Here is a 51,238-nt window from a genome sequence, read left to right as displayed (position 1 = left end):
CGTAGCGAGGATTGCAACCGCAGTAGGACAGCCTTAAGTCCGACAGGCTGCTAGATAATGTCTGCATGTTGAGGGTATTTCATCATTCTCCCATCGAGCGGGTGAAATACTTCTCTCATTAATTAATTGTTATCAGTCGCTTTTCAACTATCTTCACTTCACCTGCAGACGAATTCCGTTGGAGTGAGCAACATGTCCCTGTTTGAACATTACCAGCAAAGATATGACTCAACCCTGGAAGAAGAGATGAGCCTTCAGGCTTTCCTGGAGCTATGCAAGCAAGAACCCGGAACCTATGCCAGCGCAGCCGAGCGCGTGCTTGAAGCGATTGGCGAGCCAGAACTTGTCGATACTTCAAGAAACCCGAGACTCAGTAGAATATTTTCCAACAAGTTGATCAAACGGTATCCAGCGTTCAGCGGGTTCTTTGGTATGGAAGAATCCATTGAACAGATTGTTTCTTATTTTCAGTATGCTGCCCAGGGGCTGGAAGAAAAGAAGCAGATTCTCTATCTGCTTGGCCCGGTTGGTGGTGGTAAATCCTCGCTGGCGGAAAAACTGAAAGAACTGATTGAAAAAGTACCCTTCTACGCCATCAAAGGATCGCCAGTGTTTGAATCACCTCTCGGTCTTTTCAACCCGGAGCAGGACGGAGAGCTACTTGCGAAAGAATTCGGTATACCCGACCGCTGTCTGAGATACATTATGTCCCCGTGGGCCGTTAAGCGCCTCGAGGAATACAAAGGTGACATTACTCAGTTCAGGGTCATCAAACTCTATCCTAACCGACTGAAGCAGATTGCCGTTGCCAAAACCGAACCCGGCGATGAAAACAATCAGGATATCTCCAGCCTGGTGGGCAAGGTGGATATACGACAACTGGAAGAATATTCGCAGGATGATCCCGATGCCTATAGTTTCTCGGGGGCACTCTGCAGGGCCAATCAGGGCATTATGGAGTTTGTCGAAATGTTCAAGGCCCCGATCAAGGTACTCCACCCTTTGCTGACAGCCACCCAGGAAGGTAATTACAACAGCACTGAAGGCTTGGGCTCTATTCCCTATGAAGGCATTATTCTCGCTCACTCGAACGAATCGGAGTGGCAAACATTCAGAAACAACAAAACCAATGAAGCTTTTATTGATCGCGTCAACATTATCAAAGTGCCCTATTGCACCCGCATGAGTGAGGAAATCAGAATTTATGAGAAGCTGCTTGAACACAGTTCTCTTAACAAAGCTCCCTGTGCCCCGGATACATTGCGGATGCTTGCTCAGTTCAGTGTCCTTTCCCGGATAGCCGACCCGGAAAATTCCTCTATCTACTCCAAGATGCGGGTCTACGACGGTGAGAATCTCAAAGACACCGATCCTAACGCCAAATCGCTTCAGGAATACAAGGATGCGGCTGGCGTCGACGAAGGGATGGAAGGATTATCGACCCGATTTGCTTTCAAGATACTCTCAAAGGTCTTTAATTTTGACCCTACCGAAATAGCTGCTAACCCGGTTCACCTGTTGTACGTTCTTGAGCAACAGATTGAACAACAACAGTTCCCCGAAGCCATTGAAGAGCGATACATCAGCTTCATCAAGGGGTATCTGACGCCAAGATACGTGGAGTTTCTGGGTAAAGAGATTCAGACAGCGTATCTGGAATCGTACTCAGAGTACGGTCAGAATATTTTTGATCGCTACATCACCTACGCCGATTTCTGGATTCAGGATCAGGAGTTCAGAGATCCTGATACCGGACAGATACTCGACCGGATAGCTCTCAATGATGAGCTGGAAAAAATTGAGAAGCCCGCCGGAATAGCCAACCCGAAAGACTTTCGCAATGAGGTGGTCAATTTTGTGCTCAGAGCCAGGGCTGATATGCAGGGCAAGAATCCCATCTGGCTCAGTTACGAAAAGATGAGATCCGTGATTGAGAAAAAGATGTTCTCCAACACAGAAGACCTGCTGCCTGTCATCTCATTTAATGCAAAGGCTTCCCATGACGATCAGAAGAAACATGCCGACTTTGTGGACCGCATGGTACAGCACGGCTACACCGAAAAGCAGGTCAGACTGCTGTCTGAGTGGTACATCAGGGTCAGGAAGTCCCAGTAACCTGTCTACCGGGTCTTCCGTCGTCTTTTCGAAAAGGAAGTGAAATAGCCATGAATAGCCAGTACCTTTCAACCGGCTCCGAGTGGACCTTTGAGCTACTTGACGCTTATGACAGGGCCATTGGCCAGCTGGCAGAAAAGTTTGAATTGGATACTTACCCAAACCAGATTGAAGTCATAAACTCGGAACAAATGATTGATGCCTACACTTCGTTGGGCATGCCGCTCATGTACCATCACTGGAGTTTTGGTAAAAAATTTCTTACGAATCTTCAAAACTACAGACGTGGTCGAATGGGGCTTGCCTATGAAATTGTCATCAATTCAAACCCCTGCATCGCCTACTTGATGGAGGAAAATTCCATGGCCATGCAGGCTCTGGTGATTGCCCATGCCTGTTACGGTCATAACTCTTTTTTCAAAGGTAACTATCTATTCCGTCAGTGGACCAATGCAGACTCGATTGTCGATTATCTGCTGTTTGCCAGGAACTACATTAATCAGTGCGAGGAAAAATACGGTGTTGACGCTGTTGAAGTGATTCTGGATGCCTGCCATGCGTTGATGAATCAAGGAGTCAATCGATATATGCGCCCTTCCGCCATTTCAGCAGAAATGGAAAAGAACCAGGCGAGGGAGAGAGAAGAATATATTCAGAGAAACATCAATGATCTCTGGCGAACGGTCCCAAGCAAAAAGGAAGACCCTGCCAAAGTGAGAAAACGATTCCCTTCAGAGCCGGAAGAAAACATTCTCTACTTTGTTGAAAAAAATGCACCACTGTTGAAAACCTGGCAACGGGAACTGATTCGAATTGTCCGTAAAATAGCCCAGTATTTTTATCCTCAGCGGCAGACCCAGGTGATGAACGAAGGTTGGGCCAGCTTCTGGCATTACACGCTGATGCATGAACTCTATGCAAAAGGTCTGATCAACGAAGGCTATGTGCTCGAGTTTCTGCATTCTCACAGTAATGTCGTGTTTCAGCCGGATTTTGATGATCCACGTTATTCCGGCATAAACCCTTATACTCTGGGCTTCAATATCTATCGCGACATTCGCCGGATATGCGAAAATCCTACTCAGGAAGACCGGCTATGGTTTCCTGACCTCACGGACAGCGACTGGCTGAAGGCCCTTCATCACGCCATGGCCCAGTACAAGGATGAAAGCTTTATCCTTCAGTTTCTTTCTCCCAAAGTGATGCGGGATATGAAGCTCTTCTGCATTCACGACGACCATTCAAAAGCCTTTCTCGAAGTCAGCGCCATACACGATGAGTCAGGTTACAAAGCACTCAGACAGTCACTGTCCAACCAGTATAATCTGGGTAATCAGGAGCCTAATATTCAGGTTTTTGATGTTGATGTAAGAGGAGACCGCTCCCTGACACTGATTCATTCCATGCATAGGGGTCAGAACCTTCACGCTGATAGCGCCATGGAAATCCTCAAACACCTGCACCTGTTATGGGGATTTGACGTACGACTGAATTCTCTGGACACTAAAGGCGAAGTTCAGCACAGTTACTGCACCTCGGAAATACACGATGCATCCTGAAAAAGCGCATATGATGGCTTTTTCAGGATAGGGTCCATTCCATCAGCTATTGCCATGAATGACGGATGGCCAATGCCTGCTACTGAACAGGCACTGTTTTGTGATGATTTCCGGTCATATGCTGCAAAATACGGTTAACCTGACAGCTGTATCCAAACTCATTATCATACCAGACGTAAAGTACACAGCGGTTGCCATCAACAATGGTGGCCTGACTGTCAACAATGCCCGCATGACGGTTGCCGACAAAATCACTGGATACCACTTCAAAAGAGTTCACATAATCGATCTGCTTCTTCAGATCAGAGTACAGCGCCATCTCACGGAGATAGCTGTTTAGCTCGTCTACAGTGGTGTCCTTAGACAGATTCAGGTTCAGAATGGCCATGGACACGTTGGGTGTTGGCACCCGGATGGCATTACCAGTCAACTTGCCTTGCAACTGCGGCAGTGCCTTCGAAACAGCCTTGGCCGCTCCGGTTTCGGTGATCACCATATTCAAGGCTGCACTGCGACCGCGGCGAGAACCTTTATGGTAGTTGTCAATCAGGTTCTGGTCATTGGTGTAGGAGTGAACGGTTTCGACATGACCGTTCTCAACACCAAACTTGTCACAGATCGCTTTCAGTACCGGAGTGATCGCATTGGTGGTGCAGGAGGCAGCAGAAATGATCTGATCTTCATCATTGATGATGTCATGGTTAACGCCAAACACAACATTTTTCAGGTCGCCCTTGCCAGGCGCTGTCAGCAGAACCCTGCTAGCCCCGGTAGACTGAAGGTGCTGACTCAAACCCTCCTGATCACGCCACACACCAGTATTGTCTACGACGATGGCATTGTTAATACCATAGCTTGTGTAATCGATAGAATCCGGAGAGTTGGCATAGATAAACTTGATAGCTACACCGTTGGCGTAGATGATGTTGCTCTCTTCATCTACGCTGATGGTGCCATTGAAAGAACCGTGCACCGAATCACGTCTCAACAAACTGGCACGCTTTTGCAGATCGTTTTCAGCTTTCCCCTTCCGAACGACAACCGCTCTCAGGTTCAAACCGGAGCCACCTGCCCGTTCAATAAGAATACGGGCCATGAGGCGTCCGATACGACCAAAACCATAGAGGACAACATCTCTGTCATCATGGCCATGGCCATTTTTGCCATCCACCAGTTCGGAAACCTGACTGCGAACGTAATTTTCCAGAGTCTGCTTGCCTTCACTCTTCTCGTAGCCCGATGCAAGCTTGCCAATATCAATGCGGCCCGGAGCCAGGTTCAGTTTGCTCAGCACTTCAATGACAGGGAATGTTTGACGTACACACAAGGCAGAGCCTTCTACCTGGCGAACGTACTTGTGAGATTTGAGGATATCAATCACAGAACGATTGATGATTGAGCGGCCATAGACCGAAGTCACAACGTTATTTTCACGATACAAGCGGCCGATCAATGGAATCATGGATTCGGCTAAGGCTTCACGTTCTCTCCAGTCCTGAAAATGGTCTTTTTCCATGGTTCCAATCCTGTATTTTTTATGTGCTCAAGGCTGTTAATCAGCTCAAGGCTGTTCACTTCTGTCAGACTGCCACTCTCAAGCAACTGGCTGGTTACTTCAGGCGGCACAGGTCACGTTTATATGCCCTTAGGCTTCGGGGCTATTATCCAGAGTTCATCCTCACTTGGCAACAAAGTACAACAAACTTTAACACTTCATTTAATCATTCTTTGTTTGTACGAGGCTGCAAAGACGCTATTGCATGGTATATGCCGTTCTGAACAGCTACAATTGCGGGTTTAGCGTATCCAGAACAAAACACCTTTCATGTCGCAGGTCAATTTGAACTCATCTTCTTTCCAGCTTCCAGAGACTCCGGGGCATAAAACCTTCTGGGGTCAGCTGAGCCAATCAACCAGCTCATTCGCCATAGCCAGTGCCGCCCGGTTAACCCGTCGCCCGCTACTGGTTATTACACCTGACTCCGCTCAGGCAAATGCTCTTGAAGAAGAACTGAGTTTCTTCCTGAAAGATGATCAGTCTACCCGCATCCTGCACTTTCCCGACTGGGAGATATTACCCTACGATGCCTTTTCGCCCCATCAGGACATCATTTCCCAGCGGTTGAAAACCCTTTACCGACTACCCCGCAGCGAAAAGACCCTGCTGATAATATCGGTTTCCACCTTGCTGCACCGTCTGTGTCCCCGTGATTACCTGGAATCCAACTGTCTGGTTTTGAAACGGGGTGAAACCTTTCTTATTGCCGAGAAAAGGCAACAATTGGAACAGGCGGGTTATCGCTGTGTTGATACAGTCTACGAGCATGGCGAGTTCGCTATCCGGGGTTCACTCATGGATATCTTCCCCATGGGATCTGATACCCCCTACCGGATTGACCTGTTTGATGACGAAATCGATACGCTGAGAATCTTTGATCCGGAAAGCCAGCGTTCCATTAATCAAGTTGATCACATAGAACTGCTCCCGGGACATGAATTCCCGATGGACAAGACCTCCAGGGATCGCTTCCGAAGCCTGTTCAGGGAAGCATTTGACGTGGATCACCGCGAGTGCCCCGTGTACCAGGATATAGGACAGGGGCTGGCAAGCCCGGGTATTGAATACTACCTGCCCCTGTTTTTCGAGCAGACAGCCACCCTGTTTGATCATCTTTCCAGTGAAACAACGATCATTCAATATCAGGGCGTGCAGGAAGCGATAGAGCAATTCTGGCAGGATCTGACAGAACGCTACGAGAACCGGAAAGTCGATCCCAACCGCCCGCTTCTGCCTCCCGTAAAGGTTTTAATGCCTTCTGAAGAAATCAATCGAGCTCTGAAACAATACCCTCGCATTGTGCTGTCAGACCAGATCGTTGATTCTTCTGACGGCTTCAACCTTAATCACCAGCCATTACCTGAGCTCACTCTGAATGCCCGTGCCGATCACCCTTTGCAACCTCTTGAAGATCTGATTGAATCGGGACCAAGGATTCTTCTGGTGGCTGAAAGTGCGGGTCGTCGGGAAGTTCTGCTGGAAATGCTCGCCCAGTCTGACATTCGCCCCAATACTTTCAATAGCTGGTCCACCTTCCTGAGCAGAAAAGAGACGCTGGGTATTACCGAAGGTACGTTAGCGTCAGGCTTTTTTCTCAATGACCTGAATATTGCCCTGATTCCTGAGTCTCTGCTGCTGGGTCAGAGGGTCATGCAGCGCCGTCGGCGAAAAGGAGAGACAGAGACCGACACCGATCAAACCATCCGAAATCTGACCGAGCTGAGAGAAGGTGCTCCAGTGGTGCATATTGATCACGGTGTAGGACGGTATCGTGGTCTTGATACCTTGTCTGTTGATGGTCAGGAGACAGAATTCCTGACTCTGGAATACGCCAGCGAAGCCAAGCTTTATATTCCGGTAGCCTCTCTGCATCTCATTGCCCGTTACACCGGTACAGATGATGAGCATGCTCCGCTGCATCGTCTTGGTAGCGAGCAATGGACCAAGGCACGTCGCAAGGCGGCTGAGAAAGCCAGAGATGCCGCGGCAGAGCTGCTGGATATCTATGCCCGACGAGAAGCCAGAAAGGGTTTTGCCTTTTCGGCACCGGATCAACAATATCATGCGTTCTCTGCCGGCTTTCCTTTTGAGGAAACGCCTGATCAGCAGCAGGCTATTGTCAACGTGATAAAAGACATGTCCAAAGGTAAGCCCATGGATCGCCTGGTCTGTGGTGATGTCGGGTTTGGCAAGACCGAAGTGGCCATGAGAGCCGCCTTTCTGGCGGTACAAAGTGGCAAGCAGGTGGCGATTCTTGTACCGACTACCCTGTTGGCTCAACAGCATTATGAAAGCTTTCGTGACCGTTTTGCCGACTGGGCCGTTGAAATCGACGTAGCTTCACGCTTCAAGTCAGCAAAACAGGTTCAGGCACTCAAAGAGAAAGTCACGGAAGGCAAACTGGATATTATTATAGGTACCCACAAACTGATTCAGGGTGATTTCAAGTTCAAGAATCTGGGTCTGTTGATTATTGATGAGGAGCACCGTTTCGGGGTCAGGCACAAGGAAATGCTGAAATCCATGCGTTCCGAAGTCGATATTCTGACCCTGACGGCAACACCTATCCCGCGGACACTCAATATGGCTATGTCGGGTATTCGTGATCTCTCGATTATCGCAACTCCACCCGCACGACGCCTGTCAGTTAAAACCTTTGTTCGACAAAGCGACAAATTACTGGTCAAAGAGGCTATTCTTCGTGAGTTACTGCGCGGTGGTCAGGTCTATTACCTGCACAACGAAGTTTCCAGTATCGACAAGGCTGCTTCTGATCTGCAGGAACTTATTCCTGAGGCGCGTATTGCTGTGGGTCACGGTCAGATGCGTGAAAGAGAGCTGGAGCAGGTCATGTCCGACTTCTATCACAAGCGACATAACATCCTTGTCTGCACCACCATCATAGAGACAGGCATTGATATACCTAATGCCAACACCATTATCATCCACCGTTCGGACAAGTTCGGTCTGGCACAGCTGCACCAGTTGAGAGGACGAGTTGGCCGATCTCATCATCAGGCCTATGCTTATCTGCTGACACCTGCGCCAAAGTCCATGACCAGGGATGCACTGAAAAGACTGGAAGCCATTGCCGAAGCTCAGGACCTGGGAGCTGGATTTATGCTGGCATCCAATGACCTGGAAATTCGGGGAGCAGGAGAATTGCTGGGTGAAGATCAGAGCGGGCAGATTCAGAATGTTGGCTTTACACTTTACACCGAAATGCTTGAAAAAGCGGTGGAAGCGATCCGTAACGGTGAAACACCGGATCTGGACAAACCTCTGCATCAAGGCAGCGATGTGAACCTGCGGCTGCCGGCCTTGCTACCAGAAGACTATATCCATGATGTCCACAACAGGCTGATTCTCTATAAACGAATTGCCGCTGCGAGTAACGGCGAAGACCTGAAAAACCTTCAGGTTGAACTGATTGACCGCTTCGGCCTGTTACCGGACCAGGCCAAAAACCTGTTCCGACAGACCCGTCTCAGGTTAAAAGCTGAAAAAATGGGTATTATTAAAATCGATGCCGGTGCCGGCAGTGCCCGAATTGAATTCAACAGTCAGCCAGCCATCGATCCCGTTGCGATCATTCAGCTAATCCAGTCAGAGCCGCACCTTTACAGACTGGAAGGTAGTAGCGTGTTGAAGTACAGTGGCCCAATGGAAAAAGCCGAAGCGCGATTCAAGCTGCTTGAACAATTACTGGATCGACTGGCCACATAATCGCCCCTGGAAGCAGTCTTAAATTTTCTCGATCTATGATTGCTTCTGCGTCTCTGAGTCTTTAAAACTGTATACGAAACTGCATGATCACACTTTTGAAATCCACCTCTCAGATATCTCAGCGGCGGCGTATAGCAGCCCGCCAGACTGAAGGTCAACGAGGCACAGGATTGAGCGGGGATTTTATGAAAAGCCTTGAGCTAAAAAAAATGAGTGTTAATCACAATGTCGCCTTTTGCAGAATTCAAAGAGCGATCGGTAGTCTGCTTCTGAGTTCGGTCTCGATGATGGCCATGGCGGAAGGTCAAAAGGCAGAGACTCAGTGGTATCAGGCCGACATGATTGTATTTCTGAACGAACAAAGCATGAATAGCAGTGAGAAATGGCCAGAAATAACAACTCACTCTCTACCCGCTAACGCCGTCAAACTGAAATCGTCCGACTCTGTAACAGACACTGGTAACCTAACCAATAGGCTGGGTCAGTCTGAAAAAAAGCCCGAGATAGATCTGGAACGGGATGCCTTTGTCTCCCTACCCTACCCATCACAGTTGTTACAAAAGGAAAGCAGTGCCCTGAGCAGAAATGGCAGCTACCGGATTCTGGAGCAAAAAGCCTGGCTGATGCCAATCAAGGACGGCAAAAGTACGAAGCCTGTCACAATTAGAACTTATACTACACAAAGCAAAAAGCCCGGTATGCTGGAAGGCACCGTTACAGTCAGTTCCAGTCGATATCTGCACGTAAAAGTCAATCTCTGGTACAGTGAATTGGCGTGGGAAGCACTGGCAAAAAACATGGGAGGATCTCAGTCGAACCCAGACTCTCAGAAGAAACCGACCACAGATGGAAAGTTACAACTGGTCAAAACGCCTGACGGCCAAACCATGAAAATTTCCCGAAATTTTCATATGCAGGAAAGTCGCAGAATCACAAACATTGACGAGGTTCAGTACCTGGACAGCCCTGTCATCGGTGTTCTTTTCAAGCTGACGCCCTATGAAAAGCCCGACAAACCTCCACTGCCAGAAATGGAATCTGATCAGGATAAAAGCCCGGAGCTGGGTATTTTACCCGGAATCTTCGAACAGAAAGACAGCTGATCCAGAGTAAAAAAGAGCTGTCAGTGGCGCAGCTCTTTTTTCATGATAAAGCTATTCTTGTCCTGGTTTGACTCATAGGTCACCTGGTCCATAAGCTTGTTCACAATATGCAGGCCCCGACCGCTGCATAACCAGACTTCCGGCTGCTCCGGATCAACCACCATTTCAGTCTTATTCTGCATGACATCATCGGGAATGCTCTGCCCCCAATCACTGACAGAAATATTCATCGTAGTCTTGTTCATACTGACACATACTTCTACCGGATGACCCGCTTCATTGTCGTAGGCATGTTCAATGGCATTATTGACAATTTCTACCAGACACAACTCTAACCGGTTTATTTCAACAGGAGAAAGCGTTGTCATAGCGCAGACTCCTCTGACCGCCATAGCCACCAGTCTTGTATTGGATAACTGGCTGTCGATTTCCAGCTTCAGCACCTGTGACATGTCAACTCCCTTTAACGGCCTCAGCCACAGAACCATGGAGTTTGAACAATTTATCCATGGACGTAAGATCAAACAGATCTCTCACCGCAGGCTGAGCACAAGCCAGACTGAATGAACCATTACCCGACAATTTCTTGAGACCCGCTACCAGCACACTCAGGCCAGTACTGTCCATGAAACGCACTTCAGCAAGATCGACAACTATGTTGGACCTGCCCTCTTCAATCAAATCAAACACATAGGTTTTAAACACTTCGGCAACGGAAGCGTCAAGACGGGACTCATCAATCCGGACCACCGTAAAGTGGCCTTCCTCGTGGTTTTCAAACGCCATGCCATCCTCCTGGCTTTCAGGGTTTCCATTCCAGTAAAAGGTAAGTTACATCGTCATCGAAACGGTCGAGTTCACTCCAGTCTCTGACATTTTTCTCTACCTGGTCAATAACTGATTTTAAATCATCATTTAAAGTATCTTGCAGACATTGCAGCAATCGGGTTTCACCAAACTGCTCACTCTCAGCGTTTTCACATTCTGTCACGCCATCAGAGTACAGAAACAGACGGTCACCCGGCCGAAACTGCAAAGTGCAGGAGGTGTATTCCATGTCGGGCATCATACCGATAGGCACTCCTCCACCTGCTACAGGTTCTACGTAGGCCTTTTCACGATGAATCCATAAAGGTTTCGGATGACCCGCCTGAGATAAGGTGACTTGACCTGTGCGACTATTAATGAGTCCATAGGCAATAGTGAAATAAAGCATAGATTCCGGTGTCACCTGAAACCGCCTGTTCAAAGAGGCCAAAACCTTTTCGGGCGCACGCACTTTATAAAAAGGCTCATGATCCAGTGTTTCTTTGATGATGGAGCCCCTGCCCGATGTTTCTGAAAGAATGTTATTCAGGGTAAATGAGAAGAGCGCTGAGGGAATGCCATGCCCAGCCACGTCCAGTTGATAGAACCCCAGCGTTTCACCGTCTATGGCCTGGTAACCAAACATATCCCCACCCAGGATTTTGCTAGGTTTGAAAAACCAGTCAAAGGCAACATGTTGAATAGTTGTCGGCTGAGCCAGCAGAACTTCCTGAGCTTTGGCGGCTGATTCAAGATCTTTCTCAACGGTCTGAATCGCTTCAATCAATTGCTTATTCTGCTGTTCAAGCTGCTTCTCAAGTTCAATGATACGAATCCCTGCTTTGAGGCGGGCAGCCAATTCATCAAAATTGACCGGTTTGGCAAGAAAGTCGTCCGCCCCATCATTCATACCTTCGACAACAGCTTCATGATCGGCATTACCAGTGAGCAGAATGAAATAAATATAACGACCAAGATCTGTTTTTCGGGTCTGCTTGAGCAGTTCCAGGCCATCCATCCCGGGCATCATCCAATCGCTGATGATGATTCTGACATCCTGATATTCCTGAAGAATCTCCAGAGCTTTTATGCCATTCTCAGCTTCAAGCACCTGATGCCCTTGTTTTTTCAACACTATGGAGAGCATTAAACGCTGGTCACGGGCATCTTCAACAATAAGAATATTCATCCAGTCCTTATCGGCCTGCTGTTATTTCATCTTAATCAGCGGATCTCCTTATTTGGAGATTTGCTTACTTCCTTTTCAACATTCGCCTCATGAATCACTTTCATTACCGGATAGGCAAACTCTGCCCCTGCTTTTTGTACCGCAGAAGCAATGATCAACATGACACCTTCCTGAACTCTGACAAAGTCAACTCTTCCCTTGGGAATCACATGTACTCTGACTTGACACTCCAGTGATGAATCTCCGTATTTGAGAAAACGCGCATAATAGGGCTCTGAGCAATCCAGCTCAGGATGCTGTAGAAAACCTTCCGTGACCTGATTCATGATGGCTGGAATCTTATCCAGATCCTCATAACGAATACCAAAGTTTTCAACAACCCGTCGGTTACGCATCCTGGATGGGTTTTCCAGGACAATACTGGTGAAGACCGAATTCGGCACAAACACGGGCCTGCGATCAAAATTTCTTATCTGGGTTAACCGCCAACCAATATGTTCTACGTGCCCTTCTATCTGTCGGTCCGGAGAACGAATCCAATCGCCTTCCTTAAAGGGTTTGTCCAGCATCAACATCAAACCGCCAAAAAAGTTTGCCAACCACTCCCGGGCAGCCATACCTACAATCAGGCCACCCACCCCCCCAAAGGTCAGTAGCGCAGAGAGGGAGTAGCCTAACTTTTGTGCCAGAATCATTACCGCCAGAACAATCAGAACGATATGAATAAACCGGGACAGGGTTCTGGCCAGGTCGAGATCTTTATCCTGAACGCCTGAGATCATGGCGATGGCCGGTAATTGTCTGGTGAGTCTCAGGACAATCCAGAGAGGGAGTAATACCGAGGTGACAGTTTCTGAGATTTCCAGCCAGTCATGGCCTTCCTCTTCAGTGTGATCAATAAACCAGTGAGCATAATAAAAAAAACAAAGTAGCCAGGGCAGAAGCAGCAGAGGTGGTCGAAAAGCCGAGGCCAGACAAGCCCTTACCGATTGATTCTCGGATTGAGCCCATCGCCTGAGGAAAATGTGGCTAAACCAGGAAACGATAAGTGCAGCTAAAGGCGCTGTTAGTAGATGGACGTTATCCCCCTTAAGAAGATCTTCCCAGAACATTGCCTGCTCCTCGTACAAGAAAAACCCAATGGTAAGGGGAATATCGGCTGTCACCCTCCCAGTTATATTTAGACCATTGAAATTATTCTTGAGGGGTAAAATCTGAAAGCATTTTACCCCGCTTGATTTCACTGCATAAACAGAAGAAATTAACTGGCCGTACTCAGCAGGTTAAGCCGGTTTTGCTGGTGCCTGCTCTGAATAACTGAGCCACTCTTCCGGAAGATCAAGCGTTTGGGTCGGGAAGGCAATATCAGCATTATATGAATGGATAATACCCATTATCCTGACCAGAACTTCCTGTTTCACCCTGAGGTACTCTGCCCAGTCTGTGGTGCAGGTAAAGCAATAGATAAAGATATCAAGGCTAGAAGGACCAAAGGCATTAAACGACACAAGGATTATCTTGTCTTTGGCGATTTCATTGTTATCTTGCAGGTACTGACGAATTTCCCCAACGATAGCTTCCACCTGATGACCATCCTGATACCTCAGACCGACAATTTCCTTGATTCTTCTATTCTCCATACGTGAAGGATTCTCAACGGAAATGCTGGCGAAAGTGGCATTGGGAACATAGAGTGGTCGCTTTTCAAATGTCTTGATGCGGGTTTGTCTCCAGCCAATGTATTCCACATAACCTTCAATGTTCTTATCCGGCGAACGAATCCAGTCACCTACGCGGAAGGGTTTATCAAGATAGATCATCAGACCACCAAAAAAATTGGCCAGCATATCCTTGGCAGCGTAACCGACCGCCAAACCACCCACACCACCAAACGCCAAAAGACCTGAAATACTGTAGCCAAGTGACTGTAATATAAAGAGAACACAGGTAATGATGATCACGATTCTGATTAACCTGCCAATGGCTACAACGGTGGTTGGATCATTAGGTTTATTAGAAGTCAGATCAGGATTCAGGAAGTTTCGTTCCAGCTGACGAATGAAACGGATTATGCTCCAACCCACCAGAGTGATGATAATGACATCCCTCAGATTACTCAGTCCGTCCAGCAACACAGCATCCGTAGCCTTGGCAATAACATCGACAGCCCAGGAGAAACCGATGACCCAGATCAGCAGTGTCACAGGGGTTCTGAGCCCCCTGATAACTGCATCATTCCAAGGTGTTAGATGAGTGCGATCATCCCTTGAAAGATGGGCAAACACTCTGGAGGCGATTAGATTGATAACACCTGAAATGAGCACGACAATAACGACCTGGATAACCCATTGAGGAATATCCAGTTCCTTAAGAAAAGGGAGAGAAAAAGACATTATTCGACTTCCGGATAGTAAACAGCACACTTAACAGTGAGCATGATTCTATCCCTATGAGAGAAATCATTCTATCAAGTCTGTATCTTGGAGAGCGGAAAATAACCACCCTATGGAGCACAGAATACAACAGAAAATTGATCTCGTAATGACTGTTCACAGTGATGTGCGAGCTGCACTGCAGAGAGAAGTTTTTGCTGGTTTGCGAAGCCAGAAGCAACTGGAAGAATTTGATGAAAAATTCCCAAGCCCTAAACCTTATTCAATTCTACGGATCTGAATCGCTTAAAGTAAACGACTACGCCCACTGTCACAGCCGCCACCAAAATGCTCACAGCGGCCAGTGTGCCGATTACAACCCCGGTCGTGCCGCCCGCTGACATACCACTGTCGCCAGATTCTACAGGGAATGGGGTGCCGGTAAAGATCACCGACGTCACCAACGACACGGGTACTGTATTGGGGGGCATGGCTTCGCTGGAGGTACTGCTTATGGCTTCGCTGGAGGTACTGCTTATCACTTCACTGAAGGTGCTGCTTATGGCTTCGCTAAAGGTACTGCTTATCGCTTCGTTGAAGGTGTTAACCGAGGTGGCTTTAGGCGTCACAGAGGTACTGCTGACGGCGTTATTTTTTTCTGCCACCTGATAGATCCTGACCTTTCCATCAGCCCCTCCAGCCACCAGCAGGGTTCCGTCGGGGTGGTAGGCCAGGCTTCGTATCCAGCCTGTTGCATCGTCCAGAGTGTACAAAGGCATGGCCGGGTCGGTGCCATTATAGAGTCTGACTTTTCCGTCATGCCCTCCAGCCGCCAGCAGGGTTCCGTCGGGGTGGTAAGCCAGGCTTCGTATCCAGTCTGTTGCATCGTTAAGAGTGTTCACCAACAGGGGGCTCTGAGGGTCGGTCATATCAAAGATCAGCACAGGGCCTGTATAACCACATTTGCGATCCCCTGAACCTGAACCTACCCCCACCGCCATGTACCTGCCGTCCTGACGCCAGACAATGCTGAAAGCTCCGTGTGGTGCGCAATGGTTCTTGTTAAGAGTGGGCGGTGTGATGGGTGGCTGATTGGGGTCCAGGGTAAGGGTGTGGATCAGAACCGGGTCGATGGGTACCGACGCAATCGCGGTCGGTGCCGGGCACAAAAGGGAAATAGCCAGAACCGGAAAAAAAGCGTATTTATACAGGCTCATGTAAACAACGCATTATAAAAAGAACCAGATTTTGCGATTAAAGTTAGGATTTCGCGTTCAGTCAAATTTTTCCCATATATAGCGATCTGGAACTATTTTCAACAATACTGGCTTCACCTTTTTCCTGCGATGTCCAGTCGTTCACAGTGTGTTCGAATCCACCGCAAGATAGAAACCGTCATAAGTCAATTGGCCAAGTATTTTGATAATGAGTCCTGCCGCTGTCGGAACACCTGAAAAAGTCACACATGGTGTTATAAAACTGAAAATGTGCTGCTTTTTATCCGACATAGGGTCATAGCTATTTTCAGAGGTTGAGCGATAGTTATGGTGAATAAAGAGAGAAAGGAATGAACATGGACACCAAAGACAACACCCACTGCATATGACGCATTATGAACAATCATTTGAATCGTTCAGAAAGGTAGTCCAGTCTGTCCTTACAACTCAAATATCGATCCAGAGTAACCAGTTCTTCCAAAGCTCGACCGCCGCTGGCCTCAAGTGAAGAAAAATCAGGCGGACAGAAAGAAGACTGTTCAAGCCAGGGCAGAACTTCCCGGACCCCCTTCCTATTGCTGAGTAACAAGAGATCACAACCCGCATTCAAGGCTTTTTCAACCCGGAGAGTATAACTTCCCGCTGAAGCGGCACCTTCCATAGTCAAACAGTCGCTAATAACTACTCCACTAAAACCAATCTGCTCTCTAAGAATATCTTTCAACCAGATTGAAGAAAAACCACAAGGCTGATCATCCACTTCAGAAAAGACAATGTGAGCGGGCATAATCGCTTCTATACCCTGCTCTATCAACGTTTTGAATGGCACCATGTCTTGCTGCCGGATGGCGTTTAGCGAACGGTTGTCCCGAGGCAGGGTCAAGTGAGAGTCTTCGTTGACACTGCCATGGCCTGGAAAATGTTTACCGACACAGGCCATTCCTGATTCATGGACACCGCTGCACCATGCAGTAGCCAGTTTAATGACGTTTTCAGTCTCACTGCCTAACGCACGATCGCCCACTATTTCGGTCAGCCCAAGATTCAAATCCAGTACTGGAGCCAGACTGAGGTCAAGACCGCTGGAAAGAAGCTCTTCTGCCATAAGCCAACCGCAATCTTCAATCAACTCGAGCGCTTTCTGAGGATCGCAATTGAAATATCTGGCGTAATGTTCTGCCGGCGGCAGACGGGTAAAGTCGTTCCTGAAACGCTGCACCCTGCCACCTTCCTGATCGACCATCAGAATCAGATTCTGCCGGATACTTCTGATGTCACTGACCAGGTCACACAACTGTTTGCGATCTTGAAAATTTCTGGCGAAAAACAATACGCCAGCAACGCCAGGATGCAGGAGTAATTCCCGCTCTTCGGGTTGGAGTGTCTGACCTTCAAGGTCAATGATCAGAACACCATTATTTTTCGCATCGTTTTGACCATGCGTATTCATACTTTTCCTGTTCTCCTGACCTGACTGCATGCGATAAGACTACTCTGGCAGAATATCAATGGTAGTTCCCGGAACAACCCGGTCAAATAAATCAATCATGTCATGACCATGCATCCTAACGCAGCCTCTTGAACCCGGCTCCCCCATCACAGCGGAATCAGGCGCTCCATGGATATAGATATATCGTCGCATAGTATCGACATTTCCCAAACGGTTGTAACCGGGTTCCAGGCCACTTAGCCAGAGAATGCGGCTTAAGATCCAGTCCCGACGTTCAGAGTATTGTTGTTGTAGTTCCGGAGAATAAATCTCACCCGTGTATCGCCTTCCTACAAACACTGCATTGAGAGGAAGGCCGTCACCTATTTTAGCTCGAATAATATGATGACCAAGGGGAGTCTGCCAGCTACCTTCCTGCTGACCTGTCCCCTTACTGGCAGTGGAGACAGAGTAACAGATCGTTTCTACCCCCTCCTGCATCAACTCCAGAGTCTGTGAGGCAATTCGAACATTAATATGCACAGCTGAATCTCGTATTGATTGGCTTCGCAGTGCATCAGGCTTAAGAGCCTGCATGCAGAATAAACATTATCGGCCACTATCATGGGTGGCATGAGCACGCAGACCGGCTGCCATAAACGGCACCATTCTTCTCATGATATTCTCAAGATTGTCATCAATGTCGTAGTCTCTCTTGGCGATGGACAGGAGCGCATCAGCACCGGATACGGAGAAGACAGCAGAACCGAGACTAAAGTAGGTACGCCAGAATTTATCGGCAATCGGAAGGTCAGGACAGGCCCTGAACAGTAACTCAAAGTATCGACTGAAGACAGTTCCATAGGTTTCGGTCAGATAACGTTTCAGGTGCCCCTGGTTCTGGGTGAATGCCAGCCCCATGAGTTTCATGAAAATAGAGATGTCATCCGGCCTTCTGGGTTTCACAGCAAGAATATGGTCAACCAGTATCTGAAGCACTGTTTCAAGATCAGGTTGCTCACTGTGATCTGACCACTCATCCAGAGTGGTATTCAGCCCCTCCATAAAGGGAGCCAGAAAACGCGCAAATACTGCCTGTATCAACGCTTTTTTGGAGCCAAAGTGATAGTTCACTGCAGCCAGGTTAACCCCTGCCTGTCTTGTAATGGTTCTTAAGGAGGTTTCTGCGAAGCCATGTTCGGCGAAGAGCAGCTCGGCTGAATCCAGAATTCTCTCTACGGTTGAAGGTTGTGCCATGATCCGGGGAATTTTATAAGATTAATAAACGACTGTTTAGAACCTACGTTTCTTACCCTCAGCTGTCAAGGCCACTAGTAGCAAAGCCTCATCGAGTTAACCCAACGAGTCAGTGGTACGGACCATTGCTCAACACTATTACAGGGTGCAAATTGTTGCCATCACTAACTTATCGGTTAGTGATTTCATCGACGACAAACACTTAACTAATAGTAATCAGGCAACCCATAATCTACGGCAATCTGCAAAGCATGTTCTTGCCGCAAAACAGGGAAGCACAAAGCATGGAAGCAGTGAGTTTATTCACGCTAATCAATTATTATCAAGTGATGGAGAAACGACTATGACACCTATTGGACACTCAATCAAATCAATATCAATGTCTTCGCAGCCATTTAATCTGCAAGACACACACACCGGGACCACACTACAGGCTTCTGATATTGCTAAAAAACTCATTGATAAAGTATCATTCGGGATTTTGAACAGTGAGGGCAAAAAAAGCACGGTGGCGTCTCCTACCAGCCTGACTCCGGTTTTGGGCATGCTTCTGGCGTGCATAGATGACAATGCCAAAAAGGAATCCATTTTGGGAATCCCCAAAGGAACCTTGACTGAAGAGCTGGAAACTGAAATCCATAAAGAACTCGGTAAATTCAGCAAAGACAACCCTTACGGAGGCCATCCTGAGCAGTTAATCTCTTGCGCTAACTTTATCGCTTCTGCTTTTCATGTCAGGGATGAGCAATTAGAAAAAATACTCTCTGAATGTTATCAAACTCAAAAGCTGGAAAGTAATCAATGGAACGTAGCTGAAGTCACAGAAGATTTTGTCAAGGAGAAAACCAAAGGAAAAATTAAAAATTTGTTTGATGGCATGAATGAAGTTACAGCGACAATAGGTAATGTAATGGAATTCCGGGGTGTCTGGGAGGATAGTTTTTCTCCAGATAAAACCGCTCCTCAAAGCTTTCTATGCGCAGATGGAACTCGTATTAACAACGTAAAAATGATGGTTAAAACTGAAACGGTTCAATGTGCTTCTAACAGCAAATTTGCTGCCATCGCCAAGGAATTCAAATCTTTGAATGGAGAAGATCTTAAACTGGTCGCAATAAAACCGCGTAAAGAAAGTGCCACAGCGATTAACAATCTTGATTCTGAAACGATTAATGAGCTGACTAAACAATTAAATTATAAAGAAGCGAAATATCAGCTATCGCTACCCAAAATAAAAGTAGAAGACAGTTGCGACACTCAGTTACTCGAGAAAATGTGTGAGGCATTAGGAACCGACATAGTAGCAGGAGATCTGACAAGACTAGGCCTACCGGCAGATCAGGATCTGGAGGTGCTTCAGAAGATCGTATTATCTGTTGATGAAGAAGGTGCTAGCGGTAAGATGGCGACTGTTGCAAAAATTTTAACAAGGTGCGTATCTGGAACTTCTCATTTTGATTTTGACTGCCCTGGCTACATTGCCATTGTAGACAAAGAAGGTAATCGGTTAATTGAGCTGGTCATAAAGGATGGCAGCTTTTTGGAGTTTGATGGTGATCCTGTAATCAGCACCGCTGGAAAACAGAGTTCTAATTCTAAAAAACTGGCAAGTTCCAACCCTTTTGATATGTATGATAGCGAAGATGATATATTTGATAGCGATGATGATATATCTGATAGCGATGATGATAGTTCTAATAACCCGTTCTTAAATAAACAGGAAGAAGTACAAAAAAACTTATCTCTAATAAAAGATCTGTCTTTTAGAACTTTTGAAACTGTTGATGTGAGCACTTATATAAATAAATTTTATAATCCAAATGGGTATTTAGATATTCAAAGTGCTGATGCAAACAATACTAATTTAACAGTCAGTTTTTCTTCTTTGGATAGTGCTAAAAAGTTTAAAGAAAGTGTATTAGAATCAATTGGTGAAAAAAATGGGAATTTAATTCGGGTTAACAAAAGCTTTTTTTCTATTGAAGTATATGTTTCAATTAGAGAATGGGATAAAATGATTGATAAAATAACTTCTGAATCCACTGATTTTTATATTTCTGACAGCAAAGATAATCCTACAATTATCCCTGCTGAAAAACCGAGCTCTGATAATCTGGTAACTTTTAACGATTATGATATGTCTGATAGTGAAGATGACAGTTCTGATAGCAAAGTTTATACGTCTGATGATCAATTCACATCTAAAAAAGAAGTAACCGATCAAACTCCAATGGGGAGTGTAAGTACTTTAATACAACAGAACTATAATCCGAATGGGGAGTTTGATATTCAGAATACTAAATCAGATCATATACAGCTAACACTCACGATGTCTTCTTTGGAAGAGGCTAAAAAGCTTAGAGAAAGAATATTAAAATCAATTGGAGACAAACATTTTAAATTTGTCAGGATTTTTGGTCGTGATTCTCCTTTTCAATTAGAGGTTTCTTTTCAAGCCTGGGACGCGCTGCGTGAGAAGTTAACTTTTAATCAACCATGAATCAATACAATGCTAAATCCGGAGATTAATCACCTCCGGATTTTTTTTAACAAAAGCCTCACAGAATCAGTTTGCGAATATCGGTCAACCATTCACCAGTAGGAAGGTAAAGCTTGCCACATGCATCATTGACGGCCCTTAGTTCAATTGCTGCTCATCATCGCGGCCCGACCTGCGCGGCCCGACCTGCGCGGCCCGACCTAACATAATGACTTGCCAGAGCAATATTACTGTATATAATCACAGATACTGTATAAAAAAACAGATTGAGTGACCATGATCAAACTGACTAAACGGCAATCCGAAATACTGGACCTGATCAAGTCTCATATCGAAGAGACAGGTTTCCCACCCACCAGGGCAGAAATCGCCAAGACCTTCGGTTTTCGTTCACCCAATGCGGCAGAAGAACATCTCAGGGCACTGGCCCGTAAAGGCGCCATCGAAATTACCCCCGGTGCTTCACGAGGTATCCGAATTCCAGACAGCCAGCCTGAAGGCCTTCCGATCATTGGACAGGTGGCTGCCGGTAACCCGATCCTCGCCCAGGAACATATCGAAGACCACCTGATGCTCAACCCCGGCTTCTTCACCCCAGCCGCTGACTTCTTGTTAAGAGTCAAAGGGATGAGCATGAAAAACATCGGGATTCTTGATGGTGACCTGCTGGCCGTTCACAAGACTACAGAGGTTCGAAACGGTCAGGTTGTCGTCGCCAGGATAGAAGACGAAGTCACCGTTAAACGATTCGAGAAACAGAAAAACAAGGTATTACTCCATCCGGAAAACGACGAGTTCGAAACCATTGTCGTCGATCTCACTCATGATATTTTCGCGGTCGAAGGTTTAAGCGTCGGGGTGATCAGAAATCAGTCCTGAAACGGTTGTTGTATGAGCACCTATACACTTGAGTGAGAACACCGAAAAGCGACCGGACCATGCCAGGAGGAAGGATTCATGCTGTACCGAACAAGCAGTGAAAGGCACAATTTTTCAACATCAGGCTTTCAGAGCAACACAGTTCGCATAAACCGCTCCAGCCTGAAAAAAACGTTACCAGAGAAAAATAAAAGCTCTCCCAGTCCCAGTATTAATGAGCTCATTCTGTCAGGACAACCCTGGCAGGCCGAACAACTCCTGACACCAATGCTCAGTCAGCTTTCCAGTGACAGTGAACGCTGGTTGACTCTGATTCTGGCAGACAAATCGGATACCAGAACCTTGCAATGGTTAAAGAATTGCAACCTGAACCATGACAAGGTGCAAATTTTTAGCGCTAACGATGATCACCAGACACTGGAACTCACCCGGAAAGCACTGGCATCCGGAACCAGCCACACCGTCATTAGTTGGCTGGGACACTTGGATAAAGGGTGGCTAATCAAGCTTGAAAGCGCTGCCCGCAATGGACAGTGTCAGGGACTGGCTATTCGCAGCAGGCAGGTTGCATGAAAACCTGTCACTGCCTTGAAGATAGAGTCAATGCAGCACTCTGTTCTCAGGAATCTCTTCTTCAGAGGATTGGGGACGAGTCAGTTCAGCAACTTCCCGCATTCCGGCGTCAAACATGACCTTTGCCACTTGTAGATACTCTCCTTCAAGATACTCCTTGGCTTCCCCGGAAAATTTCATGGTCAGCAGGGGCTCGCCCTCTTCATCACTGCGTCGCAAAACAATCTCTCCTGTTGGAAGTTCCACAATTTCCAAAAACGATGCAGCCATATTTCGTCCCATAAATAGCGAGTAAGAGGTGGAAATCATGCAGCATTGTGCATCATGATGCAACAGGTCAATGCAGAGTAATGTGAAAGGATGATTAACCAGCATACTGGTAGACATACCTGCAGAACAGCACAGCATGATCTTTGTCATAGGGTACCTCTGTCAAACCTGTCTGAATCGCACCTACAGAGCCCCCCCCTGGCTCATTGAGTGTTGACCCCGGCTTATATAAGACTTTGTACCTATATCCCTCCCTGGGCACAAGATACTTCCCAGTCTATGGCGATCCCAACGGTTGAACGCAGAATGAGCAGTAAATGATTAAGTCACCATTCGAGATTGAAATTTCTGAAGTGGCCCACCAATTCCTTGAGGGAAGCAAGAATACTTTTGGCACTTTCCGGTGTTTTAACACCTCTTGTACTTCCAGCACTGTCCGAAGCAATCATGGCAGTATTGATTTTATTAGAATATGATTGTATATCATCGTCTAAAAGTGAAATTTCGCCATAAGCTTTGAGTAAATCTGCCAGCCAGCTGTCAGACAACTCTAATTGTTTTAGCTGCTCGAGTTCAGAAACATCACCTTCCTGCTCACTTACCAAGTTGTAAGCTTCTTCCAGAGACATCAGACGGCTTAACTGATGACCATAAGGAGACAATATCTCTGCCAGCATGGAGAAATATGCCTGACGAGCATGCAACAAAAATGCTTCGCGAAAAGCTTCCTGCTCGAAAGGTTCTGCTCTTTCCCAAGTACCCAATTGTAAACGGGCATAGTGCAACTTCTTATTGGTATAGGCTCGCCACTGCTCAGACATAATCATTCTCACAAATAGAAAGACCCTCACGGATCACCGCGAAGGTCTTGTTTTTGAACAGGCCAGATCAGGATTTTTTGCGCTTTCTGGTGACTTTTTCTTCCCACTTACCTTCCTGGAAGGTAGCACTCCACCCCGTCGCCTTACCTTCTGACTCACTCATAACATACTGAGTCTTGGTTTTACGACTAAAGCGGATTATCGCTGGATTGCCTTCAGCATCCTGTCTCGGAGCATCCAGAAGATAATGATATTTAGGATCAATAGCCGCCTGATGAGGGATCAGTTCACTGACCAGAGGAGCACGGGTCTCACGATTCTTTGGAAATTGGCTGGCGGCCAGAAAAAGTCCGGAGGCACCGTCCCTGAGAATGTAGTGATCATCCACTTTCAGACACTTAAGTTCGGGCATGGGCACCGGATCCATTTTTGGGGGGGCCGCTTCCCCACTCTTCAGCAGTTTACGGGTGTTTTTACACTCACTGTTGGTGCAACCAAAGTATTTGCCAAAACGTCCCGATTTCAGCTGCATCTCGGAGCCACATTTGTCACATTCAAGCACAGGGCCATCATAACCTTTGAGCTTGAACTGACCTTGTTCCACTTCATAGCCGGAGCAGTCCGGGTTATTACCACAGACATGAAGCTTGCGCTGCTCATCAATCAGATAGCTTTCCATCGCTGTAGAACACTTGGGACAACGATGCATAGCTCGCAAAGCGTTAACTTCAGCATTCTCATCGTCAGCATCTTCAACCTCTTCTCCAGGCACCAGATTAATCGTACATTTACAACGCTCCTTCGGGGGGAGCGAGTAACCGGAACAGCCCAGGAAGACGCCAGTACTCGCTGTACGAATCATCATATCCCTGCCACATTCAGGACATTTGATGTCGGTGGGAGAAGGGTCATTGGATCGCATGCCATCACTGTCGTTTTCAGCCTGCTCCAGCTTGTTGCTGAAATCACTGTAGAAATGGTCCAGCAGATCCTTCCAGTTCTTGCCACCTTCAGCCACCACATCGAGATTTGACTCCATATTGGCGGTAAAGTTGTAATCCATAAGATCATGGAAATTTTCAACCAGCCGGTCTGTGACAATATCGCCCATTTTCTCGGCATAGAAACGACGATTTTTCAGAGATACATAACCACGATCCTGAATGGTCGAAATTATGGAAGCATAAGTCGAGGGTCTTCCAATTCCGCGCTTCTCCAGCTCCTTAACCAGAGCCGCTTCACTGAAACGGGCCGGCGGCTTTGTAAAGAGTTGTTTCGGGTCCAGTTTTTTCAGATCCAGGGGGTCACCTTTGTTCAGGGCGGGCAGAATGATGTCTTCACCCTTCTTGGCAATAGCTGCCATGACACGAGTGTAGCCATCAAACTTCAGGGTTCTGCCTCTCGCCCTCAGATCAAAGTCATCCACTCTGACCGTCAGGGAAGTGCTCAGGTACTCCGCGGGCGTCATCTGACAGGCAACAAATTGTCTCCAGATCAGCTCATAGAGTCGCTCTGCATCCTTCTCAAGTCCGGATATAGAACCCGGCTGAGCAGTCACAGAGGAAGGACGTATTGCTTCGTGTGCCTCCTGAGCGCCTTCTTTGCTGGAATACCGGTTTGGCTCCTCTGGCAGATACTTCGCACCGTAGGTACCATTAATAAACTCCCGGGCACTCTCCACTGCTTCCTGACTCAGATTGGTGGAGTCAGTACGCATATAAGTAATATGACCCGCTTCGTAGAGGCGTTGAGCCATCATCATGGTTTTCTTGACACTGAATCCAAGACGGGTGCTGGCTGCCTGCTGTAGCGTTGAGGTAATAAAAGGGGCAGAAGGACGACTGCGGGTCGGCTTATCTTCTCGCTCTGTCAGCTGGTAATCAGCACGTCTCAGCTTTTCCAGAACAACTTCAGTGGAGGCCTCACTGGTAGGTCTGAAGGCGTCACCGGCTTCTTTGGCGACTTGGAAGCGAATAACTTCCCCACTCCCGGTAGTCAGGTCAGCATAGACTTCCCAATACTCTTCCGGGATAAAACTTCTGACTTCACGCTCCCGCTCAACAATTAACTTAACCGCTACAGACTGGACTCGCCCTGCCGACAGGCCACGGGCAATTTTCGCCCAGAGCAATGGGGAAACCATATAACCCACTACGCGGTCGAGGAACCGCCTTGCCTGCTGGGCATTGACCCGGTCAATATTGAGAATACCCGGCTCCTTGAAGGCTTCCTGGATGGCATTCTTGGTAATTTCATTGAAAACGACCCGCCGATATCGATCAGGCTCTCCCCCTATGGCCTCCTGAAGATGCCAGGCTATAGCCTCTCCCTCACGGTCCAAATCCGTTGCGAGGTAGATTTTGTCAGCAGACTCGGCAAGGCGTCGAAGCTCATCGACCACTTTCTCTTTGCCAGGCAAAATTTCGTAACGGGCTTTCCACCCTTCTTCAGGGTCAATGCCCATTCTTTCAATGAGCTGTTCTTTGGCTTTGCGCTTCTTATGGATGATTTTCTGCTCAGGAGATAGCTTACGTGTCTCAGCAGCGGCCCTTGCCCGAGCTTTGGGATCCACAGGCTTCTTGGAGCCACCCGCGGTGGGCAGGTCACGAATGTGACCAACACTGGACTTAACAACAAAGTCCTTGCCCAGATATTTGTTTATAGTCTTCGCCTTGGCCGGCGACTCGACGATAACTAGAGATTTACCCATGCTACCTTACACGTCCTGTAATCAGCTCCATTGTTCCGGTTATGCTGACAAGCCTGGAAAAAAGATTAAAAACACTCAGTGCTGCCTGCGACCAAAACAAGAAAGGTCGGGAATTGAAAATTGTTTCAATATATAAGGTCAAGAAAAACATCGGTCAAGCAAAACTCTTCAGTGATGGCAATTTTTTCTTGAACGACCCTCTTATTTATCGTTTCACAGCCACAATGATTAATCCACCCGGTTATAAGCAATAATTACCTTGAATATCAAAAGATTATTTAATTACTGCGAAGCCTGACAGATTTCAGGATGATTATTCACGGGAAAAAACCGGCTTTTTTTGTCGACAAAGCGACTCAAGCAAACCTTGTCAGAGATCCCCATCAGAGAAGTAGAGCCTCTGCATAAAAATACATAAAAGCAGGATACCCCGAAATGACATTCCGGGGTAAATACGTTCAGGCAGGATAAGCCAGGCAGGCACGCCTGGCAAAGGCCGACGTATTACAGACGCTCAAAGACCGTAGTAATACCCTGACCCAGTCCTACACACATCGTAGCCACACCGATCGTACCGTTGTTTTGCTTCATCACGTTCAGCAGGGTACCGGAGATTCGGGCACCGGAGCATCCGAAGGGGTGACCCAGAGCTATTGCCCCACCGTTCAGGTTCACCTTCTCGTCCATCTTCTCCAGCAGGTTCAGGTCTTTCAGAACAGGCAGAGCCTGAGCAGCAAACGCCTCATTCAGCTCAACATGATCAATATCATCGATAGTCAGGCCTGCACGCTCCAGTGCTTTTTTGGTGCTGGGTACAGGTCCATAACCCATGATGGACGGATCAACACCAGCAACCGCCATGGAACGAATCACGGCCATTGGTTGAAGACCCAGATCCTGAGCACGCTGTGCGGACATAACGATCATGCAGGAAGCCCCATCGGTAATCTGGGAAGAAGTACCAGCTGTGACTGTACCTTTCGGGTTAAAGGCTGGCTTCAGTTGAGCCAGTCCTTCAAGCGTGGTTTCAGGACGGATCGTCTGATCTTCGGTGAAGACTGCCAGGTTGCCATCATCATCATGCCCCTGCATGGGGATGATCTCATCCTTGAAGTGACCGGCTTTGGTTGCTTCCCAGGCTCTCATATGAGATCTGACACCAAATTCATCCTGGGCTTCACGAGTAATACCGTGCATCAACCCCAGCATTTCTGCGGTCAGACCCATCATGCCTGCCGCTTTGGCAGCATATTTTGACAGACGTGGATTAGGATCCACTCCATGCATCATGCCTACATGTCCCATGTGCTCAACACCACCTACGACAAAGACATCACCGTTCCCGGTTTGAATAGCCTGAGCAGCAGTGTGCAGTGCACTCATGGAAGAACCACACAGACGGCTGACAGTCTGGGCAGAAGAAGTATGAGGGATCGGAGTCATCAGGGATGCCATACGGGCAACGTTCCACCCCTGCTCCAGAGTCTGGTTAACACAACCCCAGATGACATCTTCAACTTCTTCAGGGTTAACACCAGGGTTACGGTTCAGAACCCCTGTGATGAGGTTTGCAGACAGATCATCGGCACGGACATTTCGATACATGCCACCCTTGGAACGACCCATGGGGGTCCGGCCATAGTCTACGATTACGGCGTCTCTCGGATTAAGGCTCATAGTCAATTCTCTCTTAAATCTGTTGATCGTGATTAGCCACTTTTTTTGTGGCTCAAGGCTGTTTACGCGCCGTAAAACGTTTTGCCTTCACGGGCCATTTCCCGCAGCTTTTCAGTAGGCTGGTACAGAGGACTGATATGAGCGTACTGATCAGCCAGCTCTACGAACTTGTCGACACCCATGCTATCGATGTACTTCAGGGCACCGCCACGGAAAATCGGGAAGCCGATGCCGTTGAGCAGAGCCAGGTCCGCCTCTGCTGGGGTATCAACAATGCCGTCTTCCAGTGTGCGAACGGTTTCCATACACAGTGGAATCATCATGCGATCAATAATTTCCTGTGTTTCAAACTCACGGCTTTCACCTGCCACTTCAGAGAGAAGCTGATAAGCCGTTTCGTCAACCACTTTCTTGGGCTTACCTTTCTTGTCCTGCTCGTATTTGTAAAAGCCGACGTTGGTCTTCTGTCCGTAACGCCCCTTCTCATACATCACATCAATAGCGTTCTTCCAGTCACGGGACATACGATCCGGGAAGCCTTCAGCCATCACTTTTTCAGCATGGGAGCCTGTATCAATACCGACAACATCAAGCAGGTAGGCAGGACCCATTGGCCAGCCAAACTTCTCCATAACTTTGTCGACTTTCTGGAAGTCAGCACCGTCTTTCACCAATGAAGCGAAGCCGCCGAAGTATGGGAAAAGCACACGGTTAACCAGGAATCCGGGACAGTCGTTAACAACGATAGGCACTTTGCCCATCTTCTTGGCATAGGCGACAACGGTTGCAACCGTTTCTTCGCTGGTTTTCTCACCACGAATCACTTCAACCAGAGGCATGGCGTGAACCGGGTTAAAGAAGTGCATGCCACAGAATTTTTCCGGTCTTTTCAGATCCTTAGCCAGTTCTGTTATAGAAATGGTTGAAGTATTAGAAGCCAGAACAGCGTCTTCACTGACGTGATTTTCTACTTCACCCAGTACCGCTTTCTTGACATTGACATTCTCGACAACCGCTTCCACAACGACATCGACATCACCAAACTCACTGTACGACAAAGTTGGAACAATGTGATTGAGAACCTCACCCATTTTCAGAGGGTCCATACGACCACGGGCTACTCGCTTGGACAGCAGTTTGCTGGCTTCGGCCAGTCCCAGGTTCAGACCATCCTGAGCGATGTCTTTCATCAGAATAGGAGTGCCCTTGTAAGCAGACTGGTAAGCAATGCCACCGCCCATGATACCGGCACCCAGAACAGCGGCCTTCTCAACTTTACCCGCCTGCCTGGTCAGTTCCTTGGTCTTCTTCTTGAGCATCTGGTCGTTCAGGAACAGTCCCACCAGAACATCAGAGACAGGTGTCTTGGCCAGTTTAATGAAACCTTCAGCTTCGACTTTCAGAGCTTCATCTCTTGGCAGCTCAGCATGCTTTTTGATGGCTTTAACAGAAGCCGCGGGCGCTGGCATATGTGGACCGGCCTGCTGCTTGACAACCGCCATGGTTGTTTCAAAAGCCATCAGAGATTCCAGCAAAGGTAGCTTGAGTGGTGAACGTTTTTCATCTTTACGGGCATTAAAGTCCAGTTCACCTGCCAGACAACGTTTGATAATGGCTACAGCAGAATCCACTAGCTTTTCGGTTTCAACCACTGCATCTACAGCCCCTACTTTCAGAGCTGCTTCAGGCTTCTGCTCGCGACCAGCAGCAATCCACTCGACAGCGTTATCTACGCCGATCAGACGTGGCAGACGGACAGTCCCACCCCAGCCCGGGTAGATGCCCAGTTTGACTTCAGGCAGACCGACACCACCTTTGTTGGACAGTACACGATAATCAGCGCACAGGCAGATCTCAAAACCACCACCCAGAGCGCTGCCATTGATAGCGGCAACCGTTGGCATATCCAGATCTTCAAAGCTGCTGAAGACCTGGTTAACACCCATGACCATTTCCAGCAGCTCACTTTCTTCCTGACGGAAGTTGGAGGTAAACTCCTTGATGTCGGCACCAACAATGAAGACGCCTTCCTTGCCACTGGTCAGAACGACACCCTTGATGGAGTCGTCCGCCTTGATGGCCTGAACTGCACCATTCAGATCTTCTATGGCCAGCCGGTTGAACTTGTTCACCGACTCCCCTTCCAGGTCAAACCTCAACTCAGCGATGCCGCTTTCAAGTGCCAGAACCTTGAATGCTTTCCCCTGATATATCATTTATCTCTCTCCGGACGGATTGAAAAAGGTTGCGTTAATGACTGACGTCTGTACAAATGGCGTCAGGAGCCAGACTGAGAATAGCGGCCCTATGGATAATGGCAGTTTATTCTCAGTCTGGCTCCTGATGGATGCATCTTAGACAGTGCTCGCCAGAAATTCATACAACCGTTTGAATTTTTGAGCCTACCTTCTTTGAATTCTGTGCCAAAGTCAAGAAAATGAACACCAATAAATCCGCAAATATACTGATTCAGAGCAAATACTTACCAGAAATTTACTTGGACAACTCAAGGTACAGCCATACAATGTAAGCGTTTGGTCTATGATGCCTGCAATCAATCGTATTTTCTTATGGTTGATATAAAGAGAGCACAGGTGGTCGAACACCCTTTAGCATTTAAGGCGATGAGTACACAAGATAGTTACTCGTGGCCCGATGATAAAAACATCGACACAGCCATGATCCGGAAATGCAGCTCACCGGCTCAGATGATAAAAATGGCTATGCAACTGGAATGAGCTGCATTTCTTCATAAAACATCCGGGAAGAGAGAAACAGTCTATGAGTCAATATAACCATATTCTCGTTGCTATTGACCTGTCTGATGAAGCAGACGATGTATTGGATAAGGCCAAGTCTCTTGCAGAAATCTATCAGGCCAGACTGACCCTGGTGCACGTGGTTGAGCCGTTGAGTGTCGCTTATGGCAGCGATATTCCACTGGATCTTACAACCCTTCAGGATGAAATCACCCAGCAGGCCAGAGAGCGTATATCACGTTTGGCTGAAAGCATTCACCTGGACAAGGGTGAACAGCACGTCGTATACGGGCGCCCGGAAAGAGAAGTACATCGCATCGCTGACGAGTCTGACGTTGACCTGATCGTGGTTGGGAGTCATGGCAGGCATGGTTTGGCCCTGATTCTCGGCTCAACATCCACCAGCATCCTGCATGGTGCATGCTGTGATGTTCTGGCGGTAAGAGTGGGAAAAAACAACAGCAAATAAGAACAAAAGCGGTGAGTTAACAGTTGGCAGATAGCCGTTCTGACCGCACACTGACGACAGCTGACTCCCAACTAAAAAAGGAACGTCTGTTAACTCATATTTTCAAGTACTTCTCAACGTTCGATCTTTTCTTCGATGTCCTGGTTGGCGACTGCCAGGCACACCAACGTGGATTGAATGACGTCATGATCGCCCTTATAGAAAGCAGATCCAGCGATGATCTTTTCCCACTGAATCAGTTCTTCTTCCAGTTTTTCAAGCTCTCCTCGTAAAGCTTACAACTCACGATGAAGCTTGTTAGTGAGATTTTTCTTTTTCGGTTTCGACTGCGATTATTTCAATTACGAGTTACGCCTTCCGGAATGTCAACGTCATCCCCGTCAAAATCATTCATGTCAGAATCAGTCACTTCAAAATCACTCTTACCATGAAGACTTTCAAAATCACTGCTGTCAGTATCAGTTTTTTCAGATTCACTGCTGTCAGAATGATCATTACTACAAAGGCAATACTCGAGCCATACGACGAGTTTTTTTAAGTACTTTATCCGTTTTTCCTGATGTTTTTTCCTCTTCTCTTCTTCGCCAGGCTCTTTGCCTCCTTGCCCCTTAGCTGGCATGTCATGCATGACTTGATCACCCTGCCCAGTGTCATTGGAGCCAATAGCTGTATCAGGAAGCAGTGCCAATAAATCATATGATTGTTCCAATAGGGCCCTAAATCCTATAGCGAGGGTCTCCATTATGACATCGCAATCATTTTCAACAGTAAACGTTAAGTGTAATTGTTGCGCTAAATATATTTTTAGGTATACAAACAATTTTTTAAATGATTTAACATCTTGATTTCCTTGTTCAAGTGTCGCATCAACCAGAACTTTTTTTATTTCTTTAAATAACTCATTTCTTTTTCTTCTACCGGAATAAAAACTCGTCCTCTTACCTGATTCTCTAAAATAATTCTCTATGCTTTCAATATTTACATTCGGATATTCGCATTCCGGTGCAAAAGGGTTAATTATGAGTCTAATAACATCAATTAAATTCAAAAACTGATAGTTCCAGGCTACTAATCCTGGTTCATCTTCACCATATTTTTCTATAAGTTCCAGCATTCGTTCAGCTGATTTTAGCTGTCGCTTATAACTCGACATTCCGTTCCTATCAATGCCATCGTTGAGCAGTTTGGCAGCGTCTCTAAGTAATGCATCAACTGACTTACCGGATTGCTCAGACTCTAAGGAATCCTCCAATTGCTGTAAAAACTTAATGCGTTCTGTTACTAAATCTTTTAGACCAGAAAATACTAAATATGATATTGCAACATTTTCTTTTAAAAGCTCTTTATCTTTAATCGGCTTATCTCTGCCTAATAGTTGAGCTGCGTGCAGGTGGTGGAGAAATCCACACATTCCTGCCATGTCAGCGGCGTGAAGCAGGAATGAAGTAAAAAAAGCATGGGCACTTTGTGAGGAAGCACTACTTGAATTTATGGCTGTGTAGTAAGCCAGCATTAAATATGCAAGACTCTGTTGATGTTGTGAACTGCCCGGATTAACAGGCGACTCGGTACCTTGGATATAAGATAGCGTTTCTAAGATTGCATTCTGATTTTGGTCAACGTTAATTTGAAGACTCGCCTTCACTTGCGCAATCATGCTTGCAATGGTCAGGCTATCACCGGGGGGCATTTCCGGAATATTGCTCAACAGAGTGGTCATAGTGTCTTCCGGAAGACCTAAATTCAAGTTTCGGATTATTTCAGCAATTTGTTCCCGGGACATTGGCGGAAGCGGAAGGTCCGTCAAAGGCTGCATCTGCGGTGCTCCGGCACCCTGCGGTTCTTCCTGATCCTCACGATTATTTACGTCATGCTCATTCCCAATGTTCATGGCAAAGATAAGATCAGTATCATTCGAAGTGACTAAAGGGAACCTCCCTATAAGAGTATTATGGTTGATCAAATTGGATAGGAAGTCAGAGTCTTTTGTTCCCTTTTCTTCAAAAATTTTCACATCCGCTGGCGTCAATAAAGGGGTTGCTGCCAACAATGTTGAGCAGGGACAAGCCATAATAATGAGACCAAGGGAAGCTAAGAATAGCTGCCTAGCCCTGCCAAGATGGAAAAATATCGATGACCCTGTTGTTTCTGGTAATTGAGACCCGGAGCTACTGATCATTCTACTTCCTTTAGTATCTGAATGCCTCTCGTAAAGTAGTCCAGGAATTGCAGCAATGCTCAACTTTAAGCTGTCGTCACCAATATCTGATCTGACACTCATCGGTTCATTGTCGTCTGTAGTGTCAGACCAGATACTAAAGACCAAACCTCCTTGAAAGTACGCCCTGCATGATTCAAAAATTTGCATGAGCGGCCGATCAGAGCAAGAAATTTTTACCCATTACAATAGGCCACTTCCAGCATGGCACTTTCTTTTCGTAAGTGTGAATATTTCAATTACTGAGTCACACCTTCTGGCGTGTCAACATCATCTCTCTCAGAATCACTTCCATCAGAGTAGCTCCTGGTATCATCACTCTCTGAATCACTATCGTAACAATGGTCAGGAACACATACACGCCTGCGAAAGAACCAATCGAGCCACTGCACAAATTCATTCAAGTAGTTCAGCCTTCTTTGAAGGTGTTTTTTCTTCTTCTCTTCTTTGCCAAGCTCTTTCTCTTGTTGTTCCTTTACAGCCTCGACATGCGTGACTTCGTCAGCTTGCTCAACGACATCGGAGCCAGTCGTTATATCATAAAGCACTAACAATAAATCATATGATTGATCCCGCAGGGCTCTGAATCCTGTACCGAGAGTAACCTGTATCACTTGATAATCATTTTTATCAGGAAAAGCTACGTGTAATTGTTGCGCTATATACGACTTCAGGTGTCCCAATAATTTTAGAAATGATTTATGCTCTTGATTTTCGTGGTCACGCATTGCGTCTGCTATTAGTTTTTTTATTTCTTTAAGTAATTTCCTTTTTTTGTCCATATAGTTATAAAAGGTTGTCCCCTTACCTGACTTTCTAAAGTAATCCTCTATCTTAACTATATGTGCATTCAGATCTACATATTCTGATGCGAAAGGATCAAGCATCAGGCCCAAGAGATCAATTAAATTCAAGAATTGATTATTCCAGGCTACTAATTCAGGTTCATTTTCACCATATTCTTTTATAAGCGCGAGCATTCGCTCAGCTGTTATTTGCTGTCGCTTATAAATCGATATTCCGTTCCTGTCAATGCCATCGTTGAGCAGCTTGGCAGCGTCTCTTAGTAATGCCTCGGCTGATGTATTGCTTTGCTCAGATTCTAAGGAATCCTCCAATTGTTGCAAAAATTTAATGCGTTCTGTTGCTAAAAATTTCAGTCCAGAGAATACTAAAGATGATTTTGCAACATTTTCTTTTAAAACATCTTGATCTTTTATCGGTCCATCTTCACCTAATAGCCCATCTTTTTGCAGATGGAGTCTGGGTATTCCAGCCATGTAAGCGGCGTGAAGCAGGAACGAATTAAAAAAAACATGGGCTCCTTGAGAGGAAGCATCACTTGAATTTATGGCTGCATAGTAAGCCAGCATCAAATATGCAAGGCTTTGTTGATGTTGCGAATTGTTCGGATCGACAGGAGACTCGGTACTCTGGATATGAGATAGAGTTTCCAGGATTGCATTCTGACTTTGGTCAACGTCAACCTGAAGAGTAGCCTCCACTTGCTTGATCATGCCTGCAATTGTCAGGTTGTCACTGGGGGGCGTTTCCGGGATGTTGTTCAGCAGAGCGGTTATACTGTCTTCCGGGAGGCCTGAATTCAATTTCCGGATAATTTCAACAATTTGTTCACGGGACATTGGCGGGAGCGAAAGGTCCGTTAAAGGCTGCATCTGTTGTGCTCCAGCTCCCTGCGGTTCTTGCTGTTCCTGACTCTTATTTACTTCTTGCTCATTCACGGGGTTCATGGCAAAGATAAGTTCAGTATCATTCGGGGTGACCAAAGGGAATGCCCCCATAAGAGCATTATGGTTAATTAAATCGGATAGTAAGTCAGACCCTTTTGCTCCCTTTTCTTGAAAAAACCTCTCATCTACTGGCGTTGGTAAAGGGTTTAATGCCAGCAAGGTTGAGCAAGGGCAAACCATAATGAGACCGAGGGAAACTGAAAATAGTTGATTGGTCTTGCTATGATGGGAATGTATCGATGAACTTGCCGTTCTCAGTGATTGAGGCTTGGAGCTGCCGATCATTTTACTTAAGCCCGTGTTTGAATGCCCCCGAAAAGTAGTCCAGGAATTGCAGCAGTGCCAAATTTTATTTTGTAGCCACCAGCATCTGACCTGACACTCACACGTTCATTGTCGTTTGTAACGTCATGCCAGATTCAGAAGACCTGCTCTATTTAAAGTGTACTTTGCCTGATTCCAGAATTTACACGGGCGTCCGATCACAGCACATTTTTCCTGACGGGTTCGCTCTGGCTTAAATAACACCTTCGCCACATGCGTTTTGAACGCGGCAAAAAGTCTCTCTGGATACTCCCACGACTTTGCACGCACGGAAAACATTATTGAGCTGATCAGCCAGTTTTAATGATACTGGCTTGTGATAAATAGCAGGATAGTAATACCGTTTCATTGGGGGTTAGCTGCACAATGACATCTGCTAACTCCCAATTGAAAACGGAACACCTGTTAACTCATATTTTCGAGCTCTTCCCAACGCTCCATCTTCTCTTCGATATCTTGATTGACGGTTTCCAGACGTGCCAGAGTGGTTTGCACAACCTCCTGATCACCCTGATAGAAAGACGGATCGGCGATAGCCTCTTCCAGCTGGATTAACTCTTCTTCCAGTTTTTCAAGCTCTCCCGGCAAAGCATCCAGCTCACGCTGAAGCTTGTAACTGAGCTTTTTCTTTTTCGATTCTGGCTGAGTTTGAATATTGGGTTCAGCTTTCGTTTGTGGCTTACTGGTTTGAGGCTCAGCAACCAGCTGATTTACCTCCCCTCCCTGTCTGAGCCAATCTTCAAAGCCGCCGACATATTCTTTAATCTTGCCATCAGGCTGGAATACGAGGGTACTGGAAACCACATTATCGAGGAATTCACGATCGTGACTGACCAGCAGCACCGTGCCCTGAAAGTCCACCAGCAGTGACTCAAGCAACTCAAGTGTTTCGACGTCGAGATCGTTGGTAGGCTCGTCCATCACCAGCAGATTAGCCGGCTTACTGAAGAGTCTCGCCAACAGCAAACGGTTTCGCTCTCCACCGGACAACGCCTTAACAGGAACACGACAACGATTAGCCGGGAAAAGGAAATCCCCGAGATAGCTGATTACGTGTCGACTGGCTCCGTTGATCATGATGCTCTCACGACCTTCAGCAACGTTGTCAATCACTGTTTTTTCAAGGTCCAGTTGATTTCTCAACTGATCGAAATAGGCCACTTCCAGCTTGGTACCTTCCTTAATGAAACCGGAATCCGGTTTAAGCTGCCCCAGCAAAATACTCAATAGCGTTGATTTGCCAGCACCATTGGCACCAATCAGACCGATCTTGTCTCCCCGGATCACTCTGAGATCAAAGTCTTTAATGATGTGCTGACCTTCCCAGGACTTTGCAATGTCCTTAGCTTCCAGCACCAGCTTGCCGGAACTGCCGCCCTGCTCCAGAGAGAAGCTCGCTTTACCCTGAACCACCCGACGCTCCATCCTTTCGCTTCGAAGTGCTTTAAGCGCTCTGACCCGGCCTTCATTACGGGTTCTTCGAGCTTTGATACCCTGACGAATCCAGGCCTCTTCCTGAGCCAGTTTTTTATCAAACAGAGCATTCTGTTCCGCTTCCACTTCCAGCGCGTGAGCTTTTCTATCCAGGTAAGTTTTATAATCGCAATCCCAGCTGGTCAGGATACCTCGATCCAGCTCCACGATTCGGGTAGCGAGAGACTGCAGGAATGAACGATCGTGGGTGATAAACAAAAGAGCCCCCTGAAAATCAAGCAGCTGTTTCTCAAGCCAGTCAATGGCAACAACATCCAGATGGTTAGTGGGCTCGTCCAACAATAACAGATCAGGTTCACACACCAGTGCCCGGGCCAGCTCAACTCTTCTGCGCCAGCCACCGGAGAGTTCTTTCATCTTCTTCTCTTCAGGCAGACCGAGTTTCTGAATCACTTTGTCCACCTTCTGCTGAAGACTCCAGCCATCGGCCGCTTCCAGTTTTTGCTGAACTTTTTCCAGCGCCTTCATATCTTCATCAGACTGGATATTCTGGGACAGTTCATGAAACTGACTGATCCACTCCCCCACTTCTTCAAGGCCAGAAGCCACGACATCGTAGACTTTTTTCTCATCCTGCTCAGGAAGATCCTGGTTCAGAATGCCAATACGCATCCCGGGTTTTCGCCAGATGCTGCCATCATCCGCATCGATTTTGCCGGATACCAGTTTCATCATGGTGGACTTGCCCGCACCATTTCGCCCCAACAAACAGACCCGTTCACCTTTACGTATCTGAAAATCGGCTCCATCCATCAGGGGCTGATCACCATAGGCAAGGTTTATATTGTCAAATCTCAGTAACGGCATTATCAGGTTACCCTGTCCTTTTCAATGTCCTGCAACGGCAATGACACAGAATTAATAATGCCGCAAGCATACCTGCTAAAGACTCATGAGCCAAAAAAATCAGTCGTGAATACAATGCAGAATAAACTTCTGACACCCATGCCATGGGAAGCACGAAAAGGTAGAATTAGAGTAGATCGTAAACAACCAAATCGGTTATGAGAAAGATCATCCTAAGTGGCGCAGGACAGAATGATTTCAGGGCGCCACCATCTCAATCAATGTTGCCAACCCCGGTCCTGGCAGCTCCATCTCAAGTACTGCTGCATTGCCGGTCATAAAGCCAGGTCCCTGATGAATCGCTCCTTCACAGAGCAAACTGGTTAAAGCCCCCACCAGAGGCATATGACTGGCCAGTGCGATATTCCCTTGCACAGGCAGTTCTGAGATCACGGCCATCGGATCAGCGTCGGGAGTAATGCAATCCAGTGTTTCCAGAGTACACTCCAGAGTTTCAGCCAGAATCCTGCCAGATTGCTGAGCCCTGAGATAAGGACTGGCCAGTACCCTGCTGATGCCGAGGTGGGTCAGCTTCGAAGCTGTGCTGAGCACTTCCTGCTGACCCACTTCCGTTAAAGGCCTTTCCTGATCATTTGGCGCTGACCAACTGGCTTGCCCATGACGCATTACGATCAGTTTCATTATTGGGTACCTGCCTGCTTATGAGTGCTGATATACGACCAGGTATACGAACGACTATAGATAAACCAGAGTGACTCAAGCCGATTTCAGACACCTTCCTGGTCATTGACTGGCTCTTTCTCTCCCGGCCAGTCGCTGAACGGATAAGGCTTGGTGTCATCATTGTAAGTAACAAACTGGATAATCTGATAAAAGTATTGATTCAGACCTGCACTTAAATCCAGTAATCGTGAGTTCGGTTCAGATTTAATAAACCCATGCACCACCTGAATAATGGCAATCAATAAAATCAGAAATCCGACAATATAGGCCAACATGTAAAACAACACCATGAACAATAGCCTGAGCCACCGAGACTCTGATTTCAGATTATCAAACACTTTCTTATCCATATAAAAACCCTCACCGTTTTTGTTAATGGATATCCACCATTAGTTGAAAGTAACTGGAAGAAAAGTCTTCCCGACCTTCATCTGACCATAAACTCGACGTCGGTTTTCTGCTCCCGGAGCATCATACCGCGCACCAGCTGATTGACATTAAACTCTTCGAAAATAACCATGTGCAATGCCTCAACAATCGGCATATAGACTTCAAGCTCAACCGCTTTCTGTCTGACCTGTTGTAAAGTGTTCACTCCCTCAGCTACCTGACCCAGCTCAGCTTCTGCCTCTTTCAGGGTTTTCCCCTGACCCAGAGCATAACCTACCCTGAAATTCCGACTGAGGCTGGATGTACAGGTGGCGACCAGATCCCCTACCCCGGACAGCCCCAGGAAAGTCATGGGATCCGCACCGAGCTTGACAGCAAAACGACTCATTTCTGCCAGGCTGCGAGTTATGAGCATACTTTTGGTATTCTCACCCATCCCCATAGCCGCCCCGATACCTGAGACAATGGCATAGATATTTTTCAGAGCACCGGCCAGCTCGACCCCGTAGACATCCTGGTTGGAATAGACCCTGAAATAATCCGAATGCAACACCTTCTGAACAATCTCACACAACTCAACATCTTCACTGGCAATCACTGTCGCCGTTACCGCCTTGGCAACTATTTCCCTGGCCAGATTGGGGCCACTGAGAACACCTACTCTGACTGAGTTAAGTTCCTCATTCAGAATTTCACTCATCAAGTCAAAGGTGACCGGTTCAATCCCCTTGGTGGTGCTGATCACCATTTTACCTTCCAGTGCATCACCTGCCATCTGAACCACTGAACGGAAGGATTTACTGGGAATGGCAATCAGAACCAGATCGGCAGATGAGACAGTGGCCTTGATATCGGTCGAAGCCTGAACGGAAGGATGAATGGTAAAATCCGGCAGGTAGCGGTGATTGATATGATCCTGATTAATTCCCTTTACCTGCTCTTCACTGCGCATCCAGAGTTTAACCTGATGACCGTTATGAGCTGATATATCAGACAGTGCTGTACCAAAGCTGCCTCCACCCAGAATGGCTATGGTATACTGCTTGCTATCGTTATTCGGCGTCATCATCATATTTCCGACTGTATTTCTCTTGACTCGTTTATTGGTTAGTAATGCTATCATCACCCACAGTGACGGTCCGCCACCAGGGCAAAGGGTTCGTGGTCGTGATGCAAAGCTCATTGCCAGGCAATGAAATGCTGTCTTTTCTGATTCGTTGCAAATCAGCCTTTTGGATAGGCCGGGAGTAAATAATCATCTTTCAAGCCTTAAAAGCGATGAAAAATGTTTCAGACAAATAATACAATACCTGAAGCGTATAGTGCATAAGGTTAGTGTATTAAGGGTAATGCATTTCTCAAGGCACAAAAAACCTGACCTCTCAAGCCAGGCCTTGATTTAATGTCACCGGATCCGCAACATCTGTTGTTTTTTTGTTAATTTCAGCAGAATACGCTGATGAGAGTCTGAGACCGGTGGTATAGTGCACATCGGAACGATAGTAATGAATTCCCGTGATCAGTGGTCAGCCTGACAGGGAGTCGACATACCCATGTCACCCCAGCCTTGGCGGGCGACCATGGCATTTTCCAGGAATAATGAACGAATGAAGCAACAATCCTTCGATAAAGACGACCTGCTCCGCTGTTCACAGGGTGAGCTTTTCGGGCCAGGCAATGCCCAACTGCCAGCACCCAACATGCTGATGCTGGATCGTATCGTTCGGATCTCTGAGGAAGGCGGTAAATACGGCAAGGGCGAAATCACTGCCGAGCTGGATATCACTCCGGATCTCTGGTTCTTTGACTGTCATTTTCCGGGTGATCCGGTCATGCCAGGTTGCCTGGGTCTGGACGCCATGTGGCAGCTGGTCGGCTTTTATCTGGGTTGGATGGGTAATCCCGGTCGCGGCAGAGCCCTGGGCAGTGGTGAAGTCAAGTTCACCGGCCAGATCCTGCCGACTAACAAGAAAGTGACCTACCAGATCAATATCAAGCGTATTATCAGTCGCAAGCTGGCGCTGGGTATTGCTGATGGCATTGTCAGCGTCGACGGACGTGAGATTTACACCGCCGAAGGGCTCCGGGTAGGCCTTTTCCAGAGCACCGACGCATTCTGATTCATTCGGATAATTCAGGTTAGATAAATGAAACGTGTTGTAGTTACAGGGATCGGCATCACCTCCTGCCTGGGTAACACCCAGAACGACGTGGCCGACAGCCTCAAACAGGGAAAATCCGGCATCAGCTTTAACGAAAGCTACGCTGAAAAAGGTTTTCGTAGCCAGGTTTCCGGCTCTGTCGACATTGACCTGAGCGAGCATATCGACCGCAAAACCCAACGCTTTATGGGTATGGCGGCTTCTTACGCCTACATTGCCATGAAGCAGGCGATTGAAGATTCCGGCCTGTCTGAAGAACAAGTTTCCAATCCAAGAACCGGCCTCATTGCTGCTTCCGGCGGTGCCTCTTCAGAAAACATTGTCGAAGCCGCAGACATCATGCGCGAAAAAGGCGTCAAACGTGTAGGCCCATACCGTGTAACCCGTACTATGGGCAGTACAGTATCTGCCTGTCTGGCTACCCCATTCAAGATCAAGGGCGTGAACTATTCCATTACTTCTGCCTGTGCCACCAGTGCTCACTGCATCGGTAACGCAGTAGAACAAATCCAGCTGGGTAAACAGGATGTTGTCTTTGCCGGCGGTGGTGAAGAAGAGCACTGGTCACAAACCGGTCTGTTCGATGCCATGGGAGCCCTGAGCACAAAGTACAATGAAAACCCGGACAAAGCCTCCCGTGCTTACGATGCTGACCGTGACGGCTTTGTCATAGCCGGCGGTGGTGGCATGGTAGTTCTGGAAGAACTGGAACACGCAAAGGCCCGTGGTGCCAAAATTTACGCTGAAGTCGTGGGCTACGGCGCCACTTCCGACGGTTATGACATGGTTGCTCCTTCCGGTGAAGGAGCTTCCCGCTGTATGCGTCTGGCCCTGGAAACCGTTGACGGTCCGGTTGACTACATCAACACCCACGGTACATCGACTCCTGTTGGCGATGTGGCAGAACTGAAAGCACTGAAAGAAGTGTTTGGCGACAAGATGCCTACTGTCAGCTCGACCAAGTCCCTCTCCGGTCACTCACTGGGAGCGGCTGGCGTTCAGGAAGCTATCTACTGCCTACTGATGATGAAACACAGCTTCATTACAGCTTCAGCCAACGTAGAAACCCTGGACGATGAAGCCCGGGATCTGCCGATTCTGGTCGGTGAAGCTCGTGAACAAAAGCTAAACCGCATCATGTCCAACAGCTTCGGTTTTGGTGGCACCAACGCTTGTCTGGTATTCCAAAACTACGAAGACTGATAGAAAGGGATTCAAATTTCCGGGTGCTTCAGAAAAATACAAGCGGGATGGGGTGTAGCTTTGTGGTTACTTCCCATCACCCCGGGGAAACAGGAAAGCCGCTTCGAAGCTAAATGCTCGTATCAAATTCAGATAAACGACGGTTACGCTTCCTGCTGATAGAGAGTGCCTTCTTCACAGTCAAAAATGAATATTGGCAGTTTCGAGCCTAATGACTGCTCCGCTTTCTGTTTAAACACAAATCCATCGTGAATGATCTGGTTTCTTTCATAGTAAAGCTTCTCAGTTCGATTAAAAGTAATTAATACAGCCAATACTGAATCAGTAGTATATTCGCATACGACTTCATTATGATTTAATCTGGATTTAATTAAATGAGCTTTTTCAACCATATAGTCTTTTAGTTGTTTAGTTGTTTTAAATAATTTATTGCATTCAGGATCACAGTCCAAAACGAATCGACCAGTAGAATCGGGATTGACAATTTCACCTTTTCGAATAGATATTTTCTCATAGTCCTGTTTTGTTTTATCCCATAACAACCAATAACCTTGACTATCAACAGGCATTGAACCGACATCACTGTCGGCGATGACATGAATTTTCGTTTTCTCTGCATCAACGAGAAAGCCAATATTTCGATATAGCTTCTGCTTTGGGCAGGGGGCCAAAAGTGAGGTTGCAGCACACCTCACAACTTTATCACGGGAAGTAAGCTGAACAAGCTCCCGATCTAATCTCGAAAAGCCTTCATCGTCTATAGAATTGACAAGCATTTTTGCCAATAACTTTCCATCATGCAGCTTTTCATTAAATAAGCTATTTAAGTCTGAAGGACAGGAAGCAGAAACGCCTACTTCTTTTTCGGTTATTGAAAAAAACACTCCTGATTCAGCTCTTTGAATTTGAGCTATTTGATTGATACTTGAATTCATAAAATATCAGCCCCTGAATTTATATATCTATTTAGACTGTAAAAATATAAATTCATTGAAGCTAATTCTAACTAAGGGGTAAGAAGGCATAACAACATTCCCGGAGAAGATCACACCTCTGCGTCAAAATAGTTCTCCCTATCATTATGCCCGACAGCTTCGGTTTTGATAAATTTAACGAACAATACTGAGATAACGCTTTAAGGCTTGCTCTTCTGCTTCAACAACCATTGTTATGTAATCTTGATAGCACTTACCTGTATGGGCTTTATCCAAAGCCTCATAATAGACAAGACGATTCTCCGCCTCAATAATGACGGGTAAGTAACCACTGCTCAATAAGTCGAAGTTCATAAGCAGGCGAGCTGTCCGACCATTCCCATCGACAAAAGGATGAATTCCTACAAAATCAACATGCAGTCTCGCTGCCCTCTCCACAGGGTGACATGCCTGATTTTGATAGCAATCGATCAGTTCTGTCATCAATGGCTGCACGTGCAGATGCTCAGGCGGTATGTGTTGAGCACCCGCAATAATTACATTTTCGTGTCGGTAGCAACCCGCATTAGTATCATCAATATTTTTTAATACTAACTGATGAACAGACTTAATCAGTCGTTCACTGAATGGCTCATTTCGTGCCACTACCGATTCTACCCACTCAATGGCTTCCCGGTGATTGATCGCTTCAAAATGCTCCCTGATTGACTTGCCTCCAACAGTAATACCTTCAAGAACCACCTTCGTTTCCTTAAGTGTCAGAGTATTGCCCTCTATCGCATTGGAGTGATAAGTCCACTCCAATACCATTGCTTCATGGAGTGACTGAACACTGTTTTTTGGCAAGGGTCTGAGTGCATCCAATTGAGCTTTAAGCGCATCAATGGTTTCAAACATACTGTAGGTAATCCTTTCAAATAGTGGTTGTGCCTATTATATGGTAAACAGGATAATTTAAGAAAATTTCACCAGCCATGTACTGTGAAATCAAACGATTCTGCACTATTTATACACCATTTCGCAGACTCATCTATTCTTTGCATTTCACTTGGCATCAGTAACAAAGGGATAAGCATTGAAATTTTTTTCAGTCGCCCTTCTGCATTTCCTATTTTCTATCACTCCCTTGCAGTCAGGCGCTTCAGGCTTTGCTGCTTCGAATGTCGCCATCCCCCCCACAGGATAAATCTCTGCATTGTCTGTACCTTTACCAGTGCTTGATCTGATATTCCGGCTCTCACTCATCCTCCTCAACATCACGGTAGCGAGAATGTCCCAGGCTCAGGTTCCAAAAATGATCAGAACCCCACACCCCCTAAAGCCCCCCCATAACCTGTAATCTTGTTTCCTGAGCCAAATAGATCTCATTAATGACTCATTTTCTCAGGTGGGCCTCAAATGACCGTTCATTATGATGGTGGAGAGAGGGTTTGAATCTGGAATTTACAGACGGAACAATTGCTACAGGTGAACTTGCAGCTCAATCTACCGTTTGAGAGGATGCCTCTGTTGATAGACTGAATATTGGTTTGATAGATGCATCCATGCAGTAGTACCTCCCTGATCAAATTACATTAGACCTACAGAGCCATCTTCTTCAAGAAAATTCATAACAATAATGACAGTACACCTAACAAAAACCTCAACGAAAAGTGCTACCCGCTCAGTCGATAAAATTGGCGTTTTTACTGAGCCGTAGAATCTCTCAACAAGCTTTAAAGGTATTAATCCTTTTCTAATCTGTGTCTTAGAAATATTTTCAACTCAAAATGAATTTATTGGCACGCTTCACTATCGGAACATGGCAAAATCCAGCTACCATTTGTTCAGCCATATTTTAAATCATAATGCTGAAAATAATGAGAGAGGTACTACATTATGCCAGTGATCACTTTATTAGAAGGAACTGAAATCCAAAAGCCAGTAAAAATCTGGACGGATGAAGTCAGCCCACAGGCACTTGAGCAGATGCGCAAAGTCGCCAGCCTGCCCTTTATTCACAAACATGTAGCCGGGATGCCTGACATCCATCTCGGAAAAGGCGCAACAGTAGGATCAGTTATCGCTACCACTGAAGCCATTATCCCTGCTGCCGTTGGCGTGGATATTGGCTGTGGTATGAATGCGGTTCAGTTATCACTGAAAGCTTCTGATCTGCCGGAAAACCTTTTGGCCATTCGAAATGGTATTGAAAAGGTTATTCCCCTGGGAGCAGGTGGACAGCACAAAGAAGCGCAAATAGCCGGTGATTCATCGGTTGCCCTTGGCTTAAAACGTATTCTGGAAAAGCATCCGAATATCATCCAAAGAGGCAACCGGGACAAGTTTGTTCGTCAAATGGGCAGCCTCGGTTCTGGCAACCACTTTATCGAACTGTGTCTGGACGAACAGGACAACCTATGGGTCATGCTGCATTCCGGCAGCCGGGGTATCGGTAACCAGATAGGTCAGTACTTTATTCAGCTGGCTCGTAAAGACATGGAAAGGCAACAGATCCATTTGCCCGACAGAGACCTCGGCTACCTGAAGGAAGGTTCAGAGCACTTTGATGACTACGTTGATGCCGTTGCATGGGCACAAAACTACGCCCTGCTGAACCGGGAACATATGATGAACAGTATTCTTAAAACACTGCGCCTGCATCTGAAACCCTTCACCGTCATTAATGAAGCCATTAACTGCCACCACAACTTTGTTGAGCAGGAGTTCCATGATGGCCAGCAAGTCTGGGTGACTCGTAAAGGGGCTATCCGGGCCAGAAATGACGAGCTGGGTATTATTCCAGGCTCTATGGGCGCCAGGTCTTACATTATTCGTGGCAAAGGCAACCCCGAAGCCTTTTGCAGCTGTGCCCATGGTGCAGGACGGACGATGTCCCGTACCGCTGCCAAAAAAACCTTCACTGTTCGTGATCTTGAAGATCAGACACAGGGCATAGAGTGCAGAAAAGACAAAGGCGTACTGGATGAAATTCCCGGTGCTTACAAAAATATCGATAAGGTCATGAGCCTGCAGAAAGATCTGGTTGAGGTCGTGCGAACGCTAAGGCAGATTGTAAATGTGAAAGGCTAAGTCATCACCGGACATTTCTGATGCCTGTGCTAATGGCAAGTATGTCCGACAATAAAGCTACCGTCAGGAGACTGAACAATGAAAAAACCAAAAAATGCTCATAAACGCCCGGCATCGGCAATACTGAAACTGATGCAAAACCCTATGTACCGCCAGCGCCGGGAAAAACTGAAAACCCGCTATAGCCGTAAAGAGAAACACCGTGGTCGTGCTGATAACAGGCTGCACCAGAAAGCACTGCAGAGGGCAGTGTTTTCTGGTGCAGCCTGATAAAACGAGGAATACAGGAGCTGTCACTGAGTGAGACTATTTTGTTTGCATTGACTCAAAGACAGAAACCAACTTTCTGCCCATTGTGCATTTTCCCGAATCAGAGCCCTGTTTTGTTAGTTTTACTTAACAACACGTTATGAACTCTTGTTCCAAAACCAAGTCTATCCAAGTGTATCCATTTTTAATGTATTTGTTAATTGAGGATAAAGGCTAACTTTCGGAAAACAAAATATGAATGGAATAAATAACAACTCTAACGCTTTAGGTTTACCCCCATCAACACCTAATCAGTCTCTATCCGTGGCACCAACGGGTGTCAGTATGGGCAGAGACATTACTGTATATAACCAGAGTAAACCGTCATTGCTCAATTTATCCTCAGAAGCAAGATCAGGGCAATCAACTGTCCTAAAGGAAGAGCCACCGCTTGTTCAGGATACTTTAGCTGAATCTGCCTGTGCATTTTCCAGATATGTCTCACTTCATAATGAGATAAAAGTCGACAGTAGTTTTTTATCCAATGTTGAGACTGAAACATTAGATCCAGATATAGAATGCATCTCCGAAAGGTCTTTCGTAAAAACAAGAGACACTTCTCCTTGTCCATTAGAATTGAGTATCAATGAACTTAGGCAAGAGACTTTATGTCACTCAACCAGAGCAGTTCTGGAAAAAAACTTCTCTAAAAGCTATTCAACATCTTATATTTTTACAGTTGACGATCAGGATATCTATAAGACATACATCAATGGTGATCCAGAAAATGATTACCTGTTTGTCCACAAGCTGATTTGTATATTTGATAAAAAAAAGGAATGTTTTCATGACTTCGTTATTCATAGAGAAGATAACAATTTTCACATCTTACAATCGATGGCCAATGCGTTTAGCCTTGAAGAATGGATTACGGGTGATTCTGACTCAATAATAGAAAAACAAAAAAAATTCAAAAGAGATAATGATTTGATTTTATTACATCGTGAAAATCATTTACCACCACCATTTTCTAAAGACGACGAAAACATGGTAATAATGATTAAGGAAGAATTAAAAAACACAAAACCATCCTTTGATAAAATTGTAAAAGCGAGAATAAACAAACCCTGTTCTAAAGCTATTTTTAACCAGAAGATTTTGCCTACATTATTTTCAGCCTTAAGAAATTCAGGTAATCATCCCTATTTCAGAATATTCTCAGTTTCAAGAAGATACTTGGATATTAAACCAGAATATAATATTTTTTTAGAAGTATACTATGCCAAATTATAAGTAGTTGATTATTTGAAACCTTATAAAATTGGCGGTAACTTTCAATAAAAATGCCGCCTCAACTTTCTGCTTATTCAGGACAAACCAGTTATGGAGCCCATAAATAACAATTCCTTTAATACAGGTTCAAACTTGTCACCACCTGAGGGAACAAGACTGGGCACACGAGAGGGTAACAATGCGGGTAGAACCATCACTGTAGCTGACAAGAAAAAAAAGATAAATACATCATTACGGGATTTATCCTCGTTATCACTTTCCATGATTTTTAGCTATTTGAAACTTCGAGATATTCGCAGTTTAGAACTGACATGTACCTACCTTCACGCCGCTGTCAAAAAAGATAACGCCCTGGCAAAAGCATGGTATCACCAGTTTTCTTCTCCACACCAGTATCAACTTAGGATGACTATCACTACAAAAAATGAGAATCAACTCCATGATTGGTTGAAGTCATTCACGAATGATAAGGCGTTAATCGACTCACTGATGGAGCGCCGACATTGTAGTGTTCATGTACCTGCTGTATTGTATTTCACCAAGACTAAGCTGATGTCTGGGTGCAATACTTTTAAATTAGTCACAAAAGCCATCATTAATGAAAATACGCGAGTTAACTCAGCCGCCCTCAGTGCCGATGGCCGTCATCTGGTAACCGCTTGCGTCTATGAACCAGCGAAAATCTACAGCATCAAGACCGATGGATCATGGGTAAAAAAAACCATTATTCCCCATGACAACCCAGTCGCATCAGCCATTTTCAGCCTCGATGGCGAATATGTGGTGACCGCCAGCTGGGATGGCACTGCGAAAATATATGGCTTGGGACGCGATGACACATGGAAACAAAAAGCCATCATTTCCAATGAGTACAGTGTCTACTCAGCCAGCTTCAGCACCGATGGCCATCATGTCGTAACCGCCGGTTTGGATGCGACAGCGAAAATCCATAGCCAGAAGACCGATGGATCATGGAAACTAACAGCTACCCTTACACATAATAAGTCTGTTGAATCAGCCAACTTTAGCACCGATGGCCGCTATGTGGTCACCGCCAGTTACGAGAACAGGGCGAAAATCTATTGCCAGCAAACGGATGGTTCATGGAAAAATACCGGAACCATTCCCCATAATGACGCTGTTATTTCAGCCAGCTTCAGCCCCGATGGATGCCATGTAGTAACAGCCAGTATGGATTTTAGTGCGAAAGTATATGGCCAGAAGACGGACGGATCATGGGAAAAAAAAGGCACCATCTCTCATAGTGGTGCTGTCAATTCAGCCAGGTTCAGCCCGGATAGCCGCTTCGTGGTGACCGCCAGCCGGGATGGCACTGCAAAAATATATAGCCACACAGCTAATGGATCGTGGAAAGAAAAAGTCATCATTTATCATAAGTATTGGGTTCTATCAGCCACCTTCAGCCCTGATGGCCGCCATGTGGTAACTGCCAGCATGGACAGAACGGCCAAAATCATCGGTCAGCAAGACGATGGGTCATGGTTAGAGAAAGCCAGCATTTCCCATAAAGGCAAGGTCTTATCAGCTACCTTCAGCGCCGATGGCAGCCATGTGGTAACCGCCAGTGACGACGGTATAGTGAAGGTTACTGAGTTACAGGTTAGTGATTCATTGTTTGCTGTCACTGAGTAACGCTATTCAGCCTGTATTAAAAGTCAGAAACTTATCGGTCATTTTCCCGAATCAGAGACCAGTTTCGTTGGTTACCGTGAACAACCCGTTGTGAGCCTAACTTTGAAAAGATCGCCGGAAAGCAATGTTTAATTCACATTGACTGGCTCCCGCAGGCACAATTACACGTGCCGCCCTCACTTTCATCCTCATCATCTACCAGATAATCCACAGCATTGGGGTTTATAGCTACCCACTCCGGCAAATCGTCAAGTAACGCCTGTAACTGTTTCAGCTCCGGCTCCGAACCAAACTCGCTTCGCCTGAAACCACCCTCCTGCAAAGCACTGAGTGCCATTAACATTGCCCCAACCGTATCCTGGTCGATGGTAAATTCTGCTACCTGCTGCAGCAACGAATTCTGGGTTCCGTCACCGGTAAACAGAAAATACAAAACGGCCGCTGCAGAACTGGGAGCCCAGGTTCCTCTGAGATTTTTGTCACCCGTTTTTTTACGAGATCGCTCCGCACCGGAACTGGAAGGCATCAGGCGATTTAACTCAGCCATAACCTCTCCATGATCAGGGTTGCGAGTATACGTGTTTTGCTGGATCTGTTGCTCAATAATCCTCAGGCATTTCAGAACTTCTGGTTCGGTGACATGTCTATAAATGCGCTGAAAAGTTATTTTAGCCAGATCCCTGTTTGCAGTCCTTACATCACGATCTTCGATCATGACTCTTGCAGCAAGGGCAATAACGACAGCAGCCTGCATGGCCTGCTCATGGTTATGACTGACCTGAACTGTCTGCCGAACCCGACTGACAAAATCCTCGTCACTGATAAACGGATCATGATCAAGGATAGCCACAATCGTAGCAATGCCCATGCAGCCGCCATTACCAGAAGAGCCTTCCGCCTTTCCTGACCTTGTACGAAAACTCTGACCGGAAAAACCCAGAACCTGATCCCTGGTTGTTATAGTGCCATTCCTGAATCCCTGAAAGAATGTTTTTAACAACCGTGAGTGAAAAGCACCGTAGTCGCTTAACTCCACATTAATCGGATCTTCCATTTTTAAACGAAAACGCTGCCCATCAGGAAATGCAAAAAAACACTGATACTTAGCCAGCCTGACAACATCAATTTGTGCACCTTTATCCTTTCTTTGGTGCTTTTTATTAGTGCGACCAGAGCTTTGGTAATAGTCCAAAAAGAACTTATAGATCGCAGCCGCTTTATGTGTATCATCGGTAAATAGCCCACGCCTGGCTGCACCGTTGCCATACCGGACTGTTCCCTTATAATCCCCCAGGGCAGTGCCAAGCAAAGCCAGCTCTGCATTGGTCGGGGTAACAGCAAATGCTGGCATTATTACCAGAAAAAAAACAACAAAGCACAGGCAGTGAGCAATGAAGAATTGAAAACCAACTGAGCCAGAACAACATTCTGGCTCAGTTCGACTCGGGACGGTCATTAAATATATTCCTAAGATCCATTCAGATAAGGGAATAATAGCGGCTTTATTAAGTCTTGCTACCCGATAGCCTGCAGGCAATGTAAAACTTAATGGACATCAGCGGCCATCATCAACAAGAGCTATTACAAGACCATCCCCTGGGGGGCGGGTTCATCCTGTTATTGTTAGTTGTACTTAACAACACGCTATGAACTTTTATGTCAAAACGAACTCTAATTCATCGCATCTTTTTTTGTATGTGCTTTCTAATCATGGATAAATCTAACTTTCGGAGAACCAGGCATGGATGGACTGAATAATAACTGCGGTATTGCAGGTCAACACCCAATAACCACTATAGCCACTCAATCAATAACACCAACGGGCATCAGTGCAGGTAGAACCATCGCTTTAGTTAATAAGGAAAAACCTTCATTGCTGGATTTATCTCCATTACCCTTTTCCATTATTTTTCGCTATTTGAAGCTTCGGGATATTCACCGTTTACAACAGGTATGCACCCACCTTCACGATGC

At 46.4% G+C, this 51,238-nt stretch carries 40 protein-coding genes; 15 read left to right on the top strand and 25 right to left on the bottom strand.

The features are described 5' to 3' along the window. Nucleotides 1-192 precede the first annotated feature (192 nt). Nucleotides 193-2,115, top strand: a complete 1,923-nt coding sequence (locus KDK17_RS05615) for a PrkA family serine protein kinase (RefSeq protein WP_257255233.1) — start codon at nucleotides 193-195, stop codon at nucleotides 2,113-2,115. A 50-nt stretch (nucleotides 2,116-2,165) separates the two neighbouring features. Continuing rightward, on the top strand, nucleotides 2,166-3,674 hold the full coding sequence (locus KDK17_RS05610) for a SpoVR family protein (protein ID WP_257255234.1): 1,509 nt from the start codon (nucleotides 2,166-2,168) through the stop codon (nucleotides 3,672-3,674). Between the two features lie 79 nt (nucleotides 3,675-3,753). On the opposite strand, the gene KDK17_RS05605 is transcribed toward KDK17_RS05610, so the two are convergent. Then, a complete protein-coding gene (locus KDK17_RS05605) occupies nucleotides 3,754-5,190 on the bottom strand; it encodes a glyceraldehyde-3-phosphate dehydrogenase (protein ID WP_257255235.1) in 1,437 nt (478 codons plus the stop codon). 309 nt (nucleotides 5,191-5,499) lie between these two features. Between KDK17_RS05605 and mfd the strand changes: the two genes are divergently transcribed. Further along, complete coding sequence (gene mfd / locus KDK17_RS05600; protein WP_257287548.1) at nucleotides 5,500-8,958, top strand: transcription-repair coupling factor; 3,459 nt, start codon at nucleotides 5,500-5,502, stop codon at nucleotides 8,956-8,958. A 185-nt stretch (nucleotides 8,959-9,143) separates the two neighbouring features. Next, nucleotides 9,144-10,061: a peptidoglycan binding protein CsiV gene (locus KDK17_RS05595; protein ID WP_257274727.1), complete on the top strand. Its 918-nt coding sequence runs from the start codon at nucleotides 9,144-9,146 to the stop codon at nucleotides 10,059-10,061. A 20-nt stretch (nucleotides 10,062-10,081) separates the two neighbouring features. Here the strand turns inward: KDK17_RS05595 and KDK17_RS05590 are convergent, their stop codons facing one another. The 9 genes from KDK17_RS05590 to KDK17_RS05550 form a co-directional block, all read right to left on the bottom strand. Then, nucleotides 10,082-10,513 carry an ATP-binding protein gene (locus KDK17_RS05590; protein WP_257279521.1) on the bottom strand — a complete coding sequence of 144 codons (432 nt, stop codon included), beginning with the start codon at nucleotides 10,511-10,513 and terminating at the stop codon, nucleotides 10,082-10,084. Nucleotide 10,514: 1 nt separating this feature from the next. Continuing rightward, nucleotides 10,515-10,847, bottom strand: coding sequence for an STAS domain-containing protein (locus KDK17_RS05585; protein WP_257255239.1), 333 nt, complete (start codon nucleotides 10,845-10,847; stop codon nucleotides 10,515-10,517). A gap of 16 nt (nucleotides 10,848-10,863) precedes the next feature. Continuing rightward, entirely contained in the window at nucleotides 10,864-12,057 is a 1,194-nt protein-coding gene (locus tag KDK17_RS05580; RefSeq protein ID WP_257287547.1) for a PP2C family protein-serine/threonine phosphatase, read from the bottom strand. A gap of 35 nt (nucleotides 12,058-12,092) precedes the next feature. Next, nucleotides 12,093-13,169, bottom strand: a complete 1,077-nt coding sequence (locus tag KDK17_RS05575) for a mechanosensitive ion channel family protein (RefSeq protein ID WP_257274726.1) — start codon at nucleotides 13,167-13,169, stop codon at nucleotides 12,093-12,095. 171 nt (nucleotides 13,170-13,340) lie between these two features. Next, complete coding sequence (locus KDK17_RS05570; protein WP_257287546.1) at nucleotides 13,341-14,450, bottom strand: mechanosensitive ion channel family protein; 1,110 nt, start codon at nucleotides 14,448-14,450, stop codon at nucleotides 13,341-13,343. A gap of 251 nt (nucleotides 14,451-14,701) precedes the next feature. Next, a complete protein-coding gene (locus KDK17_RS05565; RefSeq protein ID WP_257287545.1) occupies nucleotides 14,702-15,646 on the bottom strand; it encodes a WD40 repeat domain-containing protein in 945 nt (314 codons plus the stop codon). 403 nt (nucleotides 15,647-16,049) lie between these two features. Beyond that, nucleotides 16,050-17,096: a beta-N-acetylhexosaminidase gene (gene nagZ / locus KDK17_RS05560; protein ID WP_257274722.1), complete on the bottom strand. Its 1,047-nt coding sequence runs from the start codon at nucleotides 17,094-17,096 to the stop codon at nucleotides 16,050-16,052. Nucleotides 17,097-17,135: 39 nt separating this feature from the next. Continuing rightward, a complete protein-coding gene (locus KDK17_RS05555; RefSeq protein ID WP_257255003.1) occupies nucleotides 17,136-17,618 on the bottom strand; it encodes a L,D-transpeptidase in 483 nt (160 codons plus the stop codon). Between the two features lie 66 nt (nucleotides 17,619-17,684). Further along, nucleotides 17,685-18,332, bottom strand: a complete 648-nt coding sequence (locus KDK17_RS05550; RefSeq protein ID WP_257279524.1) for a TetR/AcrR family transcriptional regulator — start codon at nucleotides 18,330-18,332, stop codon at nucleotides 17,685-17,687. A gap of 145 nt (nucleotides 18,333-18,477) precedes the next feature. Between KDK17_RS05550 and KDK17_RS05545 the strand changes: the two genes are divergently transcribed. The 3 genes from KDK17_RS05545 to KDK17_RS05535 all read left to right on the top strand — a co-directional run bounded on the left by KDK17_RS05545 (nucleotide 18,478) and on the right by KDK17_RS05535 (nucleotide 22,284). Then, nucleotides 18,478-20,832 (top strand): serpin family protein, encoded by a 2,355-nt coding sequence (locus KDK17_RS05545; protein ID WP_257287544.1) that lies wholly within the window; start codon nucleotides 18,478-18,480, stop codon nucleotides 20,830-20,832. Between the two features lie 276 nt (nucleotides 20,833-21,108). Next, the gene (gene lexA, locus KDK17_RS05540; protein ID WP_306670710.1) at nucleotides 21,109-21,711 is read left to right on the top strand and encodes a transcriptional repressor LexA; all 603 of its coding nucleotides are present in this window, start codon (nucleotides 21,109-21,111) and stop codon (nucleotides 21,709-21,711) included. A gap of 78 nt (nucleotides 21,712-21,789) precedes the next feature. Beyond that, on the top strand, nucleotides 21,790-22,284 hold the full coding sequence (locus KDK17_RS05535; RefSeq protein WP_257255006.1) for a SulA-like leucine-rich domain-containing protein: 495 nt from the start codon (nucleotides 21,790-21,792) through the stop codon (nucleotides 22,282-22,284). A gap of 27 nt (nucleotides 22,285-22,311) precedes the next feature. Here the strand turns inward: KDK17_RS05535 and KDK17_RS05530 are convergent, their stop codons facing one another. The 5 genes from KDK17_RS05530 to fadB form a co-directional block, all read right to left on the bottom strand. Next, nucleotides 22,312-22,704 carry a hypothetical protein gene (locus tag KDK17_RS05530; RefSeq protein ID WP_257255007.1) on the bottom strand — a complete coding sequence of 131 codons (393 nt, stop codon included), beginning with the start codon at nucleotides 22,702-22,704 and terminating at the stop codon, nucleotides 22,312-22,314. 176 nt (nucleotides 22,705-22,880) lie between these two features. Beyond that, on the bottom strand, nucleotides 22,881-23,381 hold the full coding sequence (locus KDK17_RS05525; RefSeq protein ID WP_306671234.1) for a DUF6586 family protein: 501 nt from the start codon (nucleotides 23,379-23,381) through the stop codon (nucleotides 22,881-22,883). A 61-nt stretch (nucleotides 23,382-23,442) separates the two neighbouring features. Then, nucleotides 23,443-26,085 (bottom strand): type I DNA topoisomerase, encoded by a 2,643-nt coding sequence (gene topA / locus KDK17_RS05520; protein ID WP_257255009.1) that lies wholly within the window; start codon nucleotides 26,083-26,085, stop codon nucleotides 23,443-23,445. 504 nt (nucleotides 26,086-26,589) lie between these two features. After that, nucleotides 26,590-27,762 (bottom strand): acetyl-CoA C-acyltransferase FadA, encoded by a 1,173-nt coding sequence (fadA, locus tag KDK17_RS05515; RefSeq protein ID WP_257255010.1) that lies wholly within the window; start codon nucleotides 27,760-27,762, stop codon nucleotides 26,590-26,592. Nucleotides 27,763-27,824: 62 nt separating this feature from the next. Continuing rightward, nucleotides 27,825-29,978 carry a fatty acid oxidation complex subunit alpha FadB gene (fadB, locus tag KDK17_RS05510; RefSeq protein ID WP_257274718.1) on the bottom strand — a complete coding sequence of 718 codons (2,154 nt, stop codon included), beginning with the start codon at nucleotides 29,976-29,978 and terminating at the stop codon, nucleotides 27,825-27,827. 565 nt (nucleotides 29,979-30,543) lie between these two features. Between fadB and KDK17_RS05505 the strand changes: the two genes are divergently transcribed. Then, nucleotides 30,544-30,990 (top strand): universal stress protein, encoded by a 447-nt coding sequence (locus KDK17_RS05505; protein WP_257254061.1) that lies wholly within the window; start codon nucleotides 30,544-30,546, stop codon nucleotides 30,988-30,990. A 337-nt stretch (nucleotides 30,991-31,327) separates the two neighbouring features. Here KDK17_RS05505 and KDK17_RS05500 read toward each other — a convergent pair whose 3' ends face one another. From KDK17_RS05500 to KDK17_RS05470, 7 genes are all read right to left on the bottom strand, one after another. Beyond that, nucleotides 31,328-33,169, bottom strand: a complete 1,842-nt coding sequence (locus tag KDK17_RS05500; RefSeq protein ID WP_257287542.1) for a hypothetical protein — start codon at nucleotides 33,167-33,169, stop codon at nucleotides 31,328-31,330. A gap of 278 nt (nucleotides 33,170-33,447) precedes the next feature. After that, the gene (locus KDK17_RS05495) at nucleotides 33,448-35,244 is read right to left on the bottom strand and encodes a hypothetical protein (RefSeq protein WP_257274714.1); all 1,797 of its coding nucleotides are present in this window, start codon (nucleotides 35,242-35,244) and stop codon (nucleotides 33,448-33,450) included. Between the two features lie 444 nt (nucleotides 35,245-35,688). After that, complete coding sequence (locus KDK17_RS05490) at nucleotides 35,689-37,584, bottom strand: ATP-binding cassette domain-containing protein (RefSeq protein ID WP_257274713.1); 1,896 nt, start codon at nucleotides 37,582-37,584, stop codon at nucleotides 35,689-35,691. A 237-nt stretch (nucleotides 37,585-37,821) separates the two neighbouring features. Continuing rightward, a complete protein-coding gene (gene sixA / locus KDK17_RS05485; protein WP_257252631.1) occupies nucleotides 37,822-38,265 on the bottom strand; it encodes a phosphohistidine phosphatase SixA in 444 nt (147 codons plus the stop codon). A gap of 86 nt (nucleotides 38,266-38,351) precedes the next feature. After that, entirely contained in the window at nucleotides 38,352-38,657 is a 306-nt protein-coding gene (locus KDK17_RS05480; RefSeq protein WP_257252630.1) for a DUF4389 domain-containing protein, read from the bottom strand. A 77-nt stretch (nucleotides 38,658-38,734) separates the two neighbouring features. After that, nucleotides 38,735-39,769 (bottom strand): NAD(P)H-dependent glycerol-3-phosphate dehydrogenase, encoded by a 1,035-nt coding sequence (locus tag KDK17_RS05475; RefSeq protein ID WP_257274712.1) that lies wholly within the window; start codon nucleotides 39,767-39,769, stop codon nucleotides 38,735-38,737. 28 nt (nucleotides 39,770-39,797) lie between these two features. After that, entirely contained in the window at nucleotides 39,798-39,956 is a 159-nt protein-coding gene (locus KDK17_RS05470; RefSeq protein WP_257274711.1) for a hypothetical protein, read from the bottom strand. Nucleotides 39,957-40,304: 348 nt separating this feature from the next. Here KDK17_RS05470 and fabA point away from each other — a divergent pair, with 348 nt between their 5' ends. Further along, the gene (fabA, locus tag KDK17_RS05465; protein ID WP_257274732.1) at nucleotides 40,305-40,817 is read left to right on the top strand and encodes a 3-hydroxyacyl-[acyl-carrier-protein] dehydratase FabA; all 513 of its coding nucleotides are present in this window, start codon (nucleotides 40,305-40,307) and stop codon (nucleotides 40,815-40,817) included. A 27-nt stretch (nucleotides 40,818-40,844) separates the two neighbouring features. Next, nucleotides 40,845-42,062 (top strand): beta-ketoacyl-ACP synthase I, encoded by a 1,218-nt coding sequence (fabB, locus tag KDK17_RS05460; RefSeq protein WP_257279529.1) that lies wholly within the window; start codon nucleotides 40,845-40,847, stop codon nucleotides 42,060-42,062. Between the two features lie 143 nt (nucleotides 42,063-42,205). Here fabB and KDK17_RS05455 read toward each other — a convergent pair whose 3' ends face one another. Then, nucleotides 42,206-42,997 carry a hypothetical protein gene (locus KDK17_RS05455; RefSeq protein WP_257274709.1) on the bottom strand — a complete coding sequence of 264 codons (792 nt, stop codon included), beginning with the start codon at nucleotides 42,995-42,997 and terminating at the stop codon, nucleotides 42,206-42,208. Nucleotides 42,998-43,171: 174 nt separating this feature from the next. Then, nucleotides 43,172-43,894 carry a Fic family protein gene (locus KDK17_RS05450; RefSeq protein ID WP_257279531.1) on the bottom strand — a complete coding sequence of 241 codons (723 nt, stop codon included), beginning with the start codon at nucleotides 43,892-43,894 and terminating at the stop codon, nucleotides 43,172-43,174. Nucleotides 43,895-44,875: 981 nt separating this feature from the next. Here KDK17_RS05450 and KDK17_RS05445 point away from each other — a divergent pair. From KDK17_RS05445 to KDK17_RS05430, 4 genes are all read left to right on the top strand, one after another. Beyond that, entirely contained in the window at nucleotides 44,876-46,069 is a 1,194-nt protein-coding gene (locus KDK17_RS05445) for an RtcB family protein (RefSeq protein WP_257275677.1), read from the top strand. Nucleotides 46,070-46,147: 78 nt separating this feature from the next. Further along, a complete protein-coding gene (locus tag KDK17_RS05440) occupies nucleotides 46,148-46,339 on the top strand; it encodes a hypothetical protein (protein ID WP_257279532.1) in 192 nt (63 codons plus the stop codon). A gap of 234 nt (nucleotides 46,340-46,573) precedes the next feature. After that, complete coding sequence (locus KDK17_RS05435; protein WP_257276195.1) at nucleotides 46,574-47,611, top strand: hypothetical protein; 1,038 nt, start codon at nucleotides 46,574-46,576, stop codon at nucleotides 47,609-47,611. A gap of 132 nt (nucleotides 47,612-47,743) precedes the next feature. Next, complete coding sequence (locus KDK17_RS05430; RefSeq protein ID WP_257287541.1) at nucleotides 47,744-49,264, top strand: F-box/WD40 repeat-containing protein; 1,521 nt, start codon at nucleotides 47,744-47,746, stop codon at nucleotides 49,262-49,264. Nucleotides 49,265-49,397: 133 nt separating this feature from the next. Here the strand turns inward: KDK17_RS05430 and KDK17_RS05425 are convergent, their stop codons facing one another. After that, entirely contained in the window at nucleotides 49,398-50,615 is a 1,218-nt protein-coding gene (locus KDK17_RS05425; protein WP_257287540.1) for an ADP-ribosylglycohydrolase family protein, read from the bottom strand. Nucleotides 50,616-51,005: 390 nt separating this feature from the next. On the opposite strand from KDK17_RS05425, the gene KDK17_RS05420 reads away from it, so the two are divergent. Then, nucleotides 51,006-51,238, top strand: a 233-nt coding sequence (locus KDK17_RS05420) for an F-box protein (protein ID WP_257287539.1), incomplete at its 3' end; no start/stop codon positions are given.

It is taken from the genome of Endozoicomonas sp. SESOKO2 (genome assembly GCF_024606245.1).
Taxonomy (GTDB): Bacteria; Pseudomonadota; Gammaproteobacteria; order Pseudomonadales; family Endozoicomonadaceae; genus Endozoicomonas_A.
The sequence above is the reverse complement of the archived record's forward strand: the minus strand, read 5'-3'. Positions and strand labels throughout refer to the sequence as shown.

Excerpts from the sequence above, each read along its gene's own strand:
- KDK17_RS05615 (WP_257255233.1), top strand. The coding sequence starts at position 193 with ATGTCCCTGTTTGAACATTACCAGCAAAGATATGACTCAACCCTGGAA.
- KDK17_RS05610 (WP_257255234.1), top strand. The coding sequence starts at position 2,166 with ATGAATAGCCAGTACCTTTCAACCGGCTCCGAGTGGACCTTTGAGCTA.
- KDK17_RS05605 (WP_257255235.1), bottom strand. The coding sequence starts at position 5,190 with ATGGAAAAAGACCATTTTCAGGACTGGAGAGAACGTGAAGCCTTAGCC.
- mfd (WP_257287548.1), top strand. The coding sequence starts at position 5,500 with ATGTCGCAGGTCAATTTGAACTCATCTTCTTTCCAGCTTCCAGAGACT.
- KDK17_RS05595 (WP_257274727.1), top strand. The coding sequence starts at position 9,144 with ATGAAAAGCCTTGAGCTAAAAAAAATGAGTGTTAATCACAATGTCGCC.
- KDK17_RS05590 (WP_257279521.1), bottom strand. The coding sequence starts at position 10,513 with ATGTCACAGGTGCTGAAGCTGGAAATCGACAGCCAGTTATCCAATACA.
- KDK17_RS05585 (WP_257255239.1), bottom strand. The coding sequence starts at position 10,847 with ATGGCGTTTGAAAACCACGAGGAAGGCCACTTTACGGTGGTCCGGATT.
- KDK17_RS05580 (WP_257287547.1), bottom strand. The coding sequence starts at position 12,057 with ATGAATATTCTTATTGTTGAAGATGCCCGTGACCAGCGTTTAATGCTC.
- KDK17_RS05575 (WP_257274726.1), bottom strand. The coding sequence starts at position 13,169 with ATGTTCTGGGAAGATCTTCTTAAGGGGGATAACGTCCATCTACTAACA.
- KDK17_RS05570 (WP_257287546.1), bottom strand. The coding sequence starts at position 14,450 with ATGTCTTTTTCTCTCCCTTTTCTTAAGGAACTGGATATTCCTCAATGG.
- KDK17_RS05565 (WP_257287545.1), bottom strand. The coding sequence starts at position 15,646 with ATGAGCCTGTATAAATACGCTTTTTTTCCGGTTCTGGCTATTTCCCTT.
- nagZ (WP_257274722.1), bottom strand. The coding sequence starts at position 17,096 with ATGAATACGCATGGTCAAAACGATGCGAAAAATAATGGTGTTCTGATC.
- KDK17_RS05550 (WP_257279524.1), bottom strand. The coding sequence starts at position 18,332 with ATGGCACAACCTTCAACCGTAGAGAGAATTCTGGATTCAGCCGAGCTG.
- lexA (WP_306670710.1), top strand. The coding sequence starts at position 21,109 with ATGATCAAACTGACTAAACGGCAATCCGAAATACTGGACCTGATCAAG.
- KDK17_RS05535 (WP_257255006.1), top strand. The coding sequence starts at position 21,790 with ATGCTGTACCGAACAAGCAGTGAAAGGCACAATTTTTCAACATCAGGC.
- KDK17_RS05530 (WP_257255007.1), bottom strand. The coding sequence starts at position 22,704 with ATGACAAAGATCATGCTGTGCTGTTCTGCAGGTATGTCTACCAGTATG.
- KDK17_RS05525 (WP_306671234.1), bottom strand. The coding sequence starts at position 23,381 with ATGATTATGTCTGAGCAGTGGCGAGCCTATACCAATAAGAAGTTGCAC.
- topA (WP_257255009.1), bottom strand. The coding sequence starts at position 26,085 with ATGGGTAAATCTCTAGTTATCGTCGAGTCGCCGGCCAAGGCGAAGACT.
- fadA (WP_257255010.1), bottom strand. The coding sequence starts at position 27,762 with ATGAGCCTTAATCCGAGAGACGCCGTAATCGTAGACTATGGCCGGACC.
- fadB (WP_257274718.1), bottom strand. The coding sequence starts at position 29,978 with ATGATATATCAGGGGAAAGCATTCAAGGTTCTGGCACTTGAAAGCGGC.
- KDK17_RS05505 (WP_257254061.1), top strand. The coding sequence starts at position 30,544 with ATGAGTCAATATAACCATATTCTCGTTGCTATTGACCTGTCTGATGAA.
- KDK17_RS05500 (WP_257287542.1), bottom strand. The coding sequence starts at position 33,169 with ATGATCAGTAGCTCCGGGTCTCAATTACCAGAAACAACAGGGTCATCG.
- KDK17_RS05495 (WP_257274714.1), bottom strand. The coding sequence starts at position 35,244 with ATGATCGGCAGCTCCAAGCCTCAATCACTGAGAACGGCAAGTTCATCG.
- KDK17_RS05490 (WP_257274713.1), bottom strand. The coding sequence starts at position 37,584 with ATGCCGTTACTGAGATTTGACAATATAAACCTTGCCTATGGTGATCAG.
- sixA (WP_257252631.1), bottom strand. The coding sequence starts at position 38,265 with ATGAAACTGATCGTAATGCGTCATGGGCAAGCCAGTTGGTCAGCGCCA.
- KDK17_RS05480 (WP_257252630.1), bottom strand. The coding sequence starts at position 38,657 with ATGGATAAGAAAGTGTTTGATAATCTGAAATCAGAGTCTCGGTGGCTC.
- KDK17_RS05475 (WP_257274712.1), bottom strand. The coding sequence starts at position 39,769 with ATGATGATGACGCCGAATAACGATAGCAAGCAGTATACCATAGCCATT.
- KDK17_RS05470 (WP_257274711.1), bottom strand. The coding sequence starts at position 39,956 with ATGATTATTTACTCCCGGCCTATCCAAAAGGCTGATTTGCAACGAATC.
- fabA (WP_257274732.1), top strand. The coding sequence starts at position 40,305 with ATGAAGCAACAATCCTTCGATAAAGACGACCTGCTCCGCTGTTCACAG.
- fabB (WP_257279529.1), top strand. The coding sequence starts at position 40,845 with ATGAAACGTGTTGTAGTTACAGGGATCGGCATCACCTCCTGCCTGGGT.
- KDK17_RS05455 (WP_257274709.1), bottom strand. The coding sequence starts at position 42,997 with ATGAATTCAAGTATCAATCAAATAGCTCAAATTCAAAGAGCTGAATCA.
- KDK17_RS05450 (WP_257279531.1), bottom strand. The coding sequence starts at position 43,894 with ATGTTTGAAACCATTGATGCGCTTAAAGCTCAATTGGATGCACTCAGA.
- KDK17_RS05445 (WP_257275677.1), top strand. The coding sequence starts at position 44,876 with ATGCCAGTGATCACTTTATTAGAAGGAACTGAAATCCAAAAGCCAGTA.
- KDK17_RS05440 (WP_257279532.1), top strand. The coding sequence starts at position 46,148 with ATGAAAAAACCAAAAAATGCTCATAAACGCCCGGCATCGGCAATACTG.
- KDK17_RS05435 (WP_257276195.1), top strand. The coding sequence starts at position 46,574 with ATGAATGGAATAAATAACAACTCTAACGCTTTAGGTTTACCCCCATCA.
- KDK17_RS05425 (WP_257287540.1), bottom strand. The coding sequence starts at position 50,615 with ATGCCAGCATTTGCTGTTACCCCGACCAATGCAGAGCTGGCTTTGCTT.